Raw genomic sequence first — 55,096 nt, forward strand, 5'->3', positions numbered from 1 at the left:
GCCCCTGACAATTACAACGCCAGATGCGCTGAAGCTGGCCTGCGAGCGAATTGCCGACTGCAACCGATATGACAACTTGAGGAGAACACAGGATGGAACGCTCAGACGTGATCGACGCGATGGGGAAGCTGCGGCTCTACGGGATGAGGGCCGCCTATGACGAGGTGCTGACCACTGCCGTCAACCAGAACGGTCGCGGGGTAATAAGCACCCTTGCGGTTGGGAACCTCACCACCGACCACGGCGCGCGCGCCCTTCTCGACGCTTTCATTGACCTGATCTGCCAACTTGTCGCGCAGATCGGCCCGCGACATGGGCCCGAGACCGGTGTTTTCATCCGTTGGATCACCCATCTCGATCGCTTTCATCTTGGCAATGTAACCTTCGACAAATGTGTCGTAATTCTTTGCCGTAACAATGAACCGTTTCCCGTTCACGCAGGTCTGGCCGTTGTTATAAATTCGCGCGGCAACGCATGCCTCGACCGCTGTATCAATATCGGCATCGTCCAGAACCAGGTAGGCATCGTTCGAACCCAGTTCGAGCACGGTTTTCTTGAGCTGTTCAGCCGCCTTTTTGGCAACCGTTCGACCGGCGGTGTCACTGCCCGTCAGGGTTACACCGCGCACCAGATCATTTTCGATGATCAGGTCGGATTGGTCATGATCGACCAACAGAACGGTGAACAGGTTCTTGGGCAGGCCCGCACGCTCCATCAGGTCACGCAGGAACAATCCGGAACCGGTGCAAATTTCCGCGTGCTTCAAAAGAACGCCATTGCCGGTCATCAGGTTGGCAATTGCGTAACGCACGACCTGATAACACGGGAAATTCCAGGGCTGGATGCCATAGATGACCCCGATAGGGGCATAATGAACAATGCCTGTTCCGCCAGGGATTTCACGCTCTTCATCGGCCAAGGCGTCGGGGCCGGTATCTGCGGTAAACTTGCAGATTTGCGCGCATAAATCGATTTCCTGACGACCGTCGCCGATCAGCTTGCCAACCTCGCGGGTCATAAGTTGGGCAAAGTCTTCCTTGCTGTTCGTCAGCTCTTCTCCGATTGCCCGAATGATCTCGGCGCGGTCATTGACCGACCGCTTTCGCCAGTCGAGAAACGCATCGTGACAGCCCTGAACAGCGTCGCGCGCCTCTTCGTTGGTCATGAGGGTGTAGGTTTCCAGCTGTTCTTCCGTCGCTGGGTTGATGGTGGTGACCAGCGCGCGCCCCGATGCGCGGCAACCGGCATAGGTGTCCTTGTTCCGCGTGCCCGTTTCCGGCCGCGGCGCCGTTTTACCGACAACCCTTCCTCGCGGTAGATACGATACAGCTTCTTGTGGTTCATGATCATCCCCTTGCGTTCCAGCAGGACACCGATCCGGCGGTAGCCGAACCGGCGTCGCTTGCCAGCGATCTCCTGCATCTTTTTGCGGATATCGACACTGTCTGGCGGGCGTTCTCGCCGGACTGTCTTGGGATCGACACCGACCAGCCGACACGCCCTGGACCTGTCGCGGATTTGTTCCGCTCCTTTGACTTGGTATTTTGCCACAAAGGAGAGACATCGATGGCATCGAACCCTACCCTGGAATTCCGCGCTGAGGCAGTGCGTGTCGCGTTAACCAGCGGGCTGCCGCGTAAGCAGGTAGCCGCCGATTTTGGCATCGGCTTCTCGACGTTAAGCCGTTGGATCCAGCAGGATCGGCGCAATCCTGAGAAACCTACAGCCCAGTCTGATCTTGAACGCGAGGTCGCCGAGCTGCGGAAAGAGAACCGCTTGCTTCGGGAGGAGAGGGAAGTGTTAAAAAAGGCCACCCAGTTCTTTGCGGAGCGAAGCAAATGAGGTTTGCTTTCATTGAAAAGAACGCGGACATGCTGCCGGTTGATCGTCTGTGCCAGATCATGGAAGTGAGCCCGCGAGGGTACGATAACAGTCGATTCCACGGGTAACAAAAAATAGGAATCTAACCGGCGCGTCTTAAAAAGGAAATGGTGGAGCCTAGCGGGATCGAACCGCTGACCTCCTGCATGCCATGCAGGCGCTCTCCCAGCTGAGCTAAGGCCCCGTTGTGACCGCTTGCGATCACAAGGCGCGGTCTATGGGATGAAGCGGGGCAGTTCAAGCGAAAAAAGCATCCACCCCGCATCTATTTTTTGGTTCAGGAATCGTCCTCTACGGGGACGTCGGCGATTTCGTCCAGCGAGACATCATCATCGTCGTCATCGTCTTCCAGAACGTCATCGCCCAGATCCACATCGGTGTCGTCATCATCGTCCAATACGACATCGGCGTCATCGTTCACGTCATCGTCTTTTGCGCTGGCCTTGTCGGCCTTGTCGGCCAGCATGGTGCGCGAGCCTTTGCCCGTGTCCAGCACGACGACTTCACCGGTATAGGGGCTGACGATGGGCGATTTGCCCAGGTCGTAAAACCGTTTGCCGGTGGTTGGGCATACACGTTTGGTGCCCCATTCTTCCTTGGGCATAAGATCCCCTTTCCTGTACCATCGATGATATAAATTTGCTGTCCCATGCCACAGGTGTCACGCCGTGTCAAAGCCCGCTTTTGCACTGGCCGTTCCGGTGGCGCGCGCGATAGACTGCGCCAACCCTGTCAGCAGAGGAAACATGGATATGGCCCAGGCGGTGCTGCCCGGCAACCCCCCGATCGATATTACCTTGCGCCGCTCGCCCCGCGCCCGGCGTATTTCGCTGCGTGTGTCGGGGTTGGACGGGCGGGTCACGCTGACCTTGCCGCGCCGGGGCACCGAGGCCGAGGCGATGGGATTTGCCCGCCAGAAAGAAGACTGGATTCGCCAGCAATTGTCGCGTCAGCCCGAAACGGTTGATGTGACTTTGGGCGCGCGCGTTCCGGTGGCCGGGCAGATGTTGCAGGTTGCGGTGGGGGCAGGGCGTGCGCCCCGGGTTGTGGGGGCGCGTCTGGAGGTGCCGCCGGGCACCGTCGGGCCAAAGGTTGAGGCCTATGTGAAACAGGCAGCCCGTGCCGCGCTGAGTGCGGCGTCGGATCGCTACTGCGCAATGTTGGGGCGGTCTTATGGGCGGATCACCTTGCGCGATACGCGGTCACGCTGGGGATCTTGTTCGTCGGCGGGGGATCTGATGTATTCTTGGCGCCTGGTCCTGGCGCCGCCTGAGGTGTTGGACTATGTCGCGGCCCATGAGGTGGCGCATCTGGCCCATATGGATCATTCGCCCGCGTTCTGGGCTGTGGTCGCTGATCTGATGCCCGATTACGCCACGCCGCGCGGTTGGCTGCGCCGTGAGGGGGCCAGCCTGCACCGTTGGAATTTTCGCCCGTGATCGTGCCTGCCCGCCCCTCGGACCCGACATTGGCCGCCCATGACAGGGTGTACCGCAGCCTGCGCAGCCAGATCATGCATGGTGAACTGCCCCCGGGCCAGGCGATGACGCTGCGCGGTATCGGCAAGACATTTGACGTATCAATGACCCCGGCGCGCGAGGCGGTGCGCCGTTTGGTGGCCGAAGGCGCGCTGACGCTTTCGTCATCGGGACGGGTTTCAACCCCCGAACCCACCAATGAGCGGATAGAAGAATTAAGCGCGCTGCGTGCATTGTTGGAGGTTGAACTGGCCAGCCGCGCCTTGCCCCGCGCGCATATCGCGTTGATCGACCGATTACAGGTCATCAACGGCACCATGGCCGAGGTGATCGCCCGTCACGATGCCGTGGGGTATATTCGGGTGAACCTGGAATTTCACCGCACCCTGTATTTGCGCGCCCAGGCCCCCGCCATGCTGGCCATGTGCGAAACGGTCTGGCTGCAACTGGGGCCAACGATGCGCAAGTTATATGGCCGTCTGCGCCGCACAGAGGTGCCCCAGGGGCACAGGTTGATCGTTGCCGCCCTGCGTGCAGGGGATGAACCTGGCCTGCGCCTGGCGGTACGCACCGATGTGACACAGGGGCTGCGCCTTTTGCTGGCGTAGGTGGGGGGCTGTCTGCCCCCCTTGCCTGCGGCAATTCCCCCCGAGGATATTTTTACAACGGAAATTTGGCGTCAGGCATGGATTGCGCCGTCTCCACAGGCCAACGCCGCCTCGCGCACGGCCTCGGAATAGGTGGGGTGGGCGTGACAGGTGAGTGCGAGATCCTGTGCTGAGGCACCGAATTCCATGGCGACGCAGATTTCGTGGATCAGATCGCCCGCCATCGGCCCAATGATATGGGCGCCCAAAATCCGATCGGTTTCCTTGTCGGCGAGTAATTTCACAAACCCGTCAGCGGCGAAATTTGCCTTGGCGCGGCCATTGCCCATGAACGAGAATTTTCCAACCTTGTATGCTCTGCCGGCTTCTTTCAGTTGCTCTTCGGTTTGGCCGACTGTGGAAACTTCGGGGTGGGTGTAAATCACGCTGGGGATCACGCCGTAATTCACATGCCCCTGTTTCCCGGCGATGGTTTCGGCCACGGCCATGCCTTCGTCTTCGGCCTTGTGGGCCAACATCGGGCCCTCGATTGCGTCGCCAATGGCGTAAATGCCGGAAATGTTGGTGGCCCAATGGGCATCGGTTTCGATCTGGCCGCGTTTTGTGGTGGCGATGTTGAGCGCGTCAAGGCCCAGACCATCGGTGAATGGTTTGCGCCCCGTGGCCAGCAGCACGATATCGGATTCGAGCGTGTGTTCGCTGTCGTCCTTGCGCAGTTTATAGGTGGTTTTGGCCTTGGACTTGGTTGCGCTGACGCCCTGAACCGCCGCACCCATGACGAATTTGAGGCCCTGTTTTTCCAGTAACCTCTTGAAGGATTTCTGCACCTCGCTGTCCATGCCGGGGGTGATGGCATCAAGGTATTCGATCACCGTGACCTCGGCGCCCAAACGCGCATAGACGCTGCCCATTTCCAGACCGATCACGCCTGCGCCGATCACGGTAAGCGTTTTGGGGATCTTGTTGAGCGTCAGCGCACCGGTGGAGGACACGACGATTTTTTCATCAACCTCGACACCGGGCAGAGTGGCCACTTCGGACCCGGATGCGATGACGATATTCTTCGTCTCGTGGATATCATCGCCGACCTTGACCTTGCCTGCCTCGGGGATGCTGGCCCAGCCCTTGATCCAGTCTACCTTGTTCTTTTTGAACAGAAATTCGATGCCCTTGGTGTTGGCGGCGATGGTTTCTTCCTTGTATTTCTGCATCTGTGGCCAGTCCACGCTGGGCGATTTGCCCTTCAGCCCCATGGCGGCGAAATTATGCTCGGCCTCGTGCAACATATGGGTCGCGTGAAGCAGCGCCTTGGACGGGATACAGCCGACGTTCAGACAGGTGCCGCCCAGGGTTTCACGCCCCTCGACACAGGCGGTTTTCAGGCCCAGCTGGGCGCAACGAATGGCGCAGACATATCCGCCGGGGCCGGACCCGATTACGATGACATCATAGCTCATTTCAGTCTCCTTTTGGGGCGAAATTGTATGTTTTTTACAAGATCGCGCCTGAATCGTACAGTTTCAAATCAATGCGGCGATCAGCATGATGACCGTGGCGGCAAAGCCGACGATCCAGATCACGCTGCGCCCCGGCGTCCAGGCTTGGGTGTAGGCCGGAATATAAAGAATGCGCGCGGCCAGATAGGCATAGGCGCAGTATTGCGTGACGGTTGTGGATTGGTTCGACAGAGTGATGACCACCACCGCGATGGTGAACAGGATCAGCCCCTCGAAATGGTTGTTCATGGCACGCTGCAACCGACCCGCCGTGCCGGTCAGTTCGATCTTTTCATCACGCGGGCCTGCGGCAACGTCCGGCCCGACCTGCCGGTTGGCCGCAACCGAATAGAGCACGAATTGAACCACTTGCAGCAGGGCGGAAAGGGTGAGGACGGTGAGTTCTGGGGTCATGGATCTGGGTTCCAGTGCTGCTCGATACGCCACAATCTTCCCGCCGTGATTTGACGGATTCCATCTATGGCAGTTTGGTAGTCCGTTTCAGCAAAAGATTTCCATCCTTGGTGTTCGAGATGTCGCCAAGCTGCCCCATGGGTGCCGTACGCTTTGCCTAGGGCCCCGAGCAAAAGCCGATCCACGGGCGGGTGGATTGCGTTGAGTTTCGATCTTTGCATTGGATCCTTTTCATTTCCAAAGTGCGATAAATAAATCGCCTTCAAGAATACGTTGATGATCTTGGCCGCTAACCCATGTGTTAACATGACATCTCCATTCAGTTTTGTAGTGGCGACTAAATCGCGCCTTATGTTGAGATGCCAACGATCAAAATCTCCCGCTTCTGGCAGTCCGTTGAACTGTGTCGCAACTGCCAGCGCGGGATGATGCGAGATTAGCTCTCGCACAGTGGCGTTTGTTAACCCCTTCACCCCCCGCGACGACGCGCGCGCTGCAGCCCAAGCCGCAAAGCGCAAGCAATGCTCAGCGGAGGAGTAGGATGCGCCGATATGCATTTGGTTTACAAATCCATCAACAACCGACGCGGATCTTCCAGCGCTTCTTTCACCCGCACAAGGAACGTCACAGCCCCCTTGCCATCGACAATGCGGTGATCATAGCTCAGCGCCAGATACATCATCGGGCGGATGACAACCTGACCGTTGATCGCCATTGGGCGGTCTTGGATTTTGTGCATCCCCAAAATGCCCGATTGCGGCGGGTTCAGGATGGGGGAAGACATCAACGACCCATAGACGCCGCCGTTGGAAATGGTGAACGTACCGCCCTGCATTTCGGCCATCGACAGTTTGCCATCGCGGGCCTTGGCGCCCATTTCGGCGATGGATTTTTCGATCGTGGCGAATGACATGGCATCGGCGTCGCGGATCACCGGTACGACAAGGCCACTGGGGGTGCCCGCCGCGATGCCCATGTGGACAAAGTTTTTGTATACCACATCGGTGCCGTCAATTTCGGCATTCACTTCGGGCACTTCACTCAACGCATGCACACAGGCCTTGGTGAAAAACGACATGAAGCCCAGTTTCACACCGTGCTTCTTGAGGAACAGGTCTTTGTATTCATTGCGAAGCGCCATCACCTCGGTCATGTCCACCTCGTTGTAGGTGGTCAGCATGGCCGCGGTGTTCTGACTGTCTTTCAACCGCTTGGCGATGGTTTGGCGCAGGCGCGTCATCTTGACCCGTTCTTCGCGGTCGGCATCCTTCGCGGCGACAGGGGCGCGCTGTTGGGCAGGCTGGGCGGGCGCGTTCTGCGCAGCAGACGGGGCCGTGCCTGCCAGGGCTTTCATCACATCTTCTTTCATCACCCGGCCATCTTTCCCTGAACCGGTGACCGCGTCGCGCGATACACCTTTTTCCGCCATCATCTTCTTGGCTGATGGGGCGTCTTCCACGTCTTTACCGCCCATACCACCGGGCTTTTCGGTGGTTTCGGGGGTGCCTTCATCGGCCGAATGGGCCTGGCCTTCGCCGCCCCGGGTCATGACGGCCAATTTGCCGTTGGCCTGTACCGTGTCGCCTTCTTTGGCCAGGATTTCACCCAATACACCGGCGGCGGGGGCGGGCACCTCGACCGATACCTTGTCGGTTTCCAGTTCGCACAGCATTTCATCGGCTTGCACCGTGTCGCCCGATTTCTTGAACCAGGTCGAAACAGTGGCCTCGGTCACGGATTCGCCCAGCGTGGGCACCATGATGTCAACGGTTTGTGCTGCTTCCTCTTTGGCGGGCTTGGGGTCAGGTTCGGCGCGCGGCTTGGTTTCTTCGGGTCCGGCGTTGCCCTCTTCGGCAATCGTTGCCAACAGGGCGTCAACCCCAACGGTGTCACCTTCGGCCGCAACCAGTTCGGCCAGTTTGCCCGCCACGGGCGATGGCACCTCGACGGTGACCTTGTCGGTTTCCAATTCGCACAGCATTTCATCCACCGCCACGCTATCGCCGGGTTTCTTGAACCAGGTGGCGACGGTGGCTTCGGATACGGATTCGCCCAGGGTGGGAACACGAACTTCAGTGGTCATAATCTTATCCTTCCAGGCCAAGTGCTGCATTCACCAGCGCGGCTTGTTGTGCTTTGTGCTGAGAGGCCAGGCCCGTCGCGGGCGAGGCTGAGGTGGCGCGCCCGACATATTCGGGGCGGGTTTCTTTGGCTTTGATCCGCGACAGAACCCATTCGATGTTCGGTTCGATAAACGTCCAGCCGCCTTGGTTTTTCGGTTCTTCCTGGCACCAGATCATATGGGCATTCTTGAACCGTTCCAGTTCGGTCACCATGGATTTGGCCGGGAACGGGTAAAACTGTTCAACCCGCAGGATATAGGTGTTGTCCAATCCCTCGGCGTCGCGTTTTTCCAACAGATCGTAATACACCTTGCCCGAACACATGATGACGCGTTCGATTTCGGCGTCGGGTTTCAGGGTCAGTTCCGAATTGCCATATTGCGCATCATCCCAAAGCACCCGGTGAAAGCTGCTGCCGGTCTGAAAATCTTCGGCCTTGTTGACCGCCAGCTTATGGCGCAACAGAGATTTCGGCGTCATCAGGATCAGCGGTTTGCGATAGCTGCGGTGCAATTGGCGGCGCAGAATGTGGAAATAGTTGGCCGGCGTGGTGCAGTTGGCCACGATCCAGTTGTCCTGACCGCACATCTGCAAAAACCGTTCCAGCCGTGCGGATGAGTGTTCGGGCCCTTGCCCCTCATATCCGTGGGGCAACAGACACACCAGGCCCGACATCCGCAACCATTTGGATTCGCCCGACGATATGAACTGATCAAACATGATCTGCGCGCCGTTTGCGAAATCGCCAAACTGCGCCTCCCACAGGGTCAGCGCATTTGGTTCGGCCAGGGAATAGCCATATTCAAACCCCAGCACCGCGTATTCCGACAGCATGGAATCGATGGCTTCGAAATTGGCCTGCCCCTCGCGAATGTTGTTCAGGGGGTAATACCGGTCTTCGGTTTTTTGATCGACCAGCCCGGAATGGCGTTGGGAAAACGTGCCGCGCGTGCTGTCCTGGCCCGACAGGCGTACGGGATACCCTTCGGTCAGAAGTGATCCAAAGGCCAAAGCCTCGGCTGTGGCCCAATCAAAGCCTTCGCCGGTTTCGAACATCTGCTTTTTCGCTTCAAGCAGGCGGTCGATGGTTTTGTGGGTGGTGAAATCCTTGGGCGATTGCGTCAGCGCGCGGCCGATTTCATCAAAGGTTTCCTTTTTGATCGCGGTTTTACCCCGCTGATATTTGCTGCCTTGCTTGTCCAGATGCGACCAACGACCATCCAGCCAATCGGCCTTGTTGGGGCGAAACTCTTTGCCTGCTTCGAATTCCTGGTTCAAATACGCCTGAAATTCGGCCTTTGCGTCTTCAATCTCGCCCTCGGGAATCAGCCCGTCGCGGATCAGCCGGTCGGTGTACAGGGTCAGCGTGGTTTTTTGTTTTTTGATCTTCTGGTACATCTGAGGGTTGGTGAACATCGGTTCATCGCCCTCATTGTGGCCAAACCGGCGATAACAGAAAATGTCGATCACCACGTCCTTGTGGAATTTCTGACGAAATTCCGTGGCCACCTTGGCGGCGTGGACCACTGCCTCGGGATCGTCACCATTCACATGGAAAATCGGTGCTTCCACCACCAGCGCATTGTCGGTGGGATAGGGGGACGAACGTGAAAAATGCGGTGCCGTGGTAAACCCGATCTGGTTGTTCACCACGATATGGATAGTCCCGCCCGTGCGGTGCCCGCGCAGGCCCGACAGCGCGAAACATTCGGCCACGACGCCCTGACCGGCAAAGGCCGCATCGCCGTGCAACAGGATCGGCAGAACCTGTGTGCGATCTTCATCGCCCAGCTGATCCTGTTTGGCGCGGGCCTTGCCCAACACAACCGGGTTCACCGCCTCAAGGTGGCTGGGGTTTGCCGTCAGCGACAGGTGGACCGAATTGCCGTCAAATTCGCGGTCGGAACTGGCGCCAAGGTGATATTTCACATCGCCCGATCCATCGACATCTTCGGGTTTGAAGCTGCCGCCCTGAAATTCGTTGAAAATCGCGCGGTAAGGTTTCTGCATCACATTGGCCAGCACCGAAAGACGGCCCCGGTGCGGCATGCCCACGATAATATCGCGCACGCCCAGATTGCCACCGCGTTTGATGATCTGTTCCATTGCGGGAATCAGCGATTCACCACCATCCAGCCCAAACCGTTTGGTGCCCATGTATTTGACATGAAGAAACTTTTCGAACCCTTCGGCCTCGACCAGTTTGTTCAGGATCGCTTTGCGGCCTTCGCGGGTAAAGGCGATTTCCTTGCCATACCCCTCGATCCGCTCTTTCAACCACGATGCCTGTTCGGGGTCGGAAATATGCATGTATTGCAGGGCGAATGTGCCGCAATAGGTGCGGCGCACGATATCAACAATCTGGCGCATGGTGGCAATTTCCAGCCCCAGCACATTGTCGATGAAAATCGGCCGATCCATATCGCTTTCCTTGAACCCATAGGATGCGGGCTCAAGCTCGGGGTGGGGGGTTTCATCGCGCATGTCCAACGGATCAAGATCGGCGGCCAAATGGCCCCGGATCCGGTAGGCCCGGATCATCATCAGCGCGCGGATACTGTCCAGAACGGCACGTTTGATTGCATCATCGCTGACCTTGATGCCCTTTTCTTCGGCTTTGGCTGCGATTTTTTGCGCGGCGGCCTTGGGTTCGGCGGCGGCCATCGGCCATTGTCCGTCCAATGCGGCGGTCAGTTCATCACTTGGTTGTGGTGGCCAATCGGTGCGCGCCCAGGACGGGCCTGCCGCTTCGGCCTTGGCATCGGCGGGGGCGTCGCCAAGGGCGTTGAAGAACACTTGCCAGCTTTCATCAACCGCAGACGGATCATTGGCATAGCGCGCATACAACTGTTCAAGGTACTCGGCATTGTGCCCTTGCATGAAGCTTGAGGCATGAAACAGGTCATTGGGGGACTGGTCGGTCATTTTAACACCTCATGAGGATTGGGACCGTAGGGATTGGCGCCCGGCTGGCTGGGTCGGGTCAGCCACCAAAGCACGAGCAACGGAGAAATCGAGAGAATGATCAGCGCGGGAAACAGGATGAGCAGGGCGAGCCCTTCGCCGGGGCCACCGTTTAGTGCGCCGATGCCACCAAAAAATGCCATAGCCGTTCCCAAACCCACCGTCACGATCAGCGGATACAGCAGGTACAGACCACTGCGCCCGGTGTCGTGCATCCGCCGCCAACCAACTGATAACATGGGGATGACCATCGCCAGATTAAACACCTGGGCCAGCGGACCGTTGGATTCGGCCACAATCATGCCGTCGTCGGTTTCGATCATTGATGTGCCAAACAGCGCCATGTCAATCACACCCAGCACGACAATGCCCAACACGACAAACAGGATGAACCACCAATATTCCGACCGCGGCGCACGGCCTTTGAAGGTGGCATATTTGCGTAAACATACCCGTATAGCGGCGGCAAACGTCATTGTTGCACGGCCTTGGGTTGGGCAATATAGTTGAACGCCAGAAACGGATAGGTGCGATAGGACACAAACGCCGTCAGATCAATCGGCGCGCGCCCATAATACACATCGAACACGGCGCGCACGTCGTAATCGAACGTTTCCGTCAGAAGGCGAAACAATTTGATGTAACTTTCCGGTGAAATATCAACATCATCATGGGCGCCCGCCTCGAACAGAATGATCGGATGACAGCGCGCGATCATCCCTGACGCGGCCGAAAGCGCCGCAAATTCGTGACCTTCGACATCGATCTTGATAAAATCGAAATCTGTGTCCGGAAACAAATCGTCCAGACGCACGGATTTCACGTTGATTTCGGTCACCGCACCGCGAACAGAGCGGTTGGTGAGCGATGAATAACCGGGCGCGTCGGCGTTTTCAAAAAATGTGACCTGACCCGCGGTATCGCTGACCGCGACCTCGTGAACCGTATGGTCGGGAAAGCGTTTGCGCAGCATGGCCGCCTTGGTCGGACTGGCCTCGATCACCGTGACGCTGCCCCGGCGGGCAAGGGACGCCAGTTTATAGGTCACCGACCCCACATGTGCGCCAATGTCGAGACAGCGAAAATCCGGTTTCACCAGGCGGCCCAGCACGGCATCCATCATTGCGTCTTCGGCCCGCAACAACCCCAGTTCGGGCCGTTGCACACCGCGCAGTCGGTTCAGCATCGCGCGCGCCGCCCCGACGGGGTGGGACAGCGCCGATGTGGCGATGCGGTGACGCAATGATAGGTTGGCAGCCATGCCAGGCCTCCTGCCGGGGGTTACCCGATCGCCTTCAGCACGGCCTCGCCCAATCCGGCGGGGCTGTCGGCGACAACGATTCCGGCGGCTTTCATCGCTTCGATCTTGTCGTCGGCGCCGCCTTTGCCACCGGCCACAATGGCGCCGGCATGGCCCATGCGACGGCCCGGAGGGGCGGTGCGCCCGGCGATGAAACCTGCGGTGGGCTTCCAGCGGCCGGCCTTGCGTTCATCGGCCAGGAACTGCGCGGCTTCTTCTTCGGCTGAACCGCCGATTTCGCCGATCATGATGATCGAATGGGTTTCGGGATCGGCCAGAAACATTTCCAGAATATCGATATGTTCGCTGCCTTTGATCGGATCGCCGCCAATACCCACAGCAGTGGATTGGCCCAGGCCCGAATCCGACGTCTGTTTCACCGCCTCATAGGTCAGCGTGCCCGACCGTGACACAACCCCGACGCTGCCGCGTCTGTGGATGTGGCCGGGCATGATGCCGATCTTGCAGGCATCGGGCGTGATCACGCCAGGGCAGTTTGGCCCGATCAGACGTGATTTCGATCCGTCCAAGGCGCGCTTGACCTTCATCATGTCAAGTACGGGAATGCCCTCGGTGATGCAGATAATCAGCGGAATTTCAGCATCCACAGCTTCGAGAATTGAATCAGCGGCAAAGGGCGGCGGCACATAGATCACCGATGCATTGGCGCCGGTTCTTGCCACCGCTTCGTGGCAGGAATTGAACACCGGAAGATCCAGATGGGTCTGCCCACCTTTGCCGGGCGTCACCCCGCCGACCATTTTGGTGCCATATGCGATGGCCTGCTCTGAGTGGAACGTGCCTTGCGAGCCTGTGAAGCCCTGACAGATGACTGTGGTGTTTTCGTCTACGAGAATGGCCATTTTGATTCCTTGGTCGGTTTTGGGTCAGGCGCGCGGCGGCGCCGGGTGTCAGAGTGTATCAGAAAAGCGAATCGTCATCCTCAACCAGGAGGTCCAGCGCGCGGATGGCGATCAGGCCTGCCCCCGCAAGAATCAGAGATCGCCCGATCGAGCCGGTCAGATTGCCGGGCAAAACCGTTGCCACTCCGTTTCGTGTATGACGTACGGCGCGGGTCAGGCCGGTATCGCGGCCGTTGGGCCGCGAACGGTTCGGCATCGTCAAAACTGCAGGCTGCCAGCGGCGCAGCAACAGGCCAAACCCCAACATTGCCAAGCCGGAAAGCAGAGGGTTGTTTTTTGGTTCCGGTTTCATCGCACTGTCTCCTTGGGTCTGGATTGTACGAAAGCAATCTGGCGGATAAGACGGAAGTTTCTTCGCCGGATTTTGGACATTCGCCATTCTGATGGGTGCAGCCCCAAAAAACGCCGTGGGGCAGGCGTTTCGACTGTGGCGGTTCTGTCAGGTACGTGCGCCACGGCCAACGACATACCGATCACGTCACTGAACGTGCCTGTCAGGCCAAGCCCTGCAAGAGAAAACCGCCACATCACGGTTCAGCCCTTAACCGCCTTCACGATCTTTTCGGCACCATCGCGCAGATCATCGGCGGCGATCACGTCAAGGCCGCTTTCGTTGATGATGCGCTTGCCTTCCTCGACATTCGTGCCCTCAAGACGGACAACCAATGGCACCTTCAGGCCGACTTCCTTAACGGCGCTGACCACGCCTTCGGCGATCACGTCACACCGCATGATGCCGCCAAAGATGTTGACGAGAATGCCTTTTACATTGGGGTCAGAGGTGATGATTTTGAACGCTTCGGTCACCTTTTCCTTGGTTGCGCCGCCGCCCACATCCAGAAAGTTGGCCGGTTCTGCACCATAGAGTTTGATGATATCCATCGTCGCCATGGCAAGGCCGGCGCCGTTGACCATACAGCCGATTTCACCGTCCAGCGCGATATAGTTCAGGTCATATTTTGACGCGGCCAGTTCTTTGGCGTCTTCCTCGGTTTCGTCGCGCAGGGCGGCGATGTCGGGTTGGCGATACATCGCGTTGCCATCGAATGATACTTTGGCATCCAACACCTTGAGATCACCACTATCGGTGACGATCAATGGGTTGATTTCAAGCATTTCCATGTCTTTTTCAACAAAGGCTTTGTAAAGCTGACCCATCAGCGTCACGCATTGTTTCACCTGCTGGCCTTTCAGGCCAAGGGAAAATGCGATGCGGCGACCATGATACGCCTGATACCCGGCAGCGGGATCAACCGAAAATGACAGGATTTTTTCGGGCGTTGCTTCGGCCACCTCTTCGATGTCCATGCCGCCTTCGGTGGAACAGACAAAGGAAATGCGGCTGGTCTGACGATCAACCAACAGGGCAAGGTACAGTTCGGTTTCAATGCCGGACCCGTCTTCGATATAGATCCGGTTCACCTGTTTACCGGCGGGGCCGGTCTGATGGGTGACCAAGGTGCGGCCAAGCATCTTTTTGGCTTCTTCTGCGGCTTCGGCCACGGATTTGGTCAGGCGCACGCCGCCTTTGTCGCCAGCGTCGGCTTCCTTGAAGCTGCCCTTGCCGCGTCCGCCGGCGTGAATTTGCGCCTTGACCACCCAGAGCGGGCCATCAAGTTCGCCAGCGGCGGTTTTTGCATCTTCGGCGCGCATTACCGGGCGACCATCGCTGACGGGTGCACCGTATGTCCGCAGCAGAGCCTTGGCCTGATATTCGTGGATGTTCATGGCGGTCAGTCCCTTGTCATGGCTTTCAGTTGCCTTACTGCATGGCACGAGTTTAAAAAGTGTTTAAGTGCTTTTTGACGGAATGCGATGAATGAGCGGAAAATCGAACATTTGTGATCACACGATTGAGGGGTGTGATCACAAATCTAGGCGCTCTGACATGGGCGACGATGACGGGTGATTCGGTTTCATCCTGCGCCCATAAAAAAGGGCGCCGAAATTGGCGCCCCTTCTGTTTGCTGATTGGTTGGCTTAGCTCAGCGAGCTGTCGATCGCCTTGCAGGCCTTGACCAGGCCTTTGACGGCATCAACCGATTTGTCGAACATTGCCTGTTCTTCCTTGTTCATCTTGATGTCGATCACCCGCTCGACACCGCCTGCACCGATTACGGTGGGCACGCCGACATACATGCCTTTCAGGCCCAAAGCACCGTCAACATAGGCGGCACAGGGCAGAACCCGCTTTTGATCTTTCAGGAACGCTTCGGCCATTTCAATGGCGCTGGTGGCGGGGGCATAGAACGCGCTGCCGGTTTTCAACAGACCGACGATTTCGGCACCGCCATCGCGGGTGCGCTGAATGATCGCATCCATTTTTTCCTGCGTTGTCCAACCCATTTCAACCAGATCTGGGAGCGGGATGCCGCCAACGGTGGAATAGCGCGCCAAGGGCACCATCGTATCGCCGTGACCCCCAAGAACAAAGGCGGTGACGTCTTTCATCGAAACTTCGAATTCCAATGACAGGAAGTGGCGGAAGCGGGCGGAATCAAGCACGCCGGCCATGCCGCAGACCATGTTGTGGGGCAGGCCGGAAAATTCGCGCAGCGCCCAGACCATGGCATCCAGAGGGTTGGTGATGCAGATCACGAACGCATTGGGCGCATGTTGCGCGATGCCTTCGCCGACCGATTTCATGACCTTGAGGTTGATCCCCAACAGATCGTCACGCGACATACCCGGTTTGCGCGGAACACCGGCGGTAACGATACACACATCGGCGCCGGCGATGTCGGCATATTCATTGGCGCCCTTCATTGCGGCGTCGAACCCTTCGGACGGGCCCGATTGTGCGATGTCCAATGCCTTGCCCTGGGGGGTGCCTTCGGCAATGTCGAACAGGATGACATCGCCCAGTTCCTTGATGGCGGCAAGATGGGCGAGGGTTCCGCCGATTTGCCCGGCACCGATGAGAGCGATTTTGGGTCTGGCCATGGTTGTGTTCCTTTGATGGAGTGGCTTTGCCCGACGGGGTAGCGATTTGCCGCGCGCGGTGCAAGTGTGCTGCATCGCAGCGTTTTGACGCGTGGCTCTGGCGGTAGCGCCGCAACGTCACTAAAGCGTTGTTGGATCAGGGGGAACGCGGGTTGGAGCTTGGCGTTACATTCTTTGCCTTTGCAATTCCCGCGGTGCTGTTTGCGGGGATTTCAAAAGGCGGATTCGCCGCAGGCGCGGCTTTTGCGGCCTCGCCGTTTCTGGCGCTGATTCTCGAACCGGCGGCGGCGATCGGGCTGATGCTGCCGCTGTTGATGGTCATGGATATTACTGCACTGCGCGTATTCTGGCGCCGGTGGGATTGGCCTGTCGCGCGACGGCTGATGATCGGCGGGCTGCCCGGTGTGGTGGCGGGTGCGGCGCTTTATACCGCGGCCAATGCCGATGTCTTGCGGTTCATGATCGGGGTCATCGCATTGGGATTTGTCGCTTATCAGATTGCGCGCGCCCGGGGCGTGCTGCGATTTGAGGGGTGGCGGGCGTTCCCGGGTGCCGGATATTTCTGGGGGGCGATGGCCGGATTTACCAGTTTCATCAGCCATGCGGGTGGCCCGCCTGCCGCTGTGTATCTGTTGACCCGGGGATTGGACAAAACGACGTATCAGGCGACCACCGTGATCGTGTTTTTCGCCATCAATATATTCAAGGCGGTCTTTTATGCAGGCTTGGGCATTTTCACCGCAGAAACCCTGTGGGCCGGGATGTTTCTGATACCTGTGGCATTTATCGGGGTTTTTCTGGGGGTCTGGTTGCACCGCACTGTGTCACAGCGGCTGTTTTTCGGGCTGACCTATGTGTTTTTGACAGCGACAGGCGGCAAGCTGATATTTGACGCGCTGACCTAGGCCAGCGCGCCGTTGTCTCAGGCCGGTTTGCCACTGGCTGGCAGGCGTTCAGCCAGATTTTCAAACGCCTGCCCGGCTGCGACAACACAGGAAACGCCGGCAGGGGTGGACACCACGATTGTCCAACTGCCCGATTCCGCGCTGGCGAACACCTCGACCACCTGGTTGTTGGCGGCAAGGCCGATGGATTGCCGGGTTTCGCCAAAGGTGGTTCCCAACCGTTCGACCACCACATCGCGGGGCGCACAGTTGCGGTTTTGTTGCGCCTGCGCGTGACTGGTTGCCAGAAAAAATCCACCCAGAACAAAGGCCGATGCGATCAATTGACGTGTCATAAATCATCCCCTTGGTGTGATGCCCATGCGCCCGGATATTGCCGGGACATGCATGAAACCTGTGCCAATTCTGCGGACCGGATGCCAAAAACCGGTTAACCCACCGTACGCAGCGATGCCGCAGTGCGGCGGATTTGGGGTTGCGCGATGGTGCGAAATCGGGCCTATCTGCGCAATAAAATTACGGAGATTGCCATGACAGCCCGCCCCCTACGTTCAGTTTTGTATATTCCCGGCGACAAACCCCGCGCGCTGGAAAAGGCGCGTGGCCTGCCAGTGGATGCGATAATCTTTGATCTGGAAGACGCCGTCGCCCCGGATGCCAAAAGTGGCGCGCGCGAAACACTGGTTGCGGCACTGGGGCAGGGATATGGCGCGCGGGCCTGTTTGGTGCGGATCAACGGATTTGATACCGAATGGGGCGAGGGCGATCTTGACGCAATCGCCGCCGCTTCGCCTGAGGCGGTGCTGTTGCCCAAGGTGAACGGGCCGGGCGATGTCGCCGATCTGGCCGACAGGCTGGCGGCGCGGCCCGAAACCGCCAATACGCAAATCTGGGCGATGATGGAAACCTGTGAGGGTGTATTGAATGCCGCCGCCATCGCGCGCGCACCGCGGATGGCCGGGTTTATCCTGGGCACCAATGATCTGGCCAAAGAAATCGGTTGTGCCACGGGCGGTGACCGCATGGCGATGATGGTGGCCTTGCAAACCTGCCTGATGGCAGCGCGGGCAGCGGGGATTGCCTGTGTTGACGGGGTGTATAATGCGTTCAAGGATGACGACGGGCTGGCCAGCGAATGCGAACAGGGGCGGGCCCTGGGCATGGACGGCAAGACGTTGATTCACCCCGCACAGGTGGCCACCGCGAACGCGGCTTTTGCCCCCACCCCCGAGGCGGTGGAATTGGCCAACCGGCAAATCGCCGCCTACGAGGCTGCACTGGCGGCCGGGCAGGGGGTTGCCGTGCTGGATGGTCGCATCGTTGAGAACTTGCATATCGTGACCGCACGCGCGACCTTGGCGAAAGCCGCAGCAATTGCCACTTTGGAGACACAATGATCCTGATTATTCTTGGCCTGGCCCTTTGGGCGGGTACACATTTCTGGAAACGTATTTCGCCCGACAGCCGCGCGCGCGCCGGTGACAAGGGCAAGGCGATTGTCGCCGCCGGTTCGGTCATTGCGATTATTCTGATGGTGATCGGCTATCGCGGTGCCGATGTTCCGGTATATTGGGGCCGCAATTCCGCGACCACCGGCATCAACAATTTGTTGATGATTTTGTCGTTTTATCTGTTTGCCGCCTCGGGTGCGAAAACCTGGATCACCACCAAAGTGCGGCATCCGCAGCTGACGGCGGTAAAGGTGTGGGCGGTGGCGCATTTGCTGGTGAATGGCGATCTGGCCAGCATCGTGTTGTTTGGCGGCATGTTGGCCTGGGCCGTGGCCGAGGTGATAGTACTGAACCGGGCGCAACCCGTCTGGACCCCGGCGCATCCCGTGCCGGTGAAAAAAGAAATCACCGCGGTGATTGCCACTGTTGTGGTGTATGCCGTGGTGTCGTTGATCCATCTCTGGTTGGGGGTAAGTCCGTTTGGCTGAGCATGTTTTATACCGATTGCTGACAGGCGATGACACGCAAGAGTTCTGTCACAAGGTGTCAGCGGCGATGGCAAAGGGCTGGGTTTTGCACGGCGCGCCCGCTTATGCATTTGATCAGGCCAACGGTGTCATGCGCTGTGCCCAGGCGGTGACAAAGGCGGTCGATCGCCCCTATGCGCCGGATATGAAGTTGGGAAACCAATGAGCAAAACAAATTCAGGCCGGTTTTTCGAAGATTACCGCATTGGCGAGGTTATCGAGCACGCCGTTCCACGCACCGTTGGCGCGGGCGAACGGGCGCTGTATCACGCGCTATATCCGGCGCGCGGTGCGCTGTATTCATCAGATGAATTTGCCCGTAATTGCGGGCTGAGCGCATCGCCATTGGATGATCTGATCGCCTTTCATGTGGTGTTCGGCAAAACGGTTCCCGATATTTCCCTGAATGCAATTGCCAACCTTGGTTATGCCGAGGGGCGTTGGCTGGCTCCGGTCTGGTCGGGCGACACGCTGCGCGCATCGTCAGAAGTGATCGGGCTTAAGCAGAATTCAAACGGCAAATCCGGCGTTGTGTGGGTGCGCACCACCGGGGTGAATCAGCACGGCGTGGCGGTGCTCAGCTATGTTCGGTGGGTCATGGTGAAACGGCGCGCCGACGGCGCGGCACCCGAAACCGTGATTCCCACCTTGGCTGATGGTGTGCTGGCCCGCGATCTGATCGTGCCCGATGGGTTGGATTTCACCGACTACGATTTCACCCAGGCGGGCGAGCCGCACCGGTTGGGCGATTATCAGATCGGTGAAGTGATCGACCATGTGGATGGCGTGACCGTGGAAGAGGCCGAACACATGCTGGCCACCCGTTTGTGGCAAAACACCGCCAAGGTGCATTTCGATGCCACCGCGCGAGCCGATGGCACCCGGCTGATTTATGGTGGCCATGTCATTTCGCTGGCGCGTGCGCTCAGCTTTAATGGTCTGGCCAATGCACAGATGATCGTGGCGCTGAATGGCGGTGCCCATGCCAATCCGTGTCTGTCGGGCGATACGGTGCGCGCCTGGTCCGAAGTGTTGGATATGGCCCCGACCGACGCGCCGGGCGTTGGCGCGATTCGCCTGCGGCTGGTGGCCGTGAAGGGCGGTGGTGAGGGGCTGAAGGATGCCAACGGCAAATATCTGCCGCACGTCTTGCTGGATCTGGATTACTGGGCGCTTGTTCCCACCTGACCCTTGAATGTCGCGGCGTGTAGCTTGAAAATGTCTTGGAAGCTGCGGGACAACCGGGTTGTGATCACATGTTTTAAGTGTGTGATCACAAATTTGGCGAAAAGTGACGCAGTCTGGTAAAATGTGATTGGAATTTCCGCCAGCGGGCGTGACTTGTCATCAGGTTCGCGCGTATGGTGCGCCAAAGGCAACGATCGCACCCTTGCCGGGGTGCCTGGAACAAGGAACATCCCATGGCTGATGCCAACCGGCCCCTGTCGCCGCATCTAAGCATTTATCGCCCGCAGCTGACCTCGATCACATCCATCCTGACCCGGATCACCGGCAACGCGTTGTTGGTTGGTGCCTTGCTGATTGTGTGGTGGTTTCTGGCGGCGTCCACGTCGCCCGAACATTTCGCAACCGCCGACGGCGTATTGACGAGTTGGTTTGGCGATTTAGTTATGTTTCTGTCGGTCTGGGCGCTGTGGTATCATTCATTGGCGGGGTTGCGGCACCTGTATTGGGATACGGGCCGCGGCATGGACGTTGACACAGCGGAAAAGCTGGGCTGGGCCTGTATCGGCGGTTCGGTTCTGTTGACACTGATTACCGTCGTTGTGGTTTAGGAGGGTTTGGTATGGCATTTCTGACAAATCGCAAACGGACCATGGGCCTGGGATCGGCCAACAAAGGCACCGATCATCATTGGGCGATGACGGTTTCGTCCTTTGGGCTGTTGTTTCTGGTTCCTTTGTTCGTGTTCACCTTTGGCCCGATGCTGGGCAAACCCCACCCTGAGGTGCTGGCGTATTTCTCACGGCCGTTTCCGGCGATTGTGGCGGCGCTGACCATTGCGGTGGGATTCATGCATTTCAAGAAGGGCGCGCAGGTAATGATCGAGGATTATTCCGACGGTCTGACCCGCAAGGTTCTGATCTTGTGCGTTATTTCTTTGTCTTATGCGGCTGCGGCGACCGGGCTTCTTGCCATCGTGCGCATCGCGATTTGAGTTTTGGGAGCAACCTAAATGGCAGCTTATGATTATGAGACCCATGAATACGATGTTGTGGTCGTGGGGGCCGGGGGGGCCGGTTTGCGCGCGACATTGGGCATGGCGGAACAGGGGTTGCGCACAGCCTGTGTAACCAAGGTCTTTCCAACCCGCTCACACACCGTTGCGGCGCAAGGGGGCATCGCGGCCTCCCTGTCGAACATGGGGCCCGACAATTGGCAGTGGCATATGTATGACACGGTCAAAGGGTCGGATTGGTTGGGCGATACCGATGCGATGGAGTATCTGGCACGCGAAGCCCCCAAGGCAGTTTACGAGCTGGAACATTACGGCGTGCCGTTTTCGCGCACCGAAGAGGGCAAGATTTACCAGCGTCCCTTTGGTGGCCACACCACAGAGTTCGGCGAAGGCCCGCCAGTGCAACGCACCTGCGCCGCCGCCGACCGCACAGGCCACGCGATTTTGCACACATTGTACGGCCAGTCGCTGAAGCAAAAAGCGCAGTTCTATATCGAATATTTCGCCATTGATCTGATCATGTCCGATGATGGCGTGTGCCAGGGTGTGTTGTGCTGGAAGCTGGACGATGGCACGTTGCACCTGTTTTCGGCGAAAATGGTGGTTTTGGCCACCGGCGGTTATGGCCGGGCCTATTTTTCGGCCACCTCGGCCCATACCTGCACCGGTGACGGTGGCGGGATGACTGCGCGGGCGGGTTTGCCGCTGCAGGATATGGAATTCGTGCAATTCCACCCGACCGGTATTTATGGCGCGGGTTGTCTGATCACCGAAGGCGCGCGCGGCGAAGGCGGATATCTGACCAACTCCGAGGGCGAGCGTTTCATGGAACGCTATGCACCCACCTACAAGGATCTCGCGTCGCGTGATGTGGTCAGCCGATGCATGACCATGGAAATCCGTGAAGGGCGCGGTGTGGGTAAAGATGGCGATCATATCCATTTGAACCTGAACCACCTGCCAAAAGAGGCATTGCACGAACGCCTGCCCGGTATTTCGGAAAGCGCGCGCATTTTCGCCGGTGTCGATGTGACGAAAGAGCCGATTCCGGTCTTGCCCACCGTACATTATAATATGGGCGGTATTCCGACCAATTACTGGGGCGAAGTTCTGGCGCCCACCGCCGACAAACCCGACAATATCTCTCCCGGTTTGATGGCCGTGGGCGAGGCGGGTTGTGCCAGTGTACATGGGGCGAACCGGTTGGGTTCAAACTCGCTGATTGATCTGGTGGTGTTTGGTCGTGCGGCCGCAATCCGCGCGGCACAGGTGGTTGATCCGACGACGGCTGTTCCGACTCCTAACAAACGGTCTATCGAAGCGGCGCTGTCGCGGTTTGATGGGCTGCGCTATGCCAAGGGGCATGTCGCAACCGCCGAGTTGCGGTTGGAAATGCAACGCACCATGCAGCAAGACGCCGCCGTTTTCCGCACCGACAAAACCTTGGCCGAAGGTCAAGAAAAGATGGAACACGTCGCCAGCAAGCTGAGCGATATCAAGGTGACCGATACCTCCATGGTCTGGAATTCGGATCTGATGGAGACGTTGGAATTGGCAAACCTGATGCCAAACGCCGTTGCCACCATCACCGCCGCGGCAGCGCGCAAGGAAAGCCGGGGTGCCCATGCCCACGAAGATTACCCCGATCGCGATGATGAGAACTGGCGCAAGCACTCGTTGATCTGGTTCAAGGGTCAGGAGGCGACCTTGGGTTTCCGCGGCGTTCATCTTCAGCCGCTAACCAGCCACAATGAAGGCGGGATCGATCTGAAAAAGATCGCGCCGAAAAAGCGGGTGTATTGATGGGCAAGTACGGCCTTGCGTTTGTTGTTGCGGGCAGCTGTGCCTTGTTTGCCGTGCCTGCCCTTGCGGGCGGGCGGCTGACCGGCACCTGTCCGGCGGGCTATGCGGTGACATATGACAATCGCGGGGCCGCATCTTGCCGGTTGATCCGGCCGGTCAACCCCGGCAGCCAACAACATGTTGGCGAAATTCGCAGCGAAAGGCGCCGGTTCGGCGTGTTTTGCCCCTATCCGCACCGCGCCTCGGATGCAGTGTTCAGTGGTGGATCGGGCTATGTCATCAAAGATGATGTGCGCCGGGCGAATGGCTGTTTATGATGCGGATTGTTTTGGGTCTTGTGCTGTTGCTTGGGGTATCCGCCTGTGGGCCGATTTCCCCTGAAATCGCCGCGCGTCAGTGCGAAGAGCGGGCGCGCCAGGCGCAGGGCGTGCATGGCAAGATCGAAGTCGGGGTTGGCAATCGCGGCGCGCGGTCGCGCGTTGAATTGGGTGTGACCAGCGATTTCATTCAGGGCCGCGATCCCTATGAGGTGTATGAAACCTGTGTGCGCGAAAAATCAGGGCAGGGGCCGATCCGGCCCTTGATTCTGTGATGTATCGGTTGGATGCCGCTTTCCCTGATCGCGCCGCTGCCAAGCATGGCGAAACGCAATGGAAGATTTTCCAATGATGAGAATGTTGTCTCTTTGCCTTTTCGTGGCACTGACGGCCTGCACCCCCGCCACCCGCGAAGATTTGACGCGCAGCGCGGCCAAAACCGCGGTGCGCCCTATTTTGGCCAATAAGCTGCCCGGCGTGCCGGTTGAACCGGCCACAAATTGTGTGATCGATAATGCAAACTCTAATGAACTGCTTTCACTGGCCGCAGATGCGGTGACCGGCCCCACCGCCAGCACCGTGAAAATCGTGACCGATATCGTGTCCCGTCCCGGGACGATTCAATGTTTGGCGACCCAAGGGTTGCCAGCCCTGTTAAGATAGGAGCCTTGCCATGGTTCAACTGACCCTGCCGAAAAACAGCCGTATCCGCACTGGCAAAACCTGGCCCCGGCCCGAAGGTGCGAACAATATTCGTAAATTCAGCATTTACCGTTGGAACCCGGATGATGGCGAAAACCCCCGCGTCGATACCTATTTCGTCGATATGGATACTTGCGGGCCAATGGTTCTGGACGCGCTGATCAAGATCAAGAACGAAATCGACCCCACGCTCACCTTCCGGCGGTCCTGCCGCGAAGGAATTTGCGGATCTTGCGCGATGAATATTGACGGGATCAATACGCTGGCCTGTATCTATGGCATGGATGAGATCAAAGGCGATGTTAAGATCTATCCACTGCCGCACCTTTCCGTGGTCAAGGATCTGGTGCCCGACCTCACCCATTTCTACGCCCAGCATGAAAGCGTGATGCCCTGGTTGGAAACCACGACACCGCGCCCGGCGAAAGAGTGGAAGCAAAGCATTGAGGACCGCAAAAAGCTGGATGGTTTGTACGAATGCGTGATGTGCGCGTGCTGCTCCACTTCTTGCCCGTCCTATTGGTGGAATGGCGATCGGTATTTGGGGCCTGCCGCGCTGTTGCATGCGTACCGCTGGATTATCGATAGCCGCGATGAGGCAACAGGCGAGCGGTTGGACGAATTGGAAGATCCGTTCAAACTGTACCGCTGCCACACCATCATGAACTGCGCCAAAACCTGCCCGAAAGGGTTGAACCCGGCCAAGGCAATCGGTGAAATCAAAAAGCTGATGATCGAACGGACTGTTTGAACAAAACAGCGGGTGAATCCGGGGCGCTGCCCCGGACCCCGGGATATTTTCAGCAGGAAAAACGAGGGCGTGAAATCGCCCGGTTTGGATCAGGGTTTCAGGGGATTGACCATGTTGAAATCGGCGGGTTGGCGATTTTTGATTGTTGGCCTGCTGGCCCTGTTCATGTTCATCCCTTTGTTTTTTGTCGGTGAAATTGTCGGTGAGCGGGCGAATTATTCGCGCGACACCATCGAAACCGTGGGGCAGGAATGGGGCGGGCAACAGGTGATTGCCGGTCCGCGGTTGATATTGCCGCTAGAAGGGCCGCAAACCCGGGTGGAGCGGCGCGAAGTTGTTGATCCGCAAACCAATGAAACGCGGATCGAACAGGTGAACGTGACCGAAGTGGTCCGGCGCGGTGCAATCTACGTTTATCCACAATCCTTTGAGGTATCCGCAAATAGCGAAAGTGAAATACGCCAGCGCGGCATTTTCGAAGTGCCGGTGTATAGTGCCGTTGTCGATATGGCGTTTGATTTCGATGTAAGCGGTTCGGCGGCCTATCTGGGCGAGGATGAGCGGATTTTGTGGGATCAGGCGTCGCTGGACCTGAGCCTGAGTTCAAATCGCGCCCTGCGCGGCGCGGCCGAATTGACGGTTGGTGGCGCGCCGGTGCCTTTGGAACCCCGTGCCAGTGGCGAAACCGGGGGCATCATCGCAGGGGTGGGCGACCCGCGGGCCTTGGGCGATATGCGCCTGGTGCTGGGACTGAATGGGGCAGAACGTTTGTTGATTGCGCCGGTGGGGCGCAACAGCGTGATTGAAATGAGCAGCGATTGGCCCCACCCAAGCTTTACCGGCGCGTTTTTGCCCGATGGGTCTGAGGTTAGCGAAAATGGCTTCAGCGCCCGTTGGACCATCCCGCATCTGGCGCGCAATCTGCCGCAGGTGTCGCGCGACGATAATGAATTCGTCGCCCGATCCGAAGCGTTGGGTGTTCGTTTCTTTCAGCCGAACGATTTTTACCAAAAGGCCTATCGCGCCGCACGCTATGGAATTTTATTTATCGCCTTAACGTTTCTTTCAGTGTTGTTGATTGAAAATCGCCAAGGCGCACCGGCGCATCCGGTGCAATATATCCTGATCGGTTTGGCGCAATCGGTTTTTGTGCTGCTGATGGTGGCCTATGCCGAACAGATCGGATTTGGCGCGGCCTATGCGCTTTCAGCTGGGGCGACTGTGGTGCTGTTGGTGATGTTTGGCGCGTGGGGCTTGAAATTGGGGCGGCGTACCCTGGTTTTGGGGCTGACCTTGGCGGTTTTATATGGCGTGTTGTACCTTATCTTGCAGAGTGCGGATTACGCATTGCTGGCGGGTTCAACTTTGGCCTTTGGTGCGCTGGCGGGCACCATGTATGCCACCCGAAACGAAGATTGGTATGGCCCGCCTGGTGCTGTAAGAAAATCGCGATTGTCCGGCCTGTTTGGCGGAGCAAAGGCCGCGCAGGAGCCGGAAAGCGTGCCGCCCAAGAAGGTAAAATAACGCGCAATTTCGACACGGCAGGTCATGCCGTGTCATCGGGTTAGTCAGGATTGGATCGGTGCGACGGATCTGCCGACAGTTGCGAACCCTACGCGAAGGCGGCGGTCAGGGCGATTTCGACCATATCGGCAAAGCTGCGTTCGCGCTCTTGCGATGGTAACGCTTCGCCGGTGATGAGGTGATCGGAGACGGTCATCACCGCAAGGGCGCGACGACCATAGCGCGCGGCGAGATTGTAAAGTTCGGCCGCTTCCATTTCAACGGCGAGAATGCCGTGTCGGGTCAGTTGTTCGTTCAGATCGGGCCGTTCATCGTAAAACACGTCGGATGAGTAAATTCCGCCCACATGAGGTGTCAGATCCATGTTTCTGGCGGCAGACCAGGCATGGCGCAGCAATCCGAAATCGGCGCAAGGCGCAAAATTCAGTTCGCGAAACACACCCATCGAAGGTGAGGATAGCGTACTGGCGGTCTGCGCCAGAATAATATCGCGCAGTTTTACCTGAGGCTGCATTCCACCTGCTGAGCCAATTCGGATCAGCGTTTGGACGTTGTAATCGCGGATCAATTCATTTGCGTATATCGACATGGACGGCATTCCCATGCCCGATCCCTGAATAGTAACGCGGTGCCCGTTCCAGATGCCGGTAAACCCCAGCATTCCGCGCACACGGTTAACGCAAACAACATCGCTGAGAAAAGTTTCGGCGGCCCACTGCGCACGCAGTGGATCACCGGGCATCAAAACGGTTTCAGCAATCTGGCCGGGTTCGGCGCCAATGTGAATTGTCATATAACGCGCCTTATTCAGCTTAGATTTCGAACATATCCAATGACTTGTTGTCGGCCAGCGCGTCCTTGATCCAAGCCGGTTGACGCCCGCGACCTGTCCAGGTTTGCGAAGGGTCGGCGGGATTGCGATATTTCGGGGGGTTTTTCTGCCCCTTTTTCTTTCCTGATTTATCGCTGCTTAAAAGTTCGCTGAGGTTAAAACCGTGTTCTTTTGCAATGGCTTCAGCGGCGGCGCGGGCTTCTGTTTTGCGCCGGGCCTCCAAATTATCCAAGGCCACATCCACATCACTGCGCAACTTCAACAGTTCCGCACGTGAGAGCTGATCAAGATTCATATCGTTTCCAATCATCCAAATTGCCCGGTAATTGAGCACGTTCCAGCCGCTTTTTTTGACAAATTTGTCAGGTTTGCAAGACAAATTTCAAATGGGCTCGGAATTGGCGTACAATCGCCTTAAAGACAAAAAAGAATGAATACCTTACTCTGCGGCAACTGTTGTGGGTTCGGCAATTAATACGATATCTGACATGATCCGGTTCAGTTCGAAATCCTTCGGCGTATATATGCGCGCGACACCCATTTCACTCAGCTTAAGTGCATCATCTTCTGGAATAATTCCCCCGACGACCACGGGAATATGGCCCAGACCGGCCTCGTGCAAAAGGTCGATCAATTCCCCCACCAATGGAATATGACTGCCCGACAGGATCGAAAGACCGATTACATGGGCATCTTCATCATGGGCCGATCGCACGATTTCGGCCGGAGTCATGCGAATCCCGTCATAGGTGATGTCCATGCCGCAATCGCGCGCGCGGCTGGCAATTTGTTCGGCGCCGTTTGAATGGCCATCCAGCCCCGGTTTGCCGATCAATATTTTCAATCGACGGCCCAAACGCGTTGAAACCGCATCTACCGCGGCGCGAATTTCTTCCAACCCTTCGGTGCGGTTTGACGGGTTGCGTGACACGCCGGTGGGGCCGCGGTATTGGCCGAATGCAGTGCGAATCATATCGCCCCATTCACCCGTTGTGGCGCCCGCGCGGGCGGCTTTGATGCTGGCAGGCATGATATTGGCGCCAGAGCGGGCTGCGGCGCGCAGTTCGTCCAATGCGGCGTTCACGGCCCGTGTGTCGCGTGCGTCGCGCCAGGCGGTAAGACGGTTAAGCTGATCGGCCTCGGCCTCGGGGTCGGCGACCATGATCGCCTCGTCGCCGGCGGTCAGCGGCGAGGGTTCACCATTCTGAAACCGGTTCACGCCTACGACAGTGGTGGTGCCGGTTTCGATGCCATCAATGCGCGCGGCGTTGGAGTCAACTAGCCGCATTTTCATATATTCAATCGCCTGCACGGCGCCGCCCATGCCATCAATCGTATCCAATTCAGCCCGGGCACCGCTTTTCAGCGCTTCGACTTTGGCGGTGATTGTCGGATTGCCGTCAAACAAATCGCCATATTCCAAAAGATCGGTTTCATAGGCAAGAATTTGCTGCATCCGCAGGGACCATTGCTGATCCCATGGTCGGGGCAGGCCCAAAGCCTCGTTCCAGGCTGGCAATTGCACGGCGCGCGCGCGGGCATTTTTAGAGAGCGTCACAGCCAGCATTTCAATCAGAATACGATAGACATTGTTTTCGGGCTGTTGTTCGGTCAGGCCCAAAGAATTCACCTGCACCCCATAGCGAAAGCGGCGGAATTTCGGGTCTTCGACGCCATAACGTTGGACGCAGATTTCATCCCATAATTCGACAAAAGCGCGCATTTTGCACAGCTCGGTAACAAACCGAATGCCCGCGTTTACAAAAAACGAAATGCGCCCGACCATTTGTGGAAAATCCTCGGGCGCGACTTTGCCTTGCAAATCATCCAGAACTGCGGTGGCCGTGGCCAAAGCAAAGGCCAATTCCTGTTCCGGCGTCGCGCCGGCCTCTTGCAGATGATAGGAACACACGTTCATCGGGTTCCATTTTGGCAAATGTTCGCGGGTATAGGCCGCGACATCGGTGATCATCCGCAGGCTGGGTTCGGGGGCGGTGATATAGGTGCCGCGCGACAGATATTCCTTGATGATGTCGTTTTGCACCGTCCCCTGCAGGGTTGCGGGATCGACGCCCTGTTCCTCGGCCACGGCGATGTACAGCGCCAACAACCATGGCGCAGTGGCGTTGATAGTCATTGACGTGTTCATCTGATCCAATGGAATATCTTTGAACAACGCGCGCATATCGCCCAGATGCGCCACCGGCACGCCGACCTTGCCCACTTCGCCCCGGGCCAGAACATGATCGCTGTCATATCCGGTCTGGGTGGGCAGATCAAAAGCCACCGACAGGCCGGTTTGCCCCTTGGCCAGGTTTCCACGGTACAATGCATTTGACGCGGCGGCGGTGGAATGCCCGGCATAGGTGCGGAAAAGCCAGGGGCGATCTTTGGTTTGGGTCATCTAAGCCTCGTGCGCAATAATCTTACCTTAATACGGTGATAGGGGAAATTTTATACCAATGTCAATCGCTGCGCTGCGGCAAGTTACAAGATGGCTGGTTTGACGTGAAATTCATTGTCGGTGATTTCGAACAGCCATAAAAAAAGGGCGCCGATCACTGATCTGCGCCCCCAACCATTCTGATCATGCGGCACAATCAGTAAACAACAACCGCGCGAATGCTTTTACCTTCGTGCATCAGGTCAAACCCTTTGTTGATGTCGTCCAACCCCATGGTGTGGGTGATCATCGGGTCAATCTCGATTTTTCCGTCCATGTACCAATCAACGATTTTTGGTACATCTGTCCGGCCTCGCGCGCCGCCAAACGCGGTGCCGCGCCAGGATCGCCCCGTTACCAATTGAAACGGCCGGGTCGAAATTTCGGCACCTGCGGGCGCAACGCCGATGATGATGGATTCGCCCCAGCCTTTGTGCGACGATTCCAATGCGGTGCGCATCACATCCACATTGCCGGTGGCATCGAACGTGTAATCGGCCCCACCGCGGGTGAGTTCGACCAGATGCCCCACCAGATCGCCTTTGACCTCGGATGGATTGACGAAATCGGTCATGCCGAACCGGCGTGCCATGTCAACCTTGCTAGGGTTCAGATCGACGCCGACGATCTGATCGGCCCCGGCCAGGCGCAAGCCCTGAATCACGTTCAATCCGATTCCGCCAAGCCCGAAGACAATGGCGCGGCTGCCGATTTCAACCTTGGCGGTATTGATCACCGCGCCGATGCCGGTGGTTACGCCACAGCCGATATAACAGATTTTATCGAATGGTGCATCCTTGCGCACCTTGGCCAGTGCGATTTCAGGCAGAACCGTATGGTTGGCAAAGGTGGAACAGCCCATGTAATGCAGGATCGGCGTACCATCCAGCATGGAAAACCGCGATGTTCCATCGGGCATCACACCGGCCCCTTGGGTGGTGCGGATCGATTGGCAGAGGTTGGTTTTCGGGTTCAGACAGTATTCGCAAGTCCGACATTCGGGCGTATAAAGCGGGATCACATGATCGCCTGGCACCAGGCTGGTCACGCCTTCGCCCACCTCAAGCACGACGCCGGCACCCTCATGGCCAAGAATCGCGGGAAACGCGCCTTCGGGGTCGGCACCGGATCGGGTGAATTCATCGGTATGGCAAAGGCCGGTGGCCTTGATTTCTACCAAAACCTCTCCGGCGCGGGGGCCATCGAGGTTGACCTCCATAACTTCAAGCGGTTTTCCGGCCTCTAATGCAACGGCAGCACGGGTTCTCATAACAATCCTCTCAAGTTATAGCGTTATGAGGACTTTGGGCCAAAAGGAGAGTGAAATGCAACTCAAGACCGTGATCGTCAGCAGCGTTATGATTTGGGGGCTTGCGGGGTGCGCCGCCCAAGACCCCGCACAACCGGGTACCGATGCCTGTGGCGCGTCAACCCAACAAAGCCTGATCGGCCAGGCCTTGAGTGATGTGACAATACCCAGCACACAAGACGTGCGGATCATCAAGCCCGATACCTTGGTGACATTGGATTATGTGCCCACCCGAATGAACATCAAAGTGGGCAACACAGGATTGATCGAAACCGTATATTGCGGCTGATTATTTCTTCAGACGGTAATCTTCGTGGCAGGCTTTGCAGGCCCCGCCGATCTGGCCCATCGCGGCGCCCAGCGTCGCGGTATCGGTCGCGTCCATTGCGGATTTTGCGGCAACTTCCAACGCCATGGCTTTGTCTTTGAAATCATCGAAGTTTTCCCAGATTGCGGGCAGTGCTTCGGATTTTTCGGTCATTTCATTGGCTTCAAATTTGGCGGGAATCTGTTGCGCGTCCGCATGCAGCGCAGATGCGGCAGCCTGAACCGCGTCAGCATCAAAATCGGCTTTTGCAATTGTGCCAAGGATCTTGGTCTGTGCGCCAACGTCCTTCATCAATTCCATCCGCGCCGCCACCGGATCGGCGTGAGATTCGGCAAATGCCTGGGGCACCGTGGCGACAACGCCCAGGGCGATGAGGGCTGCAAGTGTCGATTTCATGGGCAGTGTCCTTTAACAATGATAAAAATCAAAGCTTAGAGTGCCACAATCCCCTGTCTAGGTCAAAAGCCTTGGGTGCCACGATGGTGTGATCACATTTAAGGGAATTGGCCCGGTGCCGTGCATTGGTGGGGGCAATGAAACACGGCACCGGGCAAAGCGATCTGTCGCTCTGCTGACCGTGATACCGGGCAAGGGCGGCAATGACAGGGCGCAAACGGGCAATCGCCAAGGTGATTGCATGGCAAAATTGGGGCAATGGACGATACAGCATGCGCCCCGGTTCTGTTCAAAGATAAAGGATAAGAACAGGCCCCGGTGCTGTGAACTGGGTGGGGGCAAAGTTTACACAGCACCGGGCAAGCGTTGATCGCTCTGACACGGTTGTGACAGCCGATTGTGGCGATTTCGCGGAACAATAGGGGGAAAGAGATGATGATTGTGCGGCCAGCGCACCGCAATCTGAACCGCTTGCCTTTGTGGGGCCAACTGGGCAAGATCGGTGTGATGAACATGCAGCCGCCCACCCCCTTTCCCCAACGCTCGGACCCGAATGATCGGGTGGCGTTTGACCGGCGCGAATTGGCGGCGATCCTGACCCTGTATGGGCGCATGGTGGCCGCAGGTGAATGGCGCGACTATGGCATGTCGTTCCTGCGCGATGTGGCGGTGTTTTCTGTTTTTCGACGTTCGGCGGAAAATCCGATTTACCGGATTGAAAAGCGGCCAAAACTGCGCGGCCGCCAGGGGCAATATGCGGTCATTGCCATGGACGGGCAGATTTTGAAGCGTGGCGCAGACCTGCCAACAGTGCTCAGGGTGTTAGAGCGTAAGCTGATCCGCGCTGTGGACTAGGTTGCTTTTCGGCCTGATGTTTGAAAAGTGATAGTATACTGCCCGATCCCTGTTTCAGATCGGCCGTTTTGTTCGATAAGTGAAGGCCGATAATGTCAGAATATCTTGTGTTTTTTGTCTCCGGCATCCTGGGCGGTGCGGTGAATGCGGCGGCGGGCGGCGCGAAATTGTTTGTTTTTCCGATGCTCGTGGCCACAGGGCTGCCGCCACTTGCGGCCAATGCCACCGCGGCGGTCGGGCTGTGGCCTGCACAGCTCAGCGCGGTTTGGGCCAATCGGCAGGGGTTGTTTGCAAACCCACGCGCGCTGTTTTTGCAAATGTTGCCAGCGATGCTGGGCGCGCTTGCGGGCGCATTTGCACTTATCTTTTCAACTGAATCTGCGTTTCTTGCGGTGATTCCGGCGCTTTTATTCGTGGCCGTCGCGGCGATTTTGATGGGCCGTCGGTTAAGCGCGGTTTTGCAACGGCTGTTTCCCGGTGGAGCGTTGCAAAAAGTAACCCATGTGCTGATGTTTGCGGTCGGGTTTTATGGCGGATATTTTGGCGCCGGACTGGGATTCATGCTGATCGCGGTGTTGACGGCGGCAGGCGGTTTGGCGATTCAAAAAGCCAACACATTGAAAAACTTGACAGCATTTTCAATTTATTCGGTGGCGGTGATCCCGCTTTCGTTTTCGGGGTTGGTGGTGTGGGACGCCGCAATGGCGGTTCTGGTGGGCGGATTGATCGGCGGATATGTCGGCGCGCGGGTGGTGAAACACCTTCCCGACACGCCTATGCGGGTCGCTGTGGCCGGATTGGGCTGTGTTTTGGTTGGGGCCTATCTGTTTCGGCTGTGACCTTACCGTTCGCCGCGCCGATAGGGTTTCATCAACGCCTGTGGCACCCGGGCGCGGCGCGACATCAGCACCAGTGCGACAATCGACAGAACATAGGGCAGCATCAGAAACAGCTGATAAGGCACCGCCTTGCCCACCACGGTTTGCAGCCGCAATTGATAGGCATCAAACAATGCAAACAGCAGCGCACCAAGAAGCGCGCGCAGGGGCATCCACATGGAAAACACCACCAGCGCGATACAGACCCAACCGCGCCCCTGAACCATGGTTGGGAAAAAGCTGTTGAATGCGGCAAGGGTCAGAAAACTGCCGCCTACTGCCATCAACGCCGATCCGACCATGATACATCCGATGCGAATACGGATCGGATCAAGGCCCTGCGCTTCGGCGGCATGGGGGTTTTCGCCGGTGATCCGAATGGCCAGCCCCAGCGGCGTGCGCGCCATCACCCACGCCAAGATCACAACACAGGCAATCGCCAGATAGGTCAGCGGAGTTTGGGTGAACAGGGTTGGCCCCAGGATCGGCACATCCGACAAAAACGGAATGGGATAGTTTTCAAACGCCTCAACCGTCGGTGGGCTGCCTTGCACAGGCACCGCCAAACGGAAAATATAATAGCTGAACGAGGCGGCGAACAACGTGATGCCCAGTCCCGTCACGTGCTGTGACAGCCCCAGATTCACCGTCAGCACCGCATGGAGCAGGCCAAACAGCGCGCCGCAAACGGCCGCCGCAATCACCCCCGACCATAAATCGCCGGTAAAAAACACGGTGAGCCAGCCGATCATCGCGCCAAAGGTCATGATCCCTTCGATGCCCAGGTTCAAAACTCCGGCCCGTTCGCACAATAGCGCGCCCAAAGTGCCAAAGATCAACGGTGTGGCGATCCGCAAGACCGAGGCCCAAAGCCCGACAGTGAACAAGATTTCGATTAATTCGGTCATCGCGCGATCCGGTATTGGGTGAAAAACAGCGCCACCAACATGGCCAAAAGGGCGAGTGAGGTAGTGACGTCCGCGATAAAGCTGGGCACGTCCAAGGCGCGGCTCATCCCGTCGGCCCCAACAAACATCGCGGCAACGAAAAGCGCGGCGAATATCACCCCGAGGGCCGATAGATTGGCCAGCATCGCCACGACGATCCCGGTATATCCAAACCCCGGCGACAGGGCGGTGGACACGTGGCCTTTGACGCCCATTACCTCAATCGCGCCGGCCAGTCCGGCCAATCCGCCCGACAAACACGCCACCTTGAACAAGGTTTTCGTGATCGGCACGCCGGCAAATTCCGCCGCCTTGGGGTTGGCCCCCGCCGCCGCCGATTGCAGGCCGAACACCGTAAACCGGTGGATGGCCCACACCAATACTGCAACGACAACGGCCACAATCAGCCCGGTGTGCAACCGCGATTTCGCAACCAGCTTATCCAACCGCGCCTCGGGCGGAACGGGAATGGATTGTGGCCAGCCAAAGGCCAGCGGATCACGCAAAAAACCCTCAATCGCCAAGGAAACGAACAGCACCACGATGAAATTCAACAACAGCGTCGTTACCACCTCATCCACCCCGAACCGCAGCCGCAACAGCACAGGAATGACCAACAGGATCACACCCGCCAACGCGCCGACGATCATCAACGCCGGGATGGCGATGACGCCGGGCACCACAGAGCCAAACGCCGCCACGGCCAATGCGCCCAGGTAAAACTGCCCTTCGGCGCCGATATTCCACACTTTGGCGCGAAACGCGACGGCGGCGGCCAGCCCGGTCAGGATAAGCGGTGTGGCGCGGGTGAGGGTTTCGGTGATCGCCAATTGCGATCCAAATGCACCAATAAAGATTCGCCGATAGGCCTCAAACACCGGGGCACCCGACAGCGCGATCAAACCGCCCGCCACGATCAGCGCAAACAAAAGCGCCAGAATTGGCGCGCCGATGGTCAACAGGGGCGGGCGTGTGGCGCGACGTTCAAACCGCATGCAGCCCATCCCATTCGCCAGCCATCATCAGCCCCAAACGGCGCGCATCCAACCCGGTGCTGGCCACCGGCGGGGACAGGCGGCCCTTGACGATGGCCTGTATTCTGTCGGCCAAGGCCAAGGTTTCATCCAGATCCTCGGAGATCAACAAAACAGCGCACCCCTTTGATCGGGCTGCTAAAATTTCGGAATGTACGGCGGCAATTGCGCCCTCGTCCAACCCGCGGGTGGGCTGTGCCGCGATCAGTATCGCAGGACCATCAAGCAGGTTGCGACCAAAAATCAGCTTTTGCATATTGCCGCCCGATAGGTTGCGGGTGGCGGTATCGGGGGTGCCACCGCGCACATCGAACCGCGCGATAATCTTATCGCAAAACGCGCGGGCGGGGCGCGAACGCACAAACCCCCAGCGTGAAAACCGCGAATCGCCCAACCGTTCCAGAACCGCATTTTGCCACAGGGTGAAATCACCCACTGCGCCTTCGGTGTTGCGGTCTTCGGGGATGCGGCCAATGCCCTTGGCGATAAGGTGCGACGGCGTTGCCCGGCCCAAGGGTGCGCCCAGCACCGTCAGGGTGCCCGCGCCGGGATGGGCCAGGCCCGACAGCAGATGAGCAAGCACCGTTTGGCCGTTGCCAGAAACGCCGATAATGCCCAACACCTCTCCCCGGTGCAGAGAAAAATCTATATCTTGCAGTACCTTGATGCTTTTGACGGTTACATCAACACCGCGCGCCTCAACCACGGTCGGCCCGCGTAGGGCATCGCCGCGCTTGGGCCGTTCGACCCGGCGGCCCACCATCAGCGCGGCCAACTCATCCTTGTCGGTGGCCGATGTGGCGCGTTCTGCGGTCACCCGCCCGCCGCGCAAAACCACCACGCGGTCGGCGCTCTCCATCACTTCGTTCAATTTGTGGGAAATAAAGATAATCGAAAGCCCTTGCGCCGCCATCGTCCGCAACACTTGAAACAGCTTTTCTGCCTCAGGGCGGGTCAAAACGGCGGTGGGTTCATCCAGAATCAGGATTTCGGCGTCGTTATACAGCGCCTTTAAAATCTCGACCCGCTGCTGTTCACCCACCGAAAGATCGCTGACCCGCGCATCGGGGTTGGCGGCCAGACCGAAGCGTTTGCAAAGTGTGGCCAATTTCGCGCGGGCCGCCCCGGTGCGGGCGCGCAGGGCGAACAACGGCTCGGTTCCGGTCATAATGTTTTCAAGCACGGTCAGGTTTGGCGCCAGGGTGAAATGCTGATGCACCATCCCGACGCCCGCATTGATCGCATCGCGGGGCCGCCCCATGGTCAGGCAGGTATCCTTAACCGTGACCGAGCCTGAATCGGGCATATAATGGCCGAACAGAATGTTCATCAGCGTGGTTTTGCCCGCGCCATTTTCCCCAAGCAGGGCCAAAACCTCGCCTTTGGCCAGGGAAATGGACACGTCTTCATTGGCCACAACCGGGCCAAACCGTTTGCTGATCCCCACAAGGGACAGGACAGGGGATGATGGTGCAGGGCTGTTCATTTCAACATAACCAATGGGCGCAAAGGGGCCGATGTTTTACCGGCCCCCGTGCGATTTATGTCGGTTCTTCCATGTTTACAGGAACCTCAAACGTGCCGGCCTTGATTGCGGCGCGTGCTTCTTCCATTGCGCCGATTGCTTCGGCGGGCACCATGGATTCGCTGTATTTAATGTCGTTTCCGCCCTCTTTCATCAGGTTGTAAGGCGTGTAATCGCGCCCGGTCGGGTCACCGGCCTGTGTGTCGGCGACGGCCGCCATCAAAAGCGGTTTGAAATACCACATCGCATTGGCAAACACCGTTTCGGGATAGCGCGGCGTGTAATCGATCAGGGATCCGATCGCCATGATCCCGCGTTCCTTGGCCGCGTCGGCGGTGCCGATCCGTTCGCCAAACAGGATATCGGCGCCGGCGTCGATCTGCGCCAATCCCGCCTCGCGCGCTTTGGGTGGATCAAAGAACGTGCCAATAAAACCAACCAGATGTTCGGCATCCGGGCGCACGGCTGTGACACCGGCACGATAGCCGTTGATCAGCATATTCACCTCGGGGATCGGAATCGCCCCGACGGCACCGAAAATGCCAGATTTGCTCATCGGGGCGGCCAACATGCCGGCCAGATACGCCGCCTCGTGATTCCAGGTCCCGAAAGTGCCGAAATTATCGCCCATTGGCCCACCCGAACTGCCCATGAGATAGCCAACATTGGGGTAATCGGCGGCAATTTCGCGGGCCTCTTGTTCAACGGCATAGGATTCGCCAACGATCAGATCGACGCCCTGTTCGCCATATTCCCGCATCGCGCGGCCATAGTCGGTGCCGCTGACACCTTCGGAGAAAACATAGTCAATCGCGCCCTCATCGGCAGCTTCCAAAAGCGCGCCGTGCAATCGGCTGTTCCAGGCGTTTTCAACCGGGCTGGCGTGAATGCCGGCGACTTTTACCTTGGCTTGACCGATGGCGGCAGGGGCATAGAGGCCCGTGGCGGTGATGGCGGCGGTGGCTTGTAAAAAGCTGCGTCTTTTCAATCTCATGGCGTTTCCTCTCTGTTTGTTATGTTTTTGGGGCGTAATCGGCAGGGTTCACATGATCGGGCCGCCCGGTCAGCGACAATTGGGTGATTTGCGGCGCTGTGCGGGCAATGATGCGCCCGCCTTTGATCACCGCCAAACGGGTGGGGCGCAGGCGCACCGCCTCAATCGCCGAGGTTGCCTGTAACAGCACCAGATCGGCGGGGTTGCCCAAGGCGATGCCGTAATCGGGCAGGCCCAGTATTTTCGCCGGATTCGCGGTGACGGCATCGAACGCTTGCCCAATCGCGGCGCGCGATGTCATCTGCGCCACATGCAGGCCCATCGACGCCACCTCTAACATGTCGCCCGATCCCAGGCTGTACCACGGGTCCATCACGCAATCATGGCCAAAGGCCACGGTCAGCCCCGCCGCCATCAATTCAGGCACACGGGTTTGGCCCCGGCGTTTGGGGTAACTGTCGTGCCGCCCCTGAAGGGTGATGTTGATCAACGGGTTGGCGATCACGCGAATATCCGCCTCAACCATCAGGGCGATCAGCTTGGTGGCGTAATAATTATCCATCGAATGCATCGAGGTCAGGTGACTGCCGGTCACGCGCCCTTGCAATCCAAAACGCACGGTTTGTTGCGCCAGGGTTTCGATATGGCGCGACATCGGATCATCGCTTTCGTCGCAATGCAGATCCACGGGCAACCCCCGGTCGGCGGCAATGCGGCACAGTTGTTCAACCGAGGCGGCGCCATCGGCCATGGTCCGTTCAAAATGTGGAATACCGCCGACGATGTTCAAACCCATATCCAAACTGCGGTTCAACAGATCAACCGCGCCGGGGCTGCGCAAATACCCATCCTGGGGAAAGGCGACAAGTTGCAGATCGATATAGGGTTTGACCAGGCGCTGCACCTCTAACATCGCTTCGGCGGTGCGCAATGTCGGGTCAGACACATCTACATGGCTGCGGATTGCCAAAAGGCCCCGGGACACGGCCAGATCGCAATAGCGCAGCGCGCGTTCAACCATTCCTTCAACGGTCAGTTGCGGTTTGAGTTCGCCCCAAAGCGCGATCCCCTCGAGCAATGTACCGCTGACGTTCATGCGCGGCATGCCAAGGGATAGAGTGGCATCCATGTGGAAATGCGCGTCGACAAACGGAGGCGTGACCAATTGCCCGGCGCATTCGACCACCTCGTGCGAATCGCCGCCAACATTTTGTTCCAGCGCGGTAATTTTCCCATCCGCGATGCCGATATCGGTGTTTGAACCATCCTTCAGGGTGGCATTGCGCAGGATCAGATCGAACATGTTGGGCCGCCTGAGTGATTCATCATGAATTTGACCATACAGAAAAAGTTACAAATGCCGACTCTTTGTAAGCTGATTCTTTGTCTGGATGCACGGGCTGCCTGTCATTTAATCAGTTGAAAATAATCTGCCGTTGGATGGGGCAGGTTACGCCGAACCATGGCCGATTTCATTCAGGAATTCAGTCAGGGTTGCGGCAAATTCTTGGGGTTTTTCCACACTGGGCAAATGCCCTGCGCCGCGGATCAGATGAAACCGCGCGCCGTTGATCAGGCCCGCCGTTTCGCGCACCATGTCGGGCGGCGTCGAGCCATCTTCGCTGCCCGCGATGGCCAGAGTGGGCAGGGTGAGCGTGGCGGTGGTGGTCAAAAAATCACTGCCCGATATTGCGGCGCTGCATCCGGCATATCCCTGTTGCGGGGTGCGGATTAACATGTTGCGCCATTTCACCACCTCGGGTGTGGCGCGGAACGATTTGGAAAACCAGCGTTCGATCACCCCATCGGCGACAGCGTCAACTCCGCCCTTTGTCACCTTTTCAATCCGCTCGGCCCACATTTGCGGGGTGCCAATGCGCGCGGCCGTGTTGGACAGGACCAGCGCGCGCACCTGATCCATGCGTTTCACAGCCAGGCCCTGGCCGATCATGCCACCGATGGAACAGCCCACAAAAACGCAATCCTGGATGTTCAGATGATCCAAAAGGCGTTCGGCATCACCAATCAACGCGCCCATGGAATAGGGCGCAGGCGGCGCATCAGTCAGGCCATGACCGCGTTTATCATACTGAATATATTGCAGGTTTTTAGGAAGCAGCGGAATGATATCATCCCACAACCGCATATCGGTACCCAGTGAGTTGCAAAACACCACCGGCGCGCCGTGGCCGGTGATTTTATAATGAACGTTCAGGTCGGGCAGGGGGGCGATGGGCATTTTACACCTCAATCAGGCAAAGCGGGACAGGGCGGTGGCAAACACGGCGGCGTCCACATTCCCGCCCGATGCCACGGCGATGATCGGCCCGTCGCCCCGTGCCTCCGGGTGAAACAGGGCGGCAGCCAGAGCAACCGCGCCGCCCGGTTCCAGCACCAGTTTCAACCGTTGAAAGGCCAATGCCATGGCATGGAGCGCCTGATCGTCGCTCACGCTCAGGGGGGCGGCGCAATGTTCGTGCATGATCGGAAAGGTCAATTGGCCCGGTGCGGGGGTCAGGATTGCATCGCAGATTGATCCGGTGGCGCGCGGATTGCTTTGGATCGTTCCGGCCTTCAACGAGCGTTTCACATCGTCAAACCCATCGGGTTCAACCGGGCGCACCCGCAGGCCCGGCGCACGATCGGCCAGCGCCAAAGCAATGCCTGAGGTCAGGCCACCACCGCCGCAGCACACCAATACATCGGCCTTGGTAATGCCAAGCGTGGCGGCCTGTTCGGCGATTTCCAGACCGGCGGTGCCTTGTCCGGCAATCACCTGTGGGTCGTCGAATGGTTTGATCAGGGTCAGCCCCCGCTCGGCTGCCATGCGGGCGCCGATTTCATCACGGTCTTCACTGCTGCGATCATACAGCACCACTTCGCCGCCCAAGGCGCGGGTGTTGTCGATTTTCATCTGTGGCGCATCTGCGGGCATGATGATCACGGCGGTGGTGCCATGGGCGGCGGCGGCGCGCGCCACCCCTTGGGCATGATTGCCACTGGAAAATGCAATCACCCCTTTGGCGCGTTGATCGGGAGGCAGGGCCGACAGCGCCGCCCAACCACCGCGCGCCTTGAAACTGCCGGTGTGTTGCAAACACTCGGCCTTCACCCACACGGGCCGCCCGGCGATGTCATCCAGAAATGGCGAAGACAACAGCGGCGTTTTGCGAATGTGGCCTTTCGCGCGCGCTGCGGCGGCGGTGATCATTTCGATGTTCAAAACTGGGTGCTCCACTGGGCAAGGGCGCTGCGCGCTTCGGGTTCGTCCAAAAACGGAATATGGCCGCGATCGGGAACTTCGGCAAAGATCATATCGGGGCGGCGGGCGCGCATTTCTGCGGCGGTTTCGCGCGATAACAGATCGGAGTTCGCCCCCCGGATCAGCGCCAAAGGCAGGCCATCCATGGCATCAAACAGCGGCCAAAGATCAGGCGCAGGTTGCGCACCAGAGGCCGCGACCGACTTTGCCAAAGCCGGATCATAGTTGATTTTCAGCCCGTCAGCGGTGGCGATATAATGCTTGGCCGCTTCTTCGGCCCAGCGGGTGGCGGGCACATTTGCAAAGCCGGTGATCCGGCTTGGCATCAGCGCGGCGGCCTCGGCGTGGGTTTTGACGCTGGGATTGCGGCCAATATAGCCTTTGATGGTTTCCAACCCGGATGGCGCGATTTCAGGGCCGATATCGTTTAACGCAACAGCGGTAAGCCGGTGTTTTGCCGTGGCCGCCAGAACCATGGCAATCAAACCGCCGCGCGATGTGCCCAAAATCGCCGCCCGTTTCAGCCCCAGATGATCAAGCAGTTCCAGCGTATCGCGTGCCTCAACCGGGATTGTGTAATCTTCCCACTGGCCCCATTCGGATTGGCCCCGCCCACGATAATCAAGCCGGATCAACCGGTTATTGGTCAGATAGGGTAGAACATAATCGAAATCGGTGGTGTTGCGGGTCAGCCCCGCCAGACAGACAAGCGGCGCGCCGTCGCCCTGATCGTCATAATACAGCGACAAGCCATCGGAGGTGGTGAAATGAGGCATCAGAGTAAACCTAAAAGATTGGAAAGATCGGGCAAGATATGGTGCGGTTTGGCGGGCAACCGATCAACCGGATCGCCCGCGCGGTTAACCCAGACCGTGGTGAACCCGTATCCCGCAGCGGCGGCCGCATCCCACCCATTGGACGACACGAACAGCACTTCGGATTTGGAACAGCCGAACCGTTGGCCCACCAAATTATAGACCCGCGCATCGGGTTTGAACACGCCAACCGACTCTACCGATAGTATATCGTCCAACAACTCCGACAGATTGGCCGAGCCGACCGCCCCCGCCAACATATCGGGCGACCCGTTTGACAGGATCGCGGTGGTCATACCCATCGCGCGCAGTGATCCCAGGCTTTCGGGCACCTCGGGATAGGCATCCAACGCCCAATACAGCGCCAAAAGACGTTCGCGCAGGGCCGGATCGTCAATCTCGGCCGCCTCAAGCGCCCAATCCAGCCCATCCTGTGTGACCTGCCAAAAATCGCAATATTCGCCGGTGATTGCCCGCAACCACGTATATTGCAGCTGTTTCGCCCGCCAGTCTGCGGCCAGTTTCGGCCAGATGCGGCGCAGGGCGTGATTGCCCGGTTCCTGTGCTGCGGCGCGGGCGGCGGCGGTGACATCGAACAAGGTGCCATAGGCGTCAAAGATACAGGTGGTGATGGCCATGGGGTGCCTTTTGTTTGGTCGTCGCGTGATCGTGACACAGCCGCAGGACAAGGGAAAGCCCCGGGGGTTTACTTGGGCGGCAGGGTTTGACAGGATGTCGGGGATTTTTTGGCGCGCCGCTCCTGGCGCGCTTTTTAATTTAAGGAGAACTGCAATGGCTGAGGCACAATCAGGCAATAAAATTCAAATGCACTATACCGGATCGCTGGAAGACGGCACCGTATTCGACAGCTCTGAAGGCCGCGACCCGTTAGAGTTTGAATTGGGTTCGGGACAGATCATCCCCGGATTGGATGCCGCAGTGACAGGCATGTCCGTGGGCGATGAAAAGACGGTAACAATTCCGGCTGACGAAGCTTACGGCGCGCATCACCCCGAGCGGGTGCAGGCCGTGCCGCGCGATCAATTCCCCGATCACATTCCGGCCGAGGTTGGCACCCAATTGCAGGTGCAAACCCCCGATGGTCAGGCGATGCCAGTGGTGATTGCCGATGTGACGGATGAGGCAATCACGATTGATGCCAATCACCCCTTGGCCGGCAAAGATCTGACCTTTGCGGTTTCGGTTGTGGATATTTCCTAAGCCAAGGCTTGCTGAGATTTCAAAGGCCAGGGTGGTGCGCCGCCCTGGCCTTTTTCATGTCATTTCGCGCTGGGCAATCGGCAGGATCGCGCCCGACACCAGCGCGTGCAGCGTTTTCAAATGGCCATTGATCGGCGCGGGCCTGCCCGGATTGCTGGTCATCACCACGGTCAGGGCGCGTTCGGGCACGACGTATATCATCTGCCCGCCATAGCCGCGGGCATAATTGACCCGTACACCATTGGTATCCCATAAAAACCAGGTCAGCCCGTATCGGTGCTCGGGCACATCGGCCATGGTGCGCGGTTGCCAACAGATTTCAATCCAGCCGGGGCTGGTCAGGGTTTCATCCTGCCAGGTGCCGTTGGTGCGATACGCCTCGCCATAGCGAAACATGCCGATGGGCGAAATGTGCATATCATTGCCGCCCAGATAATTGCCTTGGGGGTCGCGCGTCCAAGGGGGAAAGGATATGTCGAGCGGATCGCCGACGCGTTCATTGGCCAGTTCCAACAGGGATTTGCCCGCCGCAGTGGCCAAAGCCACGCCCAGAATATGGGTATTGGCCGTGGAATAAAGCCGCGTGGTGCCCGGATCGGCGAGCATCGGTGCCTCATAGGCCTCATAAATCCAGTGTTTGCCCGATACCCATGCGCCATACGTGCGGCCCGCGAATGGCGTCAGGCCCGATTGCATCGCCAACAGATGCTCCACCGTGATCGATTTGGCCCGCCTGTCGGCGCGCCGGGGGATGACGCGTTTGAGATAGGGGGCGACGGGGCTGTCAAGTGACGGGATTTCACCGCGTTCGATGGCTGCGCCCGCCAAAGTTGAAAGCAAGGATTTGCTAACCGATTTCACGTTGACCGGCGTGTTCAGATCGGGGCCGCGAAAGGCGCGGGCGTCGATGATTTTGCCGTGCTGCGCGATAAGCAGAGTGTTAAGCTGCTCGACCTCGCGCGCCAAGGTGAACACATCTTCAAAGACGGTGGGGGCGGCATGGGCGGGCAGGGCGCAGCCCGCCGCCAACATGGCCAGAACGGTGCGGCGATCCTGCCGCATCGCGTTACAGGTTTTCGGGCTGGGGCATTCCCAACACATGGTATCCGCCATCAACGCGGATGATTTCGCCCGTGGTACAGGCCCCGGCATCAGAGGCCAGATAAACCGCCGTGCCGCCCACCGCCTCAAGCGTGGCATTGCCGCCCAAGGGGGCGTTGGTATCGGTGTGTTTAAATGTCTTGCGCGCCCCGCCAATCGCCGCCCCGGCCAAGGTTTTCATCGGGCCCGGCGAAATCGCATTCACCCGAATGCCATCGCGGCCCAGATCATTGGCCAGATAGCGCACCGAAGATTCCAGCGCCGCCTTGGCCACGCCCATGACGTTATAAAACGGCGTAACCCGGTTTGACCCCTGATAGGTCAAGGTCAGCAAGGTGCCGCCATTTGGCATCAGTTCAGAGGCGCGGCGCGCCACATCGATAAAACTGTAACAACTGATTGCCAGCGAGTTTTTGAAATTCTCGCGGCTGGTGTTGATGAAACGGCCCGTCAGTTCGTTCTTATCGGAAAACGCGATGGCATGGACCAGAAAATCAATACTGCCCCAGGTGTCTTTTAACGTATCAAACGCCAGATCAAGCGAGGCATCATCACTCACGTCAACATCAATCAACGTGGTGCTGCCAACAGAGGCGGCCAGGGGTTCAACCCGTTTGCCGAACCCTTCACCCTGATAGGTAAAGGCCAATTCCGCACCCGCCCCGGCCATGGCCGACGCAATGCCCCAGGCGATGGAGCGTTCATTTGCCACGCCCATGATCAGGCCGCGTTTTCCCTTAAGATCCATAATCGCGCCTTATCCTTGATATTTGCTTAACAACATCGACCCATTGGTGCCGCCAAAGCCAAAGCTGTTGGTCATCACCGTATCAAGGCCGGCATTTTCCACCAATTTTGTGGCGATTTCTTCGGGTTTCAACGCCGGATCCAATGTTTCAACGTTGATTGATGGCGCAATGAAATCCTGATCCAGCATCAACAGGCAAAAGATCGCCTCAAGCGCGCCAGCGGCCCCTTGGGCATGACCGGTCATGGATTTTGTGCTGGATACCGGCGGTGTTGTACCATCGCCAAACACCCGGCGCACGGCCTCAATCTCACCCACATCGCCCACCGGTGTGCTGGTGCCATGGGCATTGATATAGCTGACTTTGCGCCCTTCGGGCAGGGTTTTGAGCGCGCCGCGCATGGCCCGTTCGCCGCCTTCGCCCGAGGGGGCCACCATATCGGCACCGTCGCTGGTGGCGGCAAATCCGGTGACTTCGGCATAGATTTTCGCACCCCGCGCCAAGGCATGATCGAGCGATTCCAAAACCACGATGCCACCGCCGCCCGAAATCACAAATCCATCGCGGGTGGCGTCGAATGCGCGCGAAGCGGTTTCGGGCGTGTCGTTATATTTGCTGCTCATCGCGCCCATGGCATCAAACAGGCATGACAGGGTCCAATCCAATTCTTCGCCGCCGCCGGCAAACATCACATCTTGTTTGCCCATCATGATCTGCTCAGACGCCGACCCGATACAATGCAACGATGTGGAACAGGCCGAGGTGATCGAATAATTGATGCCTTTGATCTTGAACGCTGTCGCCAGATTGGCCGAAATCGTCGATGACATGGTTTTTGGCACGGCAAACGGGCCGATCCGTTTGGTTGCACCGGATTTCAGTACCGTTTGGTGCGCGGCGAACATCGCGCTGGTGGAGGGCCCGCCCGACCCGGCAATCAACCCGGTCATCGGGTTGACGATCTGATCTTCGCTCAATCCTGCATCGGCAATCGCCTGGCTCATCGCGATATGGGCATAGGCGGCACCCGGCCCCATGAACCGCAAGGTGCGTTTGTCGATATGTTCGGACGGGTCGATTTTCAGCGTTCCGGCGATTTGGCTGCGAAATCCGTGTTCGGCCATTTCAGGGCTGGCCACGACGCCGGATTTCCCTGCCTTAAGCGATTCAGCCACCTCTTTGGCCGAGTTTCCAATAGACGATACGATGCCCAATCCGGTGATAACGACGCGGCGCATTGGCTGATCCTTCTTAGCTGGCGGTGGCCAGGCCCACCTTCATGTCTTTTACGACATAAATCTCTTCGCCATCGGCCACAACCCGCCCGTCGGCCACGCCCATCTTTAACCGCCGGTCGATGACACGGGTGAAATCAACATAATAGGTCAGCATTTTGCGATCGGGCTTGACCATTCCGGTCAGTTTCACCTCACCCACACCCAAGGCCATGCCCTGACCTTGCCAGCCGCGCCAGCCCAGGTTGAAGCCGGTCAATTGCCACAGCCCATCCAGGCCCAGACAGCCGGGCATGATCGGATTGCTGGGAAAATGGCACTCAAAAAACCACAGATCAGGGGTGATATCGAATTCGGCCACGATATGGCCTTTGCCATGCGCGCCGCCATCGGCGGACACATCGGTGATGCGATCCATCATCAACATCGGCGGCAGCGGCAATTGCGCATTGCCGGGGCCGAACAATTCGCCCTTGGCGCATTTAATCAGGTCGTCTTTGGTGAAGGAGGTCGGATAATCGGCCATGGGGCGCCCTTTTTCGGTCAATGTTGGTGCTTTATGGCGTAGCACCGTCTTTTATATGCTGTCCAGCCAAAGGGATGTCGTTCTTGCGATTGATACGCAATCGCGGATAGCCCTATGGTAACGCTGTGCACAGATGTTATATATAATTCAAACACCCACCAAGAGAGCGAGGGAACCAAATGAACACCCAAGCCATCACGCGCGGCACTGCATGGTTGACGGATGCCGGATTGCGACCCACCCGCCAGCGGGTTTCTTTGGCCGCCCTGCTGGTTGGCGACGGGCAGAATCGCCATGTCACCGCCGAAAGCCTGTTTGACGCCGCCTCATCCGCCGGAGAGGGTGTTTCGCTGGCGACAGTGTACAATACTTTGCGCGCATTCTGTGAGGCAGGATTGATGCAAGAGGTGACCGTGGATGGATCGAAATCGTATTTCGACACCCGCATGGATGACCACCCGCATTTCTATTGGGAAGACACCGGGCGGTTGACCGACGCGCCGGCAGACGCGCTTGAGATTTGTTCACTGCCGGACGCCCCCGAAGGCACCGAAATTTCCAAGGTTGATGTCGTTATACGGCTACGAAGGGTCTGAGCGGGGTTAAAACCACTGCCCGGGCTCCATCAATCCCAGATCCAGTAATTGCTGTGGTCGCCAGGTAAAGGCCACCGAATTGCGCCATTTGAAAGCAACGATGTCAGGCGCGCTGCCCGGATTTGCCTTCAGCGCCTTGGCGGTGCGAAACGAACAGATCGCCGCAGTCAGGTTGTTGTGCCACGGGCAGGCATAGGTGTTATATTCGGCGATGTTGAAAGTGTGATCGGGCCGCAATTCCAGCCCGCGCGCGGCGCGAAACAGCGATATCCGGTCAATCTTGCGTTTTTTCCATGGAATATGCTCCTCAAACCGCCAGCGCAGACCGCCGAAGAAATCCAATTGCCGTTCCATCGGCGCCCAATTGTTTGCCGCATCACCACGCGCCTGCGCGTAATAACCCGATTTATCAAGCCAGGCATCGCCAAGCGACACAGCCGTGGGATGCGCGTTCAAATCCGCGGCATACAGATCGACAACATAGGTCAGCATGGCATCGCGGCGTTCTTCGGCGTGAAATACCAACATTTCACCAACACTGCGCGTTTCGCCAAAAGGGTGGAGCAGGTATTCGGCGTTGAAACAATAATAGAGCCATGTTCCGGGGCGGGCCGCCTGAATCACGGCATTCACCGCGGGCACAAAAGCGTCAGCCGTTTTCGTGTTGTATGAAACGTATAACGCATCCGCCATCAGATCGGTTGGCAAAGTGATGTCGGCGGGGGCGAACACGACCAATTGCGCAAAGCCCCGGTCAAGATGATGGCGCAGGGTGCTGGCCACTTCGACAGGGTCTTCAACAATGATGATGGCCACAGGGCCCTTGCCCAACGCGCCCGGCCCACGCGCCGCGAAATCGGAAAGAGAGTTGAAACGCATCGCACCGCACCATCGGACAGAAAGGTTAACATCCAATGAAACGGGGGGCGATTGCAAGCGCGCCAATCATCGGATACCACGCAGTCAAATTTCAAGACAGGATCGGCGATATGAACAAGGCAAAAAAGCTGTTCATCAAAACCTATGGCTGCCAGATGAACGTGTATGACAGCGAACGCATGGCCGAGGCGCTGGGCGGGCAGGGGTATGAAACCACAGATCGCGCCGATCAGGCCGATATGATCCTGTTGAACACCTGTCATATTCGCGAAAAAGCGGCCGAAAAAGTATATTCCGAACTGGGCCGGTTGAAACCGCTGAAGGCCGACAATCCCAATCTCAAGATTGGGGTGGCAGGCTGTGTCGCCCAGGCCGAGGGCGAAGAGATCATGCGCCGCGCGCCGGTTGTCGATCTGGTGGTGGGGCCGCAAAGTTATCACCGGTTGCCCCAGATGGAGGATGCGGTGCGTCAGGGCCAGCGCGCCCTGGATACCGATTTTCCCGAAGAGGACAAATTTGAACAGCTCAGGGCGCGGCCAAAAATGGCCCGTGCCCCGTCGGCGTTTCTGACTGTGCAAGAGGGCTGTGACAAATTCTGCGCCTTTTGCGTCGTGCCCTATACCCGGGGCGCAGAAGTGTCGCGCCCCGCCGATCGTGTGCTGGACGAAGCGCGCGATCTGGTTGAACGGGGCGTGCGCGAAATTACGTTGCTGGGCCAGAATGTGAACGCCTATCATGGCCACGAAGGCGGATTGGCCGGGCTGATCCGTGATCTGGATCGCATCGAGGGGCTGGCGCGTATTCGATACACCACCAGCCATCCCAACGACATGGACGACGCTTTGATTGCCGCCCACGGCGAATGCGAAAAGCTGATGCCATATCTGCACCTTCCCGTTCAATCGGGCAGTGACCGGGTGCTAAAGGCGATGAACCGCAAACACACGGCCCAGGAGTATCTGCGCGTGATCGACCGGGTGCGCGCGGCGCGCCCCGATATCATGTTGTCGGGGGATTTTATCGTTGGGTTTCCGGGAGAAACCGATCAGGATTTCGAAGATACCCTGGCGTTGGTAGAGGCCGTGGAATACGGCCAATGCTACAGCTTCAAATACTCGACCCGCCCCGGCACCCCCGCCGCCGAACGCGCACAAGTGGCCGATGATGTGGCAACCGACAGGTTGCGGCGGTTGCAAGCGTTGCTGGGCGCGCAACAGCGCAAGATTCAAGATTCAATGGTCGGGCGCGACGTGTCGGTTTTGTTTGAAAAGCCCGGGCGCCTTCCCGGCCAGATGAGCGGCAAGTCAGAATATCTTCATGCGGTTCATGTGCATGCGCCGATGGGCAAAGCAGGCGAGATGGCGCAGGTGCGGATCGTGGAAAGTGTGACCAATTCTCTGGCAGGCGTTCTGATATAAATTACGCCGCGGTCACAATTTACGCCATTTATGCCGTAAGGGGAAACAGTCACGCTGAACTGGGTCGGCTGTTTCCGGGGCATGGTTAATGAACCCTTTATAATTCTTCACAACTTTGAAAAAACCTTTAACCTGAGGTGTATCAGAGGTGATGTCTGGCCCGTCTGCACCGGCACACGGGCACGGGGCGCGACCACCGCACAATGCGGTGTAAAATATTCAGAACGGGTAAAACACGCGCGTTCCAACAGGTAATCTTCCGCTGCTATGATCGCAATCACTTGGGGTGAGAACCATGAAACGCGCACTTTTTCTGGCCACGGCGGTGGCACTGGCAACGGCGATGCCTGCATTCGCCCATCAAAAACACTATAATACCGGCCATTCCGGTGGTGTGAATTACGGCGGGACTGTCACGGTCAGCTGCTATCGTGGTCCTTGGAACGATGTCATCTGGGATCGGCCCAACGGCGTGTTCATCGACAGCCTTGTTGCTGTTGGATACGATTTGCCCACGGCGCATGCCATTGGTGAACGGATTTGCCGTGATCCGGCGCTGGTTTACAATCCTGACCGTCTGCGCGCCGAGGCGATTCGCGTTTTGCGCAATTCGCCCGCGCGGCGCGGCAAATATCACCGCAATCATTGATCACGCGCCCCCGGTTTGTATGACCGGGGGCGTTTTGCATTGGCGGGCATAACCCGGATTTCATCGGGTGATTGGCGCCAGATAAAATGCACTTTCTGGTTTTGAAATTTACGATTCGGCATGGAGCGGCTTTCATTTGCGCCTGCGCAATTTTCAGATTTATTCTTCACAATCGGGTGAAAGTTGTTAAAGTTTCGAGAGACATAACAACCGGGGGATGCGTCGGTGCTGCCAATTGCCAACGCACTCGTATTTCGAAGGAGACTGAGTGTGTTGAACTTTTCCAACGCAATGCGTGCTGCGCTGGGCGGTATCGTGATTGCCGCCGCGGCCACGTTTGGCGCGGGCGCGGCACAGGCGCAGGCGTCGTATGTGCCGGGCATCTGGGTTGATCCGGATGGCTGTGAACATTGGGTTATGGACGATGGTTGGGAGGGGTATATGAGCCCGCACACCAACCGGCAGGGCATTCCGGTTTGTCGTCGCGGCAACACCTGTGCGGTGATGAACAGCGATCAGTTGTTCGCCACGGACAGCTATAAAATTAGCGCGCAGGGCCGGGCCATGCTGGCCAATTTTTTCGCCTCTGCGGGTGCGACAAGTTACATCATCGCCGGTCATACCGACAGCCGGGCGTCTGACGAATATAACATGCGGCTGTCGATCAACCGCGCCAATTCGGTGGCCCGTGTGGCCCAATCCGCCGGTGCGCGGATCGCTGATGTGCGCGGATACGGCGAACGGATGCCAAAGGCATCAAACAGCACCCACGCCGGCATGGCGGTGAATCGCCGGGTCGAAATCATCTGCATTCGCTAAGGAGAGCGATTATGAAGCTTACCAAAATCGCTCTTGTCGCCGTGGCGGGTTTCGCCCTTGCTGCCTGCGATATCGACGACAAACAGGATAAAACCGTTGATCGGTTCATCGACAGCAAAGATCTGTCGCAACTGAAGGCCGGTATCTGGATCGATCCAAACGGTTGTGATCACTGGATCATTGACGATGGCATCGAAGGATATCTTTCGCAGCGTCTGGATAAGTACGGCAAACCCGTGTGTTCCGGCGCGGGCGCGCCCAATACGGCGATTGGCCCGTTCAACAAGGGCACGTCGATTCCCGATCCGATCTGATCGTGAAACGACGTTCGGTCAAACGCAAGATATCGGGGCGCGCGGGGAACTGCGCGCCCCATTCACGTGTTTGTGACTAAACAATCCGGGTCAAACGTTTGGGCGGATACGCCGAACGAAAACAGGAAAGGGAACAGCATGCTGTGGGTTGAGGACATTCTTGAAAGTGCGGTGATGTGGTTTCTGGCCCGGGTGCTGGCCACGTTTTTCTTCTGGTGGGCGGGTCTGGGTTTTATTCTTGATCAGGACACCGCGCGCGCGACGATGGATGCCTTGGGGTTTCAGCCTGCCTGGCTGTTTGCCATTTTGGTGCCTGCGGTGCAGATCATCGGCTCGCTGATCGTGATTTCCGACCGATTCGTATGGTTCGGGGCGGGAATGTTGGGCGTGTTCACGATTGGCACCATTTTCATGGTGCATGATTTCTGGAACATGTCCGGCCCGGCGCGACAGCAGAATTATTTGTCGGCACAAGAACATATCACCGTGATTGGCGGGCTGATTGTTGTGGCCATTGCCAGCCACATTCGCCATCTTTGGATCGAACAGCGGCGGCGGCATGGTTTTCTGTGAAATGACGGGTGTGTGGGGGCAGGGCGCAATCTCCCCTTGCACAGCGCGCCCCGCATCACCACCCTATAGCTGAGCAGTTATTTTCGGAGTAGTCATTGGGCCTTTCCCCACCACCCCCCGCACACGCCACATTACCGGCCGCCGAAACGGTGGTTGAATTTCCCGATAACCGGTTGTTGATTGACCTTTGCGGTGAATACGACCGCAATCTTGCCCGTATTGAACAGGGGCTGGATGTTCAGATCACGCGCCGGGGCAATGCCCTGTCGGTCACCGGCGACGCGGCAGAGCGCGCCATGGCGATCCTGCAGGCGCTGTATACCCGGCTTGAGGCGGGGCGCGCATTGGAAACCGGCGATATCGACGCCGCCATTCGCATGGGCCCCAGCCGACGCGCCGATGGCCCGCCTGCGGGGGATCGGGTGCAATTGGTTCAAGGCAATCGGCTTGAAATCAAGACCCGCAAAAAGATGGTCGAACCCCGGACCGAGGCACAAAAGGCCTATGTCAAATCCCTGTTCAAGAATGAACTGGCGTTTGGTATTGGCCCGGCGGGCACTGGCAAAACCTATCTTGCCGTGGCCGTTGGGGTGAACCTGTTTATAGAAGGCCATGTTGACAAGATCATACTGTCACGCCCAGCGGTCGAAGCGGGTGAAAAGCTGGGTTATTTGCCCGGTGACATGAAAGACAAGGTCGATCCGTACATGCAACCGCTGTATGATGCATTGAATGATTTTTTGCCGGGCAAACAGGCGGCGAAACTGATCGAGGAAAAGCGTATCGAAATCGCTCCGCTAGCGTTCATGCGCGGGCGCACATTATCAAACGCGTTTGTGGTGTTGGATGAGGCGCAGAATGCGACGTCGATGCAGATGAAGATGTTTCTCACCCGGTTGGGCGAAGGATCGCGCATGGTCATCACCGGCGACCGCACGCAGATCGATCTGCCGCGCGGTGTGCAATCGGGCCTGCATGATGCAGAACGCCTGTTGAAACATATCGACAAGATATCGTTCAACTATTTCACCTCCAAAGACGTGGTGCGCCATCCCCTGGTTGCCGCCATCATCGAGGCATACGAGGCCGATGGCTGAGATTATTTGCGACGTCAGCGTCGAAGACCCAAGGTGGGCAAAATTCGGGCTTGAGGCATTGGCGACCCGCGTCATCACCGCCGCCCTGGCGCATTTGCCCGCCGCCCGGTGGGAAGTCAGCATTCTGGCCTGTGACGACAAACGCATCGCCACCCTGAACGCCGATTTTCGGGGCAAACCGGTGGCCACGAACGTGCTGTCCTGGCCCAGCGAAGAGCGGGGCGCACAGACCCCGGGTGCGACGCCCGAACCGCCAGACCCGAAAGGCGACACCGAATTGGGTGATCTGGCCATCGCATTCGACACCTGTCAGGCCGAAGCGGCGGCGGCAGGTATTGCAATGTCTGATCATGTTAGCCATTTGTTGATACATGGCACATTACATTTGTTGGGCTATGATCACGAAGATGATGCCGATGGCGATTTGATGGAATCGTTCGAAACACAGATTCTTGATAAGCTGGGGATCGCCGATCCCTATGGGCCAAATACGATTGGGGGGTGACGCGGCGCGCACCCTGATCATATAGTATTCATCCGCAAGAATGCGGCGCAACACCGGAAAGGGACAATGGGCGAGAGTGACGACGGGCCGAGTGAGGCCATAGAGGACGACAGTAACGACTCGTCCCAAAAACGCGGCCTCTTTGGACGGCTGATTGATGCATTCAACCCCGGCGAAGGGGAGGCGGAAGAGGGCGGAGCCGCGTGTTTTGGCCCGGCAGGTACGCATCTTCCCGGCTTGTCAAATCTGCGACGGATGCGGGTGGATGATGTTTCGATCCCCACCGTTGAAATCGTTTCCGTTCCCCATGACATCAGCCAGCAGGATTTGGTGCGCGTTTTCCGCGAAAGCGGGATGACACGATTGCCGGTTTACCGCGATACGTTGGATCAACCGATTGGTATGATTCACCTCAAGGATTTCGCGCTGCAACATGGTTTCAACGGCACAACCGCACAATTTGACCTGCAGACGATGCTGCGGCCATTGATTTATGCGCCGCCCTCAATGCCGATCGGTGTGCTTTTGCAGAAAATGCAAAGTGACCGGATGCATATGGCATTGGTCATTGATGAATACGGCGGTGTCGATGGGTTGGTCACGATCGAGGATTTGATCGAACAGGTGATCGGCGAAATCGAAGACGAACATGATATCGACGAAGGCCAATACTGGACCGAGGAAAAGCCCGGCGTGTTTCTGGCGCTGGCCAAAACCCCGCTTGACGAGCTTGAGGCGCGCATCGGGCTGCGCCTGGTCGACCCCGAAGAGGAAGAGGAAATCGATACTTTGGGCGGTGTCGCCTATGTGTTGACCGGCCGCATTCCCGCGCGGGGCGAGGTTATTTCACATCCGTCGGGTGCCCAGTTGGAAATTGTCGATGCCGATCCACGGCGGATCAAGCGTATTCGCGTGCGTCTGGCCGGGGCCGAACGCCCGGTTGAACGGGGCGCAGAAAAGGCCGCTGCCAGCAGTGTCTAAGCTACACGGTTGGCGATTGTGGGCGGTGTGCCTTGGCGCGGGGGCGATGGCGGCCTTGGGTCAGGTGCCGTTTTCATTGGTGCCTGTTGCCCTGATCGCCCTGGCGTTCTGCTGTGCCCTGTTCATGACGGCGGCAAACTGGCGCCGTGCCGCGCTGATCGGGTGGATATGTGGCGCGGGCTATTTCGCGGTGACCCTGCATTGGATCGTTGAACCGTTTCTGGTGGATGCGCCGCGCCATGGCTGGATGGCCCCGTTTGCGTTGATATTTTCGGCCTTCGGGTTTTCGCTGTTTTGGGCGTTTGGCTTTGGGCTGGCCCATGGTATCGCCCGCCCCGGATGGTGCCGTGCCGTGGCCTGGGCCGTGGCCATGACCATGGGCGAAATGCTGCGGGGGTATATCCTCACCGGATTTCCCTGGGCGATGCTGGGCTATATCTGGAGCGAGGGGCGCGGCGCACAGATCGTGGCGGTGATCGGGCCTTACGGGCTGACCCTTGTTAC

At 58.1% G+C, this 55,096-nt stretch carries 63 protein-coding genes, 1 tRNA gene and 1 pseudogene (1 of these 65 cut by a window edge); 30 read left to right on the forward strand and 35 right to left on the reverse strand.

What is annotated here, in order from left to right; all coding sequences use genetic code 11:
• Positions 1-101 precede the first annotated feature (101 nt).
• Both C8265_RS15615 and C8265_RS15620 read right to left on the reverse strand, forming a co-directional pair.
• A complete protein-coding gene (locus C8265_RS15615; protein WP_108485062.1) occupies positions 102-1,220 on the reverse strand; it encodes an aldehyde dehydrogenase family protein in 1,119 nt (372 codons plus the stop codon).
• Positions 1,214-1,504, reverse strand: a pseudogene (locus tag C8265_RS15620) (IS3 family transposase); the annotation flags it as partial. The gene C8265_RS15615 and the pseudogene C8265_RS15620, both read right to left, overlap by 7 nt.
• A gap of 63 nt (positions 1,505-1,567) precedes the next feature.
• On the opposite strand from C8265_RS15620, the gene C8265_RS15625 reads away from it, so the two are divergent.
• The gene (locus tag C8265_RS15625) at positions 1,568-1,843 is read left to right on the forward strand and encodes a transposase (protein ID WP_108484963.1); all 276 of its coding nucleotides are present in this window, start codon (positions 1,568-1,570) and stop codon (positions 1,841-1,843) included.
• A gap of 147 nt (positions 1,844-1,990) precedes the next feature.
• Here the strand turns inward: C8265_RS15625 and C8265_RS15630 are convergent.
• A tRNA-Ala gene (locus C8265_RS15630) sits at positions 1,991-2,066 on the reverse strand.
• A gap of 93 nt (positions 2,067-2,159) precedes the next feature.
• Positions 2,160-2,486, reverse strand: a complete 327-nt coding sequence (locus tag C8265_RS15635) for a TIGR02300 family protein (protein WP_108484964.1) — start codon at positions 2,484-2,486, stop codon at positions 2,160-2,162.
• Positions 2,487-2,634: 148 nt separating this feature from the next.
• Between C8265_RS15635 and C8265_RS15640 the strand changes: the two genes are divergently transcribed.
• The gene (locus C8265_RS15640; RefSeq protein ID WP_108485064.1) at positions 2,635-3,321 is read left to right on the forward strand and encodes a M48 family metallopeptidase; all 687 of its coding nucleotides are present in this window, start codon (positions 2,635-2,637) and stop codon (positions 3,319-3,321) included.
• On the forward strand, positions 3,303-3,968 hold the full coding sequence (locus C8265_RS15645; protein WP_276308505.1) for a GntR family transcriptional regulator: 666 nt from the start codon (positions 3,303-3,305) through the stop codon (positions 3,966-3,968). Before C8265_RS15640 ends, C8265_RS15645 begins: the two co-directional genes overlap by 19 nt.
• Positions 3,969-4,039: 71 nt before the next feature.
• Here the strand turns inward: C8265_RS15645 and lpdA are convergent, their stop codons facing one another.
• The 11 genes from lpdA to mdh form a co-directional block, all read right to left on the reverse strand.
• The gene (gene lpdA / locus C8265_RS15650) at positions 4,040-5,425 is read right to left on the reverse strand and encodes a dihydrolipoyl dehydrogenase (RefSeq protein ID WP_108484965.1); all 1,386 of its coding nucleotides are present in this window, start codon (positions 5,423-5,425) and stop codon (positions 4,040-4,042) included.
• Positions 5,426-5,488: 63 nt separating this feature from the next.
• Positions 5,489-5,878 carry an MAPEG family protein gene (locus tag C8265_RS15655; protein ID WP_108484966.1) on the reverse strand — a complete coding sequence of 130 codons (390 nt, stop codon included), beginning with the start codon at positions 5,876-5,878 and terminating at the stop codon, positions 5,489-5,491.
• The gene (locus C8265_RS19325; RefSeq protein ID WP_126623183.1) at positions 5,875-6,435 is read right to left on the reverse strand and encodes a hypothetical protein; all 561 of its coding nucleotides are present in this window, start codon (positions 6,433-6,435) and stop codon (positions 5,875-5,877) included. The genes C8265_RS15655 and C8265_RS19325 overlap by 4 nt, the downstream gene beginning before the upstream one ends.
• Before the next feature lie 5 nt (positions 6,436-6,440).
• Positions 6,441-7,961 (reverse strand): 2-oxoglutarate dehydrogenase complex dihydrolipoyllysine-residue succinyltransferase, encoded by a 1,521-nt coding sequence (odhB, locus tag C8265_RS15665; protein ID WP_108484968.1) that lies wholly within the window; start codon positions 7,959-7,961, stop codon positions 6,441-6,443.
• A 4-nt stretch (positions 7,962-7,965) separates the two neighbouring features.
• Positions 7,966-10,926, reverse strand: coding sequence for a 2-oxoglutarate dehydrogenase E1 component (locus C8265_RS15670; RefSeq protein WP_108484969.1), 2,961 nt, complete (start codon positions 10,924-10,926; stop codon positions 7,966-7,968).
• The gene (locus C8265_RS15675) at positions 10,923-11,441 is read right to left on the reverse strand and encodes a DUF805 domain-containing protein (RefSeq protein WP_108484970.1); all 519 of its coding nucleotides are present in this window, start codon (positions 11,439-11,441) and stop codon (positions 10,923-10,925) included. The genes C8265_RS15670 and C8265_RS15675 overlap by 4 nt, the downstream gene beginning before the upstream one ends.
• Complete coding sequence (locus tag C8265_RS15680) at positions 11,438-12,226, reverse strand: FkbM family methyltransferase (protein ID WP_108484971.1); 789 nt, start codon at positions 12,224-12,226, stop codon at positions 11,438-11,440. Before C8265_RS15680 ends, C8265_RS15675 begins: the two co-directional genes overlap by 4 nt.
• Before the next feature lie 20 nt (positions 12,227-12,246).
• Positions 12,247-13,128 (reverse strand): succinate--CoA ligase subunit alpha, encoded by an 882-nt coding sequence (sucD, locus tag C8265_RS15685; RefSeq protein ID WP_108484972.1) that lies wholly within the window; start codon positions 13,126-13,128, stop codon positions 12,247-12,249.
• A gap of 58 nt (positions 13,129-13,186) precedes the next feature.
• A complete protein-coding gene (locus C8265_RS15690) occupies positions 13,187-13,480 on the reverse strand; it encodes a hypothetical protein (protein WP_108484973.1) in 294 nt (97 codons plus the stop codon).
• A gap of 242 nt (positions 13,481-13,722) precedes the next feature.
• Positions 13,723-14,916, reverse strand: a complete 1,194-nt coding sequence (sucC, locus tag C8265_RS15695) for an ADP-forming succinate--CoA ligase subunit beta (RefSeq protein WP_108484974.1) — start codon at positions 14,914-14,916, stop codon at positions 13,723-13,725.
• A gap of 252 nt (positions 14,917-15,168) precedes the next feature.
• On the reverse strand, positions 15,169-16,131 hold the full coding sequence (gene mdh, locus C8265_RS15700) for a malate dehydrogenase (protein WP_108484975.1): 963 nt from the start codon (positions 16,129-16,131) through the stop codon (positions 15,169-15,171).
• A 152-nt stretch (positions 16,132-16,283) separates the two neighbouring features.
• Here mdh and C8265_RS15705 point away from each other — a divergent pair, with 152 nt between their 5' ends.
• Positions 16,284-17,036, forward strand: coding sequence for a sulfite exporter TauE/SafE family protein (locus tag C8265_RS15705; protein WP_108485065.1), 753 nt, complete (start codon positions 16,284-16,286; stop codon positions 17,034-17,036).
• 17 nt (positions 17,037-17,053) lie between these two features.
• Here the strand turns inward: C8265_RS15705 and C8265_RS15710 are convergent, their stop codons facing one another.
• Positions 17,054-17,371: a hypothetical protein gene (locus tag C8265_RS15710; protein WP_108484976.1), complete on the reverse strand. Its 318-nt coding sequence runs from the start codon at positions 17,369-17,371 to the stop codon at positions 17,054-17,056.
• 195 nt (positions 17,372-17,566) lie between these two features.
• Here C8265_RS15710 and C8265_RS15715 point away from each other — a divergent pair, with 195 nt between their 5' ends.
• The 12 genes from C8265_RS15715 to creD all read left to right on the forward strand — a co-directional run bounded on the left by C8265_RS15715 (position 17,567) and on the right by creD (position 26,311).
• Positions 17,567-18,433, forward strand: coding sequence for an HpcH/HpaI aldolase/citrate lyase family protein (locus C8265_RS15715; RefSeq protein ID WP_108485066.1), 867 nt, complete (start codon positions 17,567-17,569; stop codon positions 18,431-18,433).
• Entirely contained in the window at positions 18,430-18,975 is a 546-nt protein-coding gene (locus tag C8265_RS15720) for an NnrU family protein (RefSeq protein WP_108484977.1), read from the forward strand. The genes C8265_RS15715 and C8265_RS15720 overlap by 4 nt, the downstream gene beginning before the upstream one ends.
• Complete coding sequence (locus C8265_RS15725) at positions 18,968-19,180, forward strand: DUF1737 domain-containing protein (RefSeq protein ID WP_108484978.1); 213 nt, start codon at positions 18,968-18,970, stop codon at positions 19,178-19,180. Before C8265_RS15720 ends, C8265_RS15725 begins: the two co-directional genes overlap by 8 nt.
• Positions 19,177-20,202, forward strand: coding sequence for a MaoC family dehydratase (locus C8265_RS15730; protein WP_108484979.1), 1,026 nt, complete (start codon positions 19,177-19,179; stop codon positions 20,200-20,202). Before C8265_RS15725 ends, C8265_RS15730 begins: the two co-directional genes overlap by 4 nt.
• Positions 20,203-20,435: 233 nt before the next feature.
• On the forward strand, positions 20,436-20,810 hold the full coding sequence (gene sdhC, locus C8265_RS15740; protein ID WP_108484981.1) for a succinate dehydrogenase, cytochrome b556 subunit: 375 nt from the start codon (positions 20,436-20,438) through the stop codon (positions 20,808-20,810).
• Between the two features lie 11 nt (positions 20,811-20,821).
• A complete protein-coding gene (locus C8265_RS15745) occupies positions 20,822-21,193 on the forward strand; it encodes a succinate dehydrogenase, hydrophobic membrane anchor protein (protein WP_108484982.1) in 372 nt (123 codons plus the stop codon).
• An 18-nt stretch (positions 21,194-21,211) separates the two neighbouring features.
• A complete protein-coding gene (gene sdhA / locus C8265_RS15750; RefSeq protein WP_108484983.1) occupies positions 21,212-23,017 on the forward strand; it encodes a succinate dehydrogenase flavoprotein subunit in 1,806 nt (601 codons plus the stop codon).
• Positions 23,017-23,334, forward strand: a complete 318-nt coding sequence (locus C8265_RS15755) for a hypothetical protein (protein WP_108484984.1) — start codon at positions 23,017-23,019, stop codon at positions 23,332-23,334. Before sdhA ends, C8265_RS15755 begins: the two co-directional genes overlap by 1 nt.
• Positions 23,331-23,609: a hypothetical protein gene (locus C8265_RS15760; protein WP_240611113.1), complete on the forward strand. Its 279-nt coding sequence runs from the start codon at positions 23,331-23,333 to the stop codon at positions 23,607-23,609. The genes C8265_RS15755 and C8265_RS15760 overlap by 4 nt, the downstream gene beginning before the upstream one ends.
• A 73-nt stretch (positions 23,610-23,682) precedes the next feature.
• Positions 23,683-23,997 carry a hypothetical protein gene (locus C8265_RS15765; protein WP_108485068.1) on the forward strand — a complete coding sequence of 105 codons (315 nt, stop codon included), beginning with the start codon at positions 23,683-23,685 and terminating at the stop codon, positions 23,995-23,997.
• A gap of 10 nt (positions 23,998-24,007) precedes the next feature.
• Complete coding sequence (locus C8265_RS15770) at positions 24,008-24,787, forward strand: succinate dehydrogenase iron-sulfur subunit (protein WP_108484985.1); 780 nt, start codon at positions 24,008-24,010, stop codon at positions 24,785-24,787.
• Positions 24,788-24,898: 111 nt separating this feature from the next.
• Complete coding sequence (gene creD, locus C8265_RS15775) at positions 24,899-26,311, forward strand: cell envelope integrity protein CreD (protein ID WP_108485069.1); 1,413 nt, start codon at positions 24,899-24,901, stop codon at positions 26,309-26,311.
• An 88-nt stretch (positions 26,312-26,399) separates the two neighbouring features.
• Here creD and deoD read toward each other — a convergent pair whose 3' ends face one another.
• The 4 genes from deoD to C8265_RS15795 all read right to left on the reverse strand — a co-directional run bounded on the left by deoD (position 26,400) and on the right by C8265_RS15795 (position 30,856).
• Entirely contained in the window at positions 26,400-27,104 is a 705-nt protein-coding gene (gene deoD, locus C8265_RS15780) for a purine-nucleoside phosphorylase (protein WP_108484986.1), read from the reverse strand.
• Between the two features lie 19 nt (positions 27,105-27,123).
• On the reverse strand, positions 27,124-27,438 hold the full coding sequence (locus C8265_RS15785) for an H-NS histone family protein (RefSeq protein WP_108485070.1): 315 nt from the start codon (positions 27,436-27,438) through the stop codon (positions 27,124-27,126).
• A 144-nt stretch (positions 27,439-27,582) separates the two neighbouring features.
• Positions 27,583-29,547: a protein meaA gene (locus tag C8265_RS15790; RefSeq protein ID WP_108484987.1), complete on the reverse strand. Its 1,965-nt coding sequence runs from the start codon at positions 29,545-29,547 to the stop codon at positions 27,583-27,585.
• A 196-nt stretch (positions 29,548-29,743) separates the two neighbouring features.
• Entirely contained in the window at positions 29,744-30,856 is a 1,113-nt protein-coding gene (locus tag C8265_RS15795) for an S-(hydroxymethyl)glutathione dehydrogenase/class III alcohol dehydrogenase (protein ID WP_108484988.1), read from the reverse strand.
• Positions 30,857-30,911: 55 nt separating this feature from the next.
• On the opposite strand from C8265_RS15795, the gene C8265_RS15800 reads away from it, so the two are divergent.
• Positions 30,912-31,184, forward strand: coding sequence for an I78 family peptidase inhibitor (locus C8265_RS15800; RefSeq protein WP_164512355.1), 273 nt, complete (start codon positions 30,912-30,914; stop codon positions 31,182-31,184).
• On the opposite strand, the gene C8265_RS15805 is transcribed toward C8265_RS15800, so the two are convergent.
• Positions 31,185-31,619, reverse strand: coding sequence for a c-type cytochrome (locus tag C8265_RS15805; RefSeq protein WP_108484990.1), 435 nt, complete (start codon positions 31,617-31,619; stop codon positions 31,185-31,187).
• 507 nt (positions 31,620-32,126) lie between these two features.
• Here C8265_RS15805 and C8265_RS15810 point away from each other — a divergent pair.
• The gene (locus C8265_RS15810; RefSeq protein ID WP_108485071.1) at positions 32,127-32,474 is read left to right on the forward strand and encodes a DUF2794 domain-containing protein; all 348 of its coding nucleotides are present in this window, start codon (positions 32,127-32,129) and stop codon (positions 32,472-32,474) included.
• Between the two features lie 92 nt (positions 32,475-32,566).
• Positions 32,567-33,313, forward strand: a complete 747-nt coding sequence (locus C8265_RS15815; protein WP_240611114.1) for a sulfite exporter TauE/SafE family protein — start codon at positions 32,567-32,569, stop codon at positions 33,311-33,313.
• A 2-nt stretch (positions 33,314-33,315) separates the two neighbouring features.
• On the opposite strand, the gene C8265_RS15820 is transcribed toward C8265_RS15815, so the two are convergent.
• The 9 genes from C8265_RS15820 to C8265_RS15860 form a co-directional block, all read right to left on the reverse strand.
• A complete protein-coding gene (locus tag C8265_RS15820) occupies positions 33,316-34,260 on the reverse strand; it encodes an ABC transporter permease (protein WP_108484991.1) in 945 nt (314 codons plus the stop codon).
• Positions 34,257-35,294 carry an ABC transporter permease gene (locus C8265_RS15825; RefSeq protein WP_108484992.1) on the reverse strand — a complete coding sequence of 346 codons (1,038 nt, stop codon included), beginning with the start codon at positions 35,292-35,294 and terminating at the stop codon, positions 34,257-34,259. Before C8265_RS15825 ends, C8265_RS15820 begins: the two co-directional genes overlap by 4 nt.
• Positions 35,284-36,819 (reverse strand): ABC transporter ATP-binding protein, encoded by a 1,536-nt coding sequence (locus C8265_RS15830; protein ID WP_108484993.1) that lies wholly within the window; start codon positions 36,817-36,819, stop codon positions 35,284-35,286. Before C8265_RS15830 ends, C8265_RS15825 begins: the two co-directional genes overlap by 11 nt.
• A 55-nt stretch (positions 36,820-36,874) precedes the next feature.
• Complete coding sequence (locus tag C8265_RS15835; RefSeq protein WP_108484994.1) at positions 36,875-37,852, reverse strand: BMP family protein; 978 nt, start codon at positions 37,850-37,852, stop codon at positions 36,875-36,877.
• Positions 37,853-37,871: 19 nt separating this feature from the next.
• Positions 37,872-39,155, reverse strand: coding sequence for an amidohydrolase family protein (locus C8265_RS15840; RefSeq protein WP_108484995.1), 1,284 nt, complete (start codon positions 39,153-39,155; stop codon positions 37,872-37,874).
• 147 nt (positions 39,156-39,302) lie between these two features.
• Positions 39,303-40,091, reverse strand: a complete 789-nt coding sequence (gene pcaD / locus C8265_RS15845) for a 3-oxoadipate enol-lactonase (protein ID WP_108484996.1) — start codon at positions 40,089-40,091, stop codon at positions 39,303-39,305.
• Between the two features lie 12 nt (positions 40,092-40,103).
• Positions 40,104-41,063 (reverse strand): threonine ammonia-lyase, encoded by a 960-nt coding sequence (locus C8265_RS15850; protein ID WP_108485073.1) that lies wholly within the window; start codon positions 41,061-41,063, stop codon positions 40,104-40,106.
• 8 nt (positions 41,064-41,071) lie between these two features.
• Complete coding sequence (locus C8265_RS15855; RefSeq protein ID WP_108484997.1) at positions 41,072-41,890, reverse strand: alpha/beta fold hydrolase; 819 nt, start codon at positions 41,888-41,890, stop codon at positions 41,072-41,074.
• Complete coding sequence (locus tag C8265_RS15860; RefSeq protein WP_108484998.1) at positions 41,890-42,567, reverse strand: haloacid dehalogenase type II; 678 nt, start codon at positions 42,565-42,567, stop codon at positions 41,890-41,892. Before C8265_RS15860 ends, C8265_RS15855 begins: the two co-directional genes overlap by 1 nt.
• Positions 42,568-42,721: 154 nt before the next feature.
• Here C8265_RS15860 and C8265_RS15865 point away from each other — a divergent pair, with 154 nt between their 5' ends.
• Entirely contained in the window at positions 42,722-43,150 is a 429-nt protein-coding gene (locus C8265_RS15865; RefSeq protein ID WP_108484999.1) for an FKBP-type peptidyl-prolyl cis-trans isomerase, read from the forward strand.
• Positions 43,151-43,204: 54 nt separating this feature from the next.
• Here the strand turns inward: C8265_RS15865 and C8265_RS15870 are convergent, their stop codons facing one another.
• From C8265_RS15870 to fabA, 4 genes are read right to left on the reverse strand one after another with little or no spacing between them, the layout of a single operon-like run.
• The gene (locus C8265_RS15870; protein WP_164512356.1) at positions 43,205-44,263 is read right to left on the reverse strand and encodes a serine hydrolase domain-containing protein; all 1,059 of its coding nucleotides are present in this window, start codon (positions 44,261-44,263) and stop codon (positions 43,205-43,207) included.
• Positions 44,217-44,999 carry an enoyl-ACP reductase FabI gene (locus tag C8265_RS15875; RefSeq protein WP_164512357.1) on the reverse strand — a complete coding sequence of 261 codons (783 nt, stop codon included), beginning with the start codon at positions 44,997-44,999 and terminating at the stop codon, positions 44,217-44,219. The genes C8265_RS15870 and C8265_RS15875 overlap by 47 nt, the downstream gene beginning before the upstream one ends.
• Positions 45,000-45,008: 9 nt before the next feature.
• A complete protein-coding gene (gene fabB, locus C8265_RS15880; protein WP_108485002.1) occupies positions 45,009-46,238 on the reverse strand; it encodes a beta-ketoacyl-ACP synthase I in 1,230 nt (409 codons plus the stop codon).
• Positions 46,239-46,251: 13 nt separating this feature from the next.
• Positions 46,252-46,761: a bifunctional 3-hydroxydecanoyl-ACP dehydratase/trans-2-decenoyl-ACP isomerase gene (gene fabA, locus C8265_RS15885; RefSeq protein ID WP_108485003.1), complete on the reverse strand. Its 510-nt coding sequence runs from the start codon at positions 46,759-46,761 to the stop codon at positions 46,252-46,254.
• Positions 46,762-46,940: 179 nt separating this feature from the next.
• Here fabA and irr point away from each other — a divergent pair, with 179 nt between their 5' ends.
• On the forward strand, positions 46,941-47,357 hold the full coding sequence (irr, locus tag C8265_RS15890) for a Fur family transcriptional regulator Irr (protein ID WP_108485004.1): 417 nt from the start codon (positions 46,941-46,943) through the stop codon (positions 47,355-47,357).
• A 6-nt stretch (positions 47,358-47,363) separates the two neighbouring features.
• Here irr and C8265_RS15895 read toward each other — a convergent pair whose 3' ends face one another.
• The gene (locus C8265_RS15895) at positions 47,364-48,236 is read right to left on the reverse strand and encodes a hypothetical protein (RefSeq protein ID WP_108485005.1); all 873 of its coding nucleotides are present in this window, start codon (positions 48,234-48,236) and stop codon (positions 47,364-47,366) included.
• A 110-nt stretch (positions 48,237-48,346) separates the two neighbouring features.
• Here C8265_RS15895 and miaB point away from each other — a divergent pair, with 110 nt between their 5' ends.
• The 9 genes from miaB to lnt all read left to right on the forward strand — a co-directional run.
• Positions 48,347-49,654 (forward strand): tRNA (N6-isopentenyl adenosine(37)-C2)-methylthiotransferase MiaB, encoded by a 1,308-nt coding sequence (miaB, locus tag C8265_RS15900; RefSeq protein ID WP_108485074.1) that lies wholly within the window; start codon positions 48,347-48,349, stop codon positions 49,652-49,654.
• A 295-nt stretch (positions 49,655-49,949) separates the two neighbouring features.
• Entirely contained in the window at positions 49,950-50,303 is a 354-nt protein-coding gene (locus C8265_RS15905; protein ID WP_108485006.1) for a hypothetical protein, read from the forward strand.
• 270 nt (positions 50,304-50,573) lie between these two features.
• Positions 50,574-51,122, forward strand: a complete 549-nt coding sequence (locus tag C8265_RS15910; RefSeq protein ID WP_240611115.1) for an OmpA family protein — start codon at positions 50,574-50,576, stop codon at positions 51,120-51,122.
• An 11-nt stretch (positions 51,123-51,133) separates the two neighbouring features.
• Positions 51,134-51,436: a hypothetical protein gene (locus tag C8265_RS15915; RefSeq protein ID WP_108485008.1), complete on the forward strand. Its 303-nt coding sequence runs from the start codon at positions 51,134-51,136 to the stop codon at positions 51,434-51,436.
• A 138-nt stretch (positions 51,437-51,574) separates the two neighbouring features.
• Complete coding sequence (locus tag C8265_RS15920; protein WP_108485009.1) at positions 51,575-52,009, forward strand: DoxX family protein; 435 nt, start codon at positions 51,575-51,577, stop codon at positions 52,007-52,009.
• Between the two features lie 95 nt (positions 52,010-52,104).
• The gene (locus C8265_RS15925) at positions 52,105-53,106 is read left to right on the forward strand and encodes a PhoH family protein (RefSeq protein WP_108485010.1); all 1,002 of its coding nucleotides are present in this window, start codon (positions 52,105-52,107) and stop codon (positions 53,104-53,106) included.
• Positions 53,099-53,611 carry an rRNA maturation RNase YbeY gene (gene ybeY, locus C8265_RS15930; RefSeq protein ID WP_420818875.1) on the forward strand — a complete coding sequence of 171 codons (513 nt, stop codon included), beginning with the start codon at positions 53,099-53,101 and terminating at the stop codon, positions 53,609-53,611. Before C8265_RS15925 ends, ybeY begins: the two co-directional genes overlap by 8 nt.
• Before the next feature lie 66 nt (positions 53,612-53,677).
• Entirely contained in the window at positions 53,678-54,592 is a 915-nt protein-coding gene (locus C8265_RS15935) for a CBS domain-containing protein (protein ID WP_108485011.1), read from the forward strand.
• Positions 54,585-55,096 carry the 5' end (the start) of an apolipoprotein N-acyltransferase gene (gene lnt / locus C8265_RS15940; protein WP_240611116.1) on the forward strand. It continues 979 nt past the right edge of the window, so 512 of the gene's 1,491 nt are visible here — the first part of the coding sequence; its start codon is at positions 54,585-54,587; its stop codon lies beyond the right edge, outside the window. Before C8265_RS15935 ends, lnt begins: the two co-directional genes overlap by 8 nt.

Source organism: Oceaniglobus ichthyenteri (genome assembly GCF_003057885.1).
Lineage (GTDB): Bacteria > Pseudomonadota > Alphaproteobacteria > Rhodobacterales > Rhodobacteraceae > Oceaniglobus > Oceaniglobus ichthyenteri.

Excerpts from the sequence above, each read along its gene's own strand:
- C8265_RS15765 (WP_108485068.1), top strand. The coding sequence starts at position 23,683 with ATGATGAGAATGTTGTCTCTTTGCCTTTTCGTGGCACTGACGGCCTGC.
- C8265_RS15865 (WP_108484999.1), top strand. The coding sequence starts at position 42,722 with ATGGCTGAGGCACAATCAGGCAATAAAATTCAAATGCACTATACCGGA.
- sdhA (WP_108484983.1), top strand. The coding sequence starts at position 21,212 with ATGGCAGCTTATGATTATGAGACCCATGAATACGATGTTGTGGTCGTG.
- C8265_RS15850 (WP_108485073.1), bottom strand. The coding sequence starts at position 41,063 with ATGATCACCGCCGCCGCAGCGCGCGCGAAAGGCCACATTCGCAAAACG.
- C8265_RS15820 (WP_108484991.1), bottom strand. The coding sequence starts at position 34,260 with ATGACCGAATTAATCGAAATCTTGTTCACTGTCGGGCTTTGGGCCTCG.
- C8265_RS15790 (WP_108484987.1), bottom strand. The coding sequence starts at position 29,547 with ATGACCCAAACCAAAGATCGCCCCTGGCTTTTCCGCACCTATGCCGGG.
- ybeY (WP_420818875.1), top strand. The coding sequence starts at position 53,099 with ATGGCTGAGATTATTTGCGACGTCAGCGTCGAAGACCCAAGGTGGGCA.
- C8265_RS15625 (WP_108484963.1), top strand. The coding sequence starts at position 1,568 with ATGGCATCGAACCCTACCCTGGAATTCCGCGCTGAGGCAGTGCGTGTC.
- C8265_RS15795 (WP_108484988.1), bottom strand. The coding sequence starts at position 30,856 with ATGAGAACCCGTGCTGCCGTTGCATTAGAGGCCGGAAAACCGCTTGAA.
- sucD (WP_108484972.1), bottom strand. The coding sequence starts at position 13,128 with ATGGCCATTCTCGTAGACGAAAACACCACAGTCATCTGTCAGGGCTTC.
- miaB (WP_108485074.1), top strand. The coding sequence starts at position 48,347 with ATGAACAAGGCAAAAAAGCTGTTCATCAAAACCTATGGCTGCCAGATG.
- C8265_RS15805 (WP_108484990.1), bottom strand. The coding sequence starts at position 31,619 with ATGAAATCGACACTTGCAGCCCTCATCGCCCTGGGCGTTGTCGCCACG.
- C8265_RS15935 (WP_108485011.1), top strand. The coding sequence starts at position 53,678 with ATGGGCGAGAGTGACGACGGGCCGAGTGAGGCCATAGAGGACGACAGT.
- C8265_RS15895 (WP_108485005.1), bottom strand. The coding sequence starts at position 48,236 with ATGCGTTTCAACTCTCTTTCCGATTTCGCGGCGCGTGGGCCGGGCGCG.
- C8265_RS15840 (WP_108484995.1), bottom strand. The coding sequence starts at position 39,155 with ATGTTCGATCTGATCCTGCGCAATGCCACCCTGAAGGATGGTTCAAAC.
- C8265_RS15825 (WP_108484992.1), bottom strand. The coding sequence starts at position 35,294 with ATGCGGTTTGAACGTCGCGCCACACGCCCGCCCCTGTTGACCATCGGC.
- C8265_RS15875 (WP_164512357.1), bottom strand. The coding sequence starts at position 44,999 with ATGGATCTTAAGGGAAAACGCGGCCTGATCATGGGCGTGGCAAATGAA.
- C8265_RS15915 (WP_108485008.1), top strand. The coding sequence starts at position 51,134 with ATGAAGCTTACCAAAATCGCTCTTGTCGCCGTGGCGGGTTTCGCCCTT.
- C8265_RS15870 (WP_164512356.1), bottom strand. The coding sequence starts at position 44,263 with ATGGCGGATACCATGTGTTGGGAATGCCCCAGCCCGAAAACCTGTAAC.
- lpdA (WP_108484965.1), bottom strand. The coding sequence starts at position 5,425 with ATGAGCTATGATGTCATCGTAATCGGGTCCGGCCCCGGCGGATATGTC.
- mdh (WP_108484975.1), bottom strand. The coding sequence starts at position 16,131 with ATGGCCAGACCCAAAATCGCTCTCATCGGTGCCGGGCAAATCGGCGGA.
- odhB (WP_108484968.1), bottom strand. The coding sequence starts at position 7,961 with ATGACCACTGAAGTTCGTGTTCCCACCCTGGGCGAATCCGTATCCGAA.
- C8265_RS15810 (WP_108485071.1), top strand. The coding sequence starts at position 32,127 with ATGAACATGCAGCCGCCCACCCCCTTTCCCCAACGCTCGGACCCGAAT.
- C8265_RS15675 (WP_108484970.1), bottom strand. The coding sequence starts at position 11,441 with ATGACGTTTGCCGCCGCTATACGGGTATGTTTACGCAAATATGCCACC.
- C8265_RS15670 (WP_108484969.1), bottom strand. The coding sequence starts at position 10,926 with ATGACCGACCAGTCCCCCAATGACCTGTTTCATGCCTCAAGCTTCATG.
- C8265_RS15715 (WP_108485066.1), top strand. The coding sequence starts at position 17,567 with ATGACAGCCCGCCCCCTACGTTCAGTTTTGTATATTCCCGGCGACAAA.
- C8265_RS15800 (WP_164512355.1), top strand. The coding sequence starts at position 30,912 with ATGCAACTCAAGACCGTGATCGTCAGCAGCGTTATGATTTGGGGGCTT.
- C8265_RS15635 (WP_108484964.1), bottom strand. The coding sequence starts at position 2,486 with ATGCCCAAGGAAGAATGGGGCACCAAACGTGTATGCCCAACCACCGGC.
- C8265_RS15655 (WP_108484966.1), bottom strand. The coding sequence starts at position 5,878 with ATGACCCCAGAACTCACCGTCCTCACCCTTTCCGCCCTGCTGCAAGTG.
- C8265_RS15835 (WP_108484994.1), bottom strand. The coding sequence starts at position 37,852 with ATGAGATTGAAAAGACGCAGCTTTTTACAAGCCACCGCCGCCATCACC.
- C8265_RS15785 (WP_108485070.1), bottom strand. The coding sequence starts at position 27,438 with ATGAATCTTGATCAGCTCTCACGTGCGGAACTGTTGAAGTTGCGCAGT.
- creD (WP_108485069.1), top strand. The coding sequence starts at position 24,899 with ATGTTGAAATCGGCGGGTTGGCGATTTTTGATTGTTGGCCTGCTGGCC.
- C8265_RS15905 (WP_108485006.1), top strand. The coding sequence starts at position 49,950 with ATGAAACGCGCACTTTTTCTGGCCACGGCGGTGGCACTGGCAACGGCG.
- C8265_RS15720 (WP_108484977.1), top strand. The coding sequence starts at position 18,430 with ATGATCCTGATTATTCTTGGCCTGGCCCTTTGGGCGGGTACACATTTC.
- C8265_RS15920 (WP_108485009.1), top strand. The coding sequence starts at position 51,575 with ATGCTGTGGGTTGAGGACATTCTTGAAAGTGCGGTGATGTGGTTTCTG.
- irr (WP_108485004.1), top strand. The coding sequence starts at position 46,941 with ATGAACACCCAAGCCATCACGCGCGGCACTGCATGGTTGACGGATGCC.
- C8265_RS15710 (WP_108484976.1), bottom strand. The coding sequence starts at position 17,371 with ATGACACGTCAATTGATCGCATCGGCCTTTGTTCTGGGTGGATTTTTT.
- pcaD (WP_108484996.1), bottom strand. The coding sequence starts at position 40,091 with ATGCCCATCGCCCCCCTGCCCGACCTGAACGTTCATTATAAAATCACC.
- deoD (WP_108484986.1), bottom strand. The coding sequence starts at position 27,104 with ATGACAATTCACATTGGCGCCGAACCCGGCCAGATTGCTGAAACCGTT.
- sucC (WP_108484974.1), bottom strand. The coding sequence starts at position 14,916 with ATGAACATCCACGAATATCAGGCCAAGGCTCTGCTGCGGACATACGGT.
- C8265_RS15830 (WP_108484993.1), bottom strand. The coding sequence starts at position 36,819 with ATGAACAGCCCTGCACCATCATCCCCTGTCCTGTCCCTTGTGGGGATC.
- C8265_RS19325 (WP_126623183.1), bottom strand. The coding sequence starts at position 6,435 with ATGCATATCGGCGCATCCTACTCCTCCGCTGAGCATTGCTTGCGCTTT.
- C8265_RS15690 (WP_108484973.1), bottom strand. The coding sequence starts at position 13,480 with ATGAAACCGGAACCAAAAAACAACCCTCTGCTTTCCGGCTTGGCAATG.
- C8265_RS15680 (WP_108484971.1), bottom strand. The coding sequence starts at position 12,226 with ATGGCTGCCAACCTATCATTGCGTCACCGCATCGCCACATCGGCGCTG.
- C8265_RS15855 (WP_108484997.1), bottom strand. The coding sequence starts at position 41,890 with ATGCCTCATTTCACCACCTCCGATGGCTTGTCGCTGTATTATGACGAT.
- C8265_RS15770 (WP_108484985.1), top strand. The coding sequence starts at position 24,008 with ATGGTTCAACTGACCCTGCCGAAAAACAGCCGTATCCGCACTGGCAAA.
- C8265_RS15745 (WP_108484982.1), top strand. The coding sequence starts at position 20,822 with ATGGCATTTCTGACAAATCGCAAACGGACCATGGGCCTGGGATCGGCC.
- C8265_RS15730 (WP_108484979.1), top strand. The coding sequence starts at position 19,177 with ATGAGCAAAACAAATTCAGGCCGGTTTTTCGAAGATTACCGCATTGGC.
- C8265_RS15640 (WP_108485064.1), top strand. The coding sequence starts at position 2,635 with ATGGCCCAGGCGGTGCTGCCCGGCAACCCCCCGATCGATATTACCTTG.
- sdhC (WP_108484981.1), top strand. The coding sequence starts at position 20,436 with ATGGCTGATGCCAACCGGCCCCTGTCGCCGCATCTAAGCATTTATCGC.
- C8265_RS15755 (WP_108484984.1), top strand. The coding sequence starts at position 23,017 with ATGGGCAAGTACGGCCTTGCGTTTGTTGTTGCGGGCAGCTGTGCCTTG.
- C8265_RS15760 (WP_240611113.1), top strand. The coding sequence starts at position 23,331 with ATGATGCGGATTGTTTTGGGTCTTGTGCTGTTGCTTGGGGTATCCGCC.
- C8265_RS15860 (WP_108484998.1), bottom strand. The coding sequence starts at position 42,567 with ATGGCCATCACCACCTGTATCTTTGACGCCTATGGCACCTTGTTCGAT.
- fabA (WP_108485003.1), bottom strand. The coding sequence starts at position 46,761 with ATGGCCGATTATCCGACCTCCTTCACCAAAGACGACCTGATTAAATGC.
- fabB (WP_108485002.1), bottom strand. The coding sequence starts at position 46,238 with ATGCGCCGCGTCGTTATCACCGGATTGGGCATCGTATCGTCTATTGGA.
- C8265_RS15815 (WP_240611114.1), top strand. The coding sequence starts at position 32,567 with ATGTCAGAATATCTTGTGTTTTTTGTCTCCGGCATCCTGGGCGGTGCG.